Origin of the sequence: Rhizobium sp. WYCCWR 11146, from assembly GCF_013591995.1 — a bacterium.
GTDB classification, from domain to species: domain Bacteria; phylum Pseudomonadota; class Alphaproteobacteria; order Rhizobiales; family Rhizobiaceae; genus Rhizobium; species Rhizobium indicum.
In genome coordinates this window covers 188,326-244,157 of the sequence record NZ_JACCEY010000024.1, presented here as the reverse complement: position 1 = coordinate 244,157, position 55,832 = coordinate 188,326, and the positions used below count along the sequence as shown (strand labels likewise).

The following is a 55,832-nucleotide window of genomic DNA, read 5'->3' as shown; positions in this document are numbered from 1 at the left end:
CCGGCAAGCCTATTCGATGGCCTGATGTTCATCGCCTTCTGGGCGCTGTCCTTTACGCTGCTGTTCCTGATGTCGGCGCTCTTCGGCCTCATCGCCTTCTGGCTGATGACGAGCTTCTCGCTGGACTGGATCCTGGGCGCCCTGCTTCAACTATTCTCGGGCCTGCTGATACCGTTCTGGTTCTTCCCCGAACCGCTGGCCACGATTGCCCGCCACCTGCCCTTCGCCTGGGTGGTCTACTATCCCAATGCTGTCTATCTCGGCAGGCTTTCCACGGCCGATGTCTGGCTCCATCTCGGCCTCGGTCTCGGCTGGGCCGCGTTGTTCCTTGCCGGCGTCCTCTGGCTGTGGCGCCGGGCCTCCGGCCGCATCACCGTGCAGGGAGGTTGATCGTGCTCATTCATCACCTGCGCGTCCTTCCGCTGCTGGTCCGGATGCATGTCCGCTCCCAGATGGAATATCGCGGTGCCTTCTGTCTCGACCGTCTTGCGCAGATCCTTTCCTACGGCAGCGTGTTTGCCACCATCGGCATCCTGCTCGCCCGCTTCGATACGCTCGGCGGCTGGACCTGGCCGGAGCTGGCGCTGCTGTTCAGCTTCCAGCTGCTGGCTTATTCGCTCGGCGCCGCGATGAGCTTCGTGCAATTGCGCGACCTCGAAGAACTGGTGCGGCTCGGCACTTTCGACACGCTGTTGGTCAAGCCTTTCAGCCCCTGGGCCTATCTGGTCTTTTCCGGCCTCAATATCGACTATACCGGCCACGTCATCCTCGCGGTGGCGCTGATGGGCTGGGCCGTTCTGTCCGTCGACTTCGCCTGGTCGGTCTGGTCGGTCTCGTTCCTTGTTGCCGCGCTCATCAGCGCGACGCTGCTGACCGCTGCCCTCATCACCATGATCGGCGCTACGGCGCTGATCTGGGTGCGCTCCAACCACCTGTTCTCGATCTTCTTCGGCTTTTGGGAATTGACGCGCTACCCGCTCAATATTTTTCCCGGCGGCATCCAGACCATCCTCATCACCGCGGTCCCGCTGGCCCTCACCAGCTCGGTCCCCGTCGGCGCCCTGCTCGGCAAGCCGATCCCGATCCTCGGGGACTGGGCCGGGCTGGTGTCTCTTGTGGCCGGTCCAATCTGGGTGTTGATAGCAATCGTTCACTGGCGCTACGCCACCGGCAAATACCAGGGTGCCGGTGGCTGATCGGGCCGACTACTTTCCTGTATATTCAGGATGCCTGCGACAACGATCGCGCGCGAACCTCTAGGAACGCCGCCGTCAGCTTCGCCAGTACGGGCGAGGTGCATGTACCGTTGGCGCCGCCGATCGGGTCGACGATGTGGATCTGCCGGAGATCCTCCATGAATTCGTCCCACAGCGGCGGCCCGCCTTCTTCGAGAAGCTGCGCACGGATGCTCAGCTCCTCGCTCACAGGCAGATGCCGTCGTCCCCAGGCGCCGATCATGGCAAAGACCGGCACGAGCTGGATCGCTGGCTCCGCCAGGCTGTAGATCGCTTTCTGGCTGTGGCTCGGGTCGTCCCGCTTGCTGATGAATCCGAGCGAGAGCAGACGTTTCAGCCTGGCAGCCAGAATGTTGGAGGCAATTCCCTCCTCCGAATGGGTCAGAAGATCGCGGAAATGGCGGCGGTTGCCGAACATGATGTCCCTGATGATGATGAGGCTCCACCGATCGCCCAGCACTTCCATCGTCAGGTTGATCGGGCAGCCCGACCGCAGTTCAATATCCACGAATTCTCTCCTTAAAACTGGTTGCAATATAGGATCACTTATGCGACAACGCAACTAGTTTCGATCCACAATCAGATGGAGGAGAGCAGCATGTCCAAGGTGCGTGTCGCAGCATTTTCCCTTTCCGTGGATGGTTTCGGCGCCGGGCCGGAGCAGAGCATGAGCGATCCGCTGGGCAAGCGGGGAACGGAGATGTTCGAATGGTTTTTCCGTACCCGCACCTTCCGGGCGATGATCGGAAAGGACGGCGGTTCTGAAGGCATCGACGAGGGTTATGCGGCCCGCGGCATGGCCAATTTCGGCGCCTTCATTCTCGGACGCAACATGTTCGGCCCTATCCGCGGCGAATGGCCGGATGATGCCTGGAAGGGCTGGTGGGGGCCGAACCCGCCCTATCACGCGCCGACCTATATCCTGACGCATTATCCCCGCGAACCCATCGTCATGGAAGGCGGCACGACGTTTCACTTCATTACCGGCGGCGTCGAGGAAGCGCTTGACAAGGCGAAGGCTGCGGCCGGCGGCAAGGATGTGAAAATCGGCGGCGGCGTCAGCACCGTCCGTCAGTATCTGCAGGCCGGCCTGATCGACGAACTGCATTTCGCCATCTCCCCCGTCGTACTCGGCAAGGGCGAAGCAATGTTCACAGGCATCGACCTCCCGGCCCTCGGCTTCCGCGTCGCCGAGCATGTCGCAACCGAACACGCCACGCATATCGTGCTGGCTAAATAAACGAGCCGCCGTCGCTATCCTAGGCGCGTCCAGATGGAATACCTCTGCCGCATCGAAGGCGTCCGCAACATCAAGACGGAAATCCCGTTGCAGAAGATCAAGCAATCCTGGCAGGTACCGCTCTGACGGCCGCCTGTCGGGATCGTTCGGCTGTCACCAAACCGTGTCAAAATGGCCGTGGTATTGCTGTGGAATGGGCGTAGAGTAAACGCCATCGGATCATCGACGCGACCGCTTGAGAGACCATAGGTGCTCTTGCCGCTTCATGGAGGGTACGAAGATGCTCCTGTCGCTCATCTCACTGAATGATGATGAAATAACCATCGTCACCGATGCCGTTCGGCAATGGTGCTGCGAGAGGAAGCTCGACATCGACAGCATCGAAGGACGCCACGCCATCACGGTCGCCGTCGATCTCGTCCAGATGAACACCGACTGCGACAGGCTTTTTGCCGAACTGTCGAAGCAACTGGACGAGCGGTAGGACCCGACATCCATCCATCGAAACCGAGGCGTCTTCCCATGACAGATGTGAGGCTGCGCTTGCCGAAGGGTGAGGCGTCGCCGCATGCCTCTTCTCCCCGGCGGGGAGAAAGTGCCGGCAGGCGGTTGAGGGGGTGAGCGGCAAAGCCGCGAATGCGCTGAGCGTAAGCGAAGGGCAATCATGAAGGGCATCCCGTGCTGCCACCTCATCCGACCCTTCGGGCCACCTTCTCCCCGCAGGGGAGAAGAAGGAGCAAGCCAGGTTGCGCAGCCGGGAACGTTATGCCCCGCCCCGGCCAGACCCAAGCCGTTCGAGGTAGGCGCAAAACATGTCGGCCATGGCGTCGGCATAGGCGTCGATCTCGGCAGCGCTCCGCGGAGCCTCCGAGAACTGCTTGCCCACTGTGCCGAGCGTCGTGGTGATCAGGTCGCCGGCGAGCACCCGTGTCGCTTCCGACGCAGAAGGCAGCACTTCCTGCATGAACAGTTCGACGATGCGGTCTCCCGATGCCCTCGCCGCCTGTGCCTCCGGTGCATCGCGATAAAGGGGCGCGGCATCATGGAGCGCCACACGCATCGCCGCCTCCTCGCACTCCGAGCGGAGGAAGGCATGGACGAGGCGGCGCAGCCTTTCGAGCGGCGGCCTTTGCGCATCGGCAAGGATGCCGCCGAGCATGTCCGTCGTCTGCCGCCATTCGTCGCTTTGCAGCCGAAAGAGGATCGCCGCCTTGTTGGGGAAATATTGGTACAGCGATCCGATGCTGACGCCGGCCCTTTCGGCCACCCGCGCCGTCGTGAAGCGCTGGGCGCCTTCCCGCGCCAAAACCTGAGCAGCGGCATCCAGGATCGCCGCCACGAGCTCTGCCGAACGGGCCTGTTTGGGCTGTTTTCGTGAGGAAATCCGGGCTCTTGGACGATCGGTCATGGCAGCGCTACGCAATGCGAATAGCAGATGCGACGAATTACTCGTATTTTCCACTCGACACAAGAACCTGTCACAAGGAGATTTTACATGACAACATTGACCACCGCCCCGCTGGCGCCCCTGCTCGACGGCCTGTTCGAGGAGGCTGATACGGCGACAAGCCCTGCAATGTCGGGGCTGTCAGGCGATGAGCGGATGCGCCTGATCGGCAGCAAGACCGAATATCTCGACCTTTACGGGCGCCTGAAGGATCTTTGGCTTCCCGTCTCCAGAGAGGCCGGCGTGCTGCTCTACATGCTGGCGCGAAGCAGCCGCGCACGAACGATCGTCGAATTCGGCACATCCTTCGGCATCTCGACCCTCCATCTCGCAGCCGCGCTGCGCGACAATGGCGGCGGCCGGCTGATCACCAGCGAGTTCGAGCCGTCGAAGCTGGCCCGCGCCCGCGCCAACCTGACGGCCGGCCGCCTCATCGACCTCGTCGAGATCCGTGAAGGCGATGCCCTTGAGACCCTGAGTACGGATCTCCCGGAAACGATCGACCTGCTGTTCCTCGACGGAGCCAAGGCGCTCTATCGCGATATTCTGGAACTGGTGGAAGACCGCCTGAGGCCGGGCGCCCTCATCGTCGCCGACAATGCCGACCTCTGCCCGGAATACCTCGCCCGCGTGCGCTCGCCCGCGGCTGGCTACCTCTCGACGCCATTCGAAGAGGATATTGAGCTGTCGATGCGGACCTGATGACGCCAGGCCGTTGCCCGTCCGAGCGCGCGTGCCGGCCGGGCAACGGCCCGTTTCATTGTCGGAGCTTCACCGCTGTACCGCGCCGTAGCGTAGCCCGTCGACCAGCAGGGAAACCATGCGCCGGGCATGTTCGGACCCTTGGGCGTAGGCGTGCATGCTAAGGCTTGCGGCCGCATTCAAAAGATCCTCGGCGGCGATATCGGTACGCACCTCGCCGGCGGCAGCGGCGGCGTCGAGAAGCGAGCGAAGGGCCGGCTGCAGCCGCTGCTGGAAGTAGGCGGGCAAGGCATCGAAGGCCGGGTTGCCGGAGTGCAGGGCCGCCGCAAGCCCACGCTTGGCCGCGATGAAATCCACGAAACGCTGCATCCATCTGGCCAGCGCCTCGCCCGGCGCATGTTCGGCGGCAAGGATCGGCGCAGCGTCGGCGCAGGCGTCGATTTCGCGGCGGAAGACGGCAACGACGAGGTCGGAACGCTCGGGAAAATGCCGGTAAACGGTGCCGATGCCAACGCCGGCCTTCTCCGCGATCTCACGCACCGGGGCATCGACGCCGGAGGTCGCAAACACCGTCAATGCCGCCTGAAGCAGCCCGTCGAGATTGCGCTTGGCGTCGGCGCGCACGGGCCTATCCGCCCTTTCCCCAGCTCTCCGGCCGGCCTCCTGCTCTTTTCTCTCGTCGCTCATCATTCGCTCACTTGCAAAACGGAACATCGTTCCGTATATAAACGGAATACGGTTCCGTTTAAGCAAGTTAACACGGCGCGACGGTGTTGGCCACATCGACGCGCACGAAGTCCGCCTCCCTAATAAAGGAACAGACCATGCAATACCGCACGCTTGGAAGAACCGGCATCAAGGTCAGCCCCTATTGCCTCGGCGCGATGATGTTCGGCGCCGCCGGCAATCCCGACCACGAGGATTCGATCCGGATCATCCACAAGGCGCTCGATGCCGGCATAAACTTCATCGACACCGCCGACATCTACAGCCGCGGCGAATCCGAGGAGATCGTCGGCAAGGCGCTCAAGGGCCGGCGCGACGACGTCGTGCTCGCCACCAAGGCACATCTGCCGATGGGCGACGACCCGAACCGGCAGGGCAATTCACGCCGCTGGCTGACTCGCGCAGTCGAGGATTCGCTCCGTCGCCTGCAGACCGACCATATCGATCTCTACCTGATCCACCGGCCGGCACCCGATACCGATATCGAGGAGACGCTATCGACCCTCACCGACCTGATACGGACGGGCAAGGTGCGCGCCGTGGGATCGTCGACCTTCCCCGTCTCGGAGATTATCGAGGCGCAATGGGTTTCCGAGCGCCGTGATCTGGCACGTTTCCGCGCCGAGCAGCCGCCCTATTCGATCCTGAACCGCGGCATCGAACGCGAGGTTCTACCCGCCTGCGAGCGTTACGGAATGGGCGCAATGGTGTGGAGCCCGCTGGCGATGGGCATGCTCACAGGCAAATATCGCAAGGGCGCACCGCAACCCGACAGCGCCCGCGCCAAACGCTTCCCCAAGCAGATGAACGACGAGCGCCGGCTGGACGCGGTCGAACGGCTCATCCCGCTCGCGCAGCAGGCAGGTCTTTCGCTGGCGCACATGGCGATGGCCTTTGCTATCGCCCATCCCGCCGTCACCTCGGCGATCATCGGCCCGCGCACGATGGAGCACTTCGACGATCTGCTTGCCGGCGCCGGGGTAAGCCTGACGGACGAAATCCTCGACCGGATCGACGCGATCGTCCCGCCCGGCACCGACACCGGCCCGTTGGAGGCGGCCTATAACCCGCCTGCGGTAACGCAGCCGAACCTGCGCCGCCGCCCGATAACGGAGCGCTTCGCCGCCTGATCCTCGGATGAGCGTAGCCCTTGCGCTGCTGCAGCAAGTTTTGGCTCGAACGCCACCTCCCCCTCCCTCATTCCTGTGCCCGTCACAGGAATCCAGCCACGGCGCGTCGGCGCCGTGAATGGCTCTTATCTAAGGAACAAACTCTTTCGCGCCCAAGGACTTGGGCGCGCTGGATTCCTGTGACAAGCACAGGAATGAGGGAGGAGAAGTCGGCAGCGTCTGCCATAAACAGTCACCATCTCCTATCGCGGGTCGGATGGCACAATGGATCATTACAAATCAGGCCAAGAAGTCAGACGTTCGCACTCAAAAGCACCTTCACTTAAAGGCGTTTCTCAAAGAACGTGTCCGGGTACGGATCGTCATTGAAACGATCGATCTCACTCCAGCCGGTTCCACGATAAAGCTGCGTCGCCTCGGGCAGCGCGCTATTTGTATCCAGACGCAGGAGCTTGATGGATAACTCGCGGGCGACGTTCTCGGCGGCCGTCATAAGACGCGTTGCGAGCCCAAGGCCACGCGCGGATGGAGCAACCCAGAGCCTTTTAATCTCCGCGACTTCGCCGCCGTTGCCCTTCAGCCCGACACAACCGATCGGCAGGCCATCCGACATGGCCACCAGGAACGCACCGCGCGGACGGATCATATCCTCGGCGTCGGGATCGCGAGAAAGCGATACATCGAAACCCTTCTCGAAGCGGCGTGCAAGTTCGCCGTAGTATTGACGGAGACAATAGCTGGCGTCCTCGTGTCGCGGGTCTTTCTGCTCGAGCACGATCTGCTCACGTCTCAGCGAGGAAGCGACGATATCCATGGCGCGCAGCAGTTCGTCCGGGCGACGATGGCGCGCCAGAAACGATTTCGCCTGCGCGTTGGAAAGCGCTTCATAAGCCTGAAACTCGGAACGGCCGGTTTCGGTCAGCCAGGCAACGCGCCGACGCGCGTCCTGAGGGTTCGGCACCGTCTCGATGAGACCTTCCTCTTCAAGACTGCGCAGCAGACGGCTCATCAAGCCGGAGTCGAGACCGAGATAATCGCGGATCACCGCAACATCCGATTGCCCCCGGCCGATCGAATTGAGGACGCGGGCAGCACCCAACGGACGGCCGCGTCCGAGGAAAGACGTATCGAGAGCGCCGACTTCGGAGGTGACGGCACGGTTGAAGCGACGGACACGAGAGACAGGATCGCAGGTCATATTGTCTGACTTTAGTCAGATAATTGATCCTGTCAATTCAAAGCACTCCAGGGGGCGCGCAAATGAGCCGCGCACTCCCCGCCATCCGCCTTGCGCGCCACCATCCCCTCGCCTATGGGAATGACAGCACTCCCAAGGCCCCTCCCGTGTTCCGTTATGCTCTCCACGCCCTGATCGTTCTCATCCTGACGCTGCTGACGCAGATCGGCGGCATCGCCTATCTCGTGGCGCTGGCCGCATCGCGCGGCCGGGGCTTACGTCCGCTTCCGGCAAAGTTTGCAATCTTTCTGCTTTGCTATGCCGGCGCCACCTTTGCCGCGAGCCTCGCCGCGCCGATCTTCGGGCGGGTTCCCCTCTCCTGCGTCGCCGGCGCCGAAGACAGGCTCGTGGTCCGCTCCCCGATCTATTGCCTGCTAAACCGCAACTACGTCACCCCAGGCGTGCGCGATCTCGCAAAGGCGCTTGCCGCCCACATGGACAAGGAGTTTCCGGGAACCGTCACCGTCGCGCGGGATGCGAATTTCCCCTTCGTGAGAGGCTTTCCACTGCTGCCGCATCTGTCGCATGCCGACGGGAAAAAGCTCGACTTCGCCTATTATTACAAGGATGTGGACGGTGCCTTCCTGAATGGCGCCACCCGCTCCCCGATCGGCTATTTCGCCTTCGAGCAACCCGCCCCCGGCGACGAACTGCCATGCGAAGGGCGCAACGACTGGCTCACCACCCGCTGGGACTTCGACGCGCTGCAGCCTCTGTTTCCCGCCTATCGGATCGAGGAGCAGCGCACATCGGCCGCGATCGGCTGGTTGACGAGCGAAGGCGTGACGCGCTTCGGCCTGCAGAAGATCTTCATCGAGCCGCATCTGAAGAACACGCTCGGCATCACCGACGGCCATGTCCGCTTTCAAGGCTGCCGCGCCGCCCGCCACGACGACCATATTCATATCCAGGTGGAGTAGTTGTGGTCCGTTAGGAACGGCGTTCGGCCAGCGGCAGGCATTCGCCTCATGGAGTCTCGAAGCGGCCCCATGCCACACTGGGTGACGGGAGGAAGGATCAACAACCTTTACGATTCTTAGGGCATCCGTGAGATAGCGTGCAACGCGCGGGGCGGCCTCCGAGGAGGAGGCAGCACCGCCGGCGCCATCTGTCAGACTTGGAACACGCAATGATCAATCGGATATCCCCCGTAGTTACGTTAGACCAAGCGGCCGCGCTGATGCGCCCTCACCGTTCTAAAAGCATAAGACTGGATCGGATCTGGCCGCCGAATGAAACCACGGGACTGCTGTCGCAGATAGGAGGACGACCGAATCTTCCGCCGGACTGGGTTTGGCCCACGATCGATTTCGAGGATGGCACAACGGCATCGTTGGATTTTCTGGCCCAAATCAATCTGGAGGAACTGCCAGACATCGAGGCTCGGGGCGCGCTTCCGAAATCCGGCATGCTCTATTTCTTTGCATTGTCGCAATCGAACGAGCCGCTCGAGTCATATGGTTCGGATGCCTGGCGCGTCCTCTACTACCCCGACAATCCGGCGGATCTGCCCAGCCGCCCGGCTCCGGAATACGCCGGATGGAAGATCGATCATCTGGATTACGGTCAAACAGACGCAAGCAGCTACCGAAATCCGGACGGTCCCAGAGGTGAGCTTTTTCCGAGATGCACCGTTCGGTTCACTGTGATCGATGTTTGGGATCTTCCGCGATTTTCTGGACGAGATGATCCTCGGCTTCGGCCTTTCGAGGATGCCATTTGCGGGGAGCCGGCTGATCTCGACAAGCCAGCTGGCATTGCGGATGTCATCCGGACTTTCTGGAAAGATATGAATCCGTTCAAGCCCAAGACATCGAAGGCGCCAGAGCCCCCCCGAAAAGAAGCCCCGCAAGCCAGAGCCGACATCGAGATGCGCGACATCGACAGCCTGGCTTACGATTGCCTCCAAATGTTGTGCGTCGAGGAACAGCGCGATTTTTACCAATCAAGAGTCGAACTGAATCCCGAGAGCCTGCCATACCGTGCAGAAGACGCAGTCATGGTTTTGAACGAAGCGAGAAATACTTGGTTCGAGAATATATTGCCAATCGAAACCGTTCTCGACCACGAGGGCAAATACTCCGACGCTTTGCTGCAAGCCTACAACGATTGGAGGGCGCAAGCTGTCGCCCTCACTCACAACCTCGTTGCCATGGGCAGAGAAACCAGGCTTTCGCCCGAAGATCGCGGAAAGGTTCTAGACGTCTTGGAACAGAATGTCCGGCTGCAAAAGCAAGCGAGACAATATGCCTCGCACCCGCATCTCGAATTTACTTTGCGTGCATCTCTAACGACCCTTCTTTCTGATTTTCCCGGAATCGCCGAAAAGGAACCGGAATTGCTCGCGGTCGGCGATCCTGACAATCGGGTTGAGCTGAACGGATTCCTGTCTCACCGAATGTTCGGGAACGGGAAAGGGATACAAGAAGACCTCGATGATGATGAGGTTCTCTTGCTTCAACTCCGCAGCGATTCCGATGGCCCACGCTTCATGTGGTGGGACGTTGGAGCCATACGATTCTGGATCAAACGAGAAGCGCTCGAAACCTGCCAGTTTCATCTGGTCGAGGCGGAGATCGAAGGTCACTGAGAGCAGCAATGCGCCTTCGGGGCCTCGCCTGACTGACAAGGGACCACCTGTGAATGCAGCCTATCTCAACGGCAGTTCGTAGCTCCGCTTCAGCGTTTCCATCGGCACGTCGGTCTTGACGCTGAGCACACTTGGAATGCGCGTCAGGTGATCGGCCTGAAAACGCCAGTAGCTATGCAGATCGGCGGTGACGATCCGAAGCACGGCGTCGCACTCCCCTGTCGTTAGGTAGCATTCCATCACCTCGGGAAACCGCCTGACGGCTTGGGCGAACCGGAGCGTGACCTCGGCGTCCTGGGTCTTGAACCACACGCGGGCAAAAACCGTCAGTCCCGCCCCGACCTTTGCAGGGTCCAGTACGGCGACGTAGCGATCGATGATCCCGGCCTCTTCCAGCAGCCGCACGCGACGCAGGCACGGTGACGGTGACAGGCCTACCTCCTTCGCCAGATCGACATTCGAAATACGCCCGTCACGCTGAAGCACGCGCAGAATATGGCGATCGATCGGATCCAAGGAGACTGGCATTTCATAGCTCCTACTCGGGCTGTAATGGCATGATATGCTAAATTTTTGCAATTTTACGGATGCTTTGCAAGCTCATTGCGTAGGACTTGGCCTATCGTTCCAGCATCGAGATGGAGATGGGTTGATGACGAAGATAGAGAAAATTGTGCTTTCCTATTCGGGCGGGCTGGATACCTCGATCATCCTCAAATGGTTGCAGGAGGTCTACGGATGCGAAGTGGTGACGTTCACCGCCGATCTCGGCCAGGGCGAGGAGCTCGAGCCGGCGCGCGCCAAGGCGGAGATGTCAGGGGTCAAGGACATCCGCATCGTCGATCTGCGCGAGGAGTTCGTCAGCGATTTCGTCTTTCCGATGCTACGGGCGAACGCGCTCTATGAGGGGCAATATCTGCTGGGCAGTTCCATTGCACGGCCGCTGATTGCCAAGCGTCTGGTCGGCATAGCCCGGGAGGTTGGCGCGGATGCCATCGCCCACGGCGCGACAGGCAAGGGCAATGACCAGATCCGGTTCGAGCTGGCCATCAATGCGCTCGATCCGTCGCTTAAGGTCATCGCTCCCTGGCGCCAATGGAACATCCGCTCCCGTAGGCAGCTTCTGGAATATGCCGAGAAGCATCACATCCCGGTGCCAAGCGACAAGCGCGGCGAGGCGCCGTTCTCGATCGACGCCAACCTGCTGCACACCTCGACCGAAGGCAAGATCCTCGAAAATCCGGCGGAGGTCGCGCCCGATAATGTCTATCAGCGCACGGTTGATCCGCTCGATGCTCCTGACGCCCCCGAGATCATCACCATCGGTTTCGAGGCAGGTGACCCGGTTTCGGTGAATGGCAAGTCCATGACACCGGCCGCATTGCTGAGCGAACTCAATGGGCTGGGCGGCCGGCATGGCGTCGGGCGGCTCGATCTCGTTGAAAACCGCTTCATCGGCATGAAGTCGAGGGGAATTTACGAAACGCCGGGAGGCACGATCCTGCTCGCAGCCCATCGCGGCATTGAATCGATTACGCTCGACCGCGCCGCCGCCCATCTGAAGGATGAAATCATGCCCCGCTACGCCGAGCTGATCTACAACGGCTTCTGGTTCGCGCCCGAGCGGGAAATGCTGCAAGCCCTGATCGACCACAGCCAGGCTTTCGTCAGCGGCGAAGTGACGCTCAGGCTCTACAAGGGAAGCGCCTCGGTCATCTCGCGCACCTCTCCCTGGTCACTCTATTCAGCCGACCTCGTCACCTTCGAGGAAAGCGCGGTCGCCTACGATCATCGTGACGCCGAAGGTTTCATCAGGCTTAACGGCTTGCGGCTTAAGAGCTGGGCAGCCCGCAACGGCAGATGACCGGCGATCTTAGGTCATCGCACTTCGCGCTGACGACACTGCAAACGCCTTCTCCTCAGCACTTCGCCCGGCGGAAACCGGACGAAACGAGCGGTTAGGATGGAGAAGCGCGACCAATTCAAACGATTTTAAAAACAGCAACTCGAAAGTTAATCGATTTTAATTTTATCGTTAAAATTTTCTTGTTGCGACGCAAAAGAATTTAGACATTAATTATTGCGGATGCTCAGTTTATTCGTTGGAGAACTCGCATGACTGTGACATTTCCGCTAACAGAAAAGCGCGACGCGGACACATTGCTGAAACACTTGACGTTGCACAATCTGAGCTTTCCGGGAAACTGCGTCGTGTCGCTCAAGACACACGTCGCACAGGTCTCATCCTCTCATACGACCGCGCTCGGCACCGCCCGTACTGCCTGGTAGAGATTGAATGTCCCGGCATCGCCGTCCACAATAGGATCGAAACAGTCCTGCTGGATCGGCCTATGCAGAATTGGATGAAGCCAAGCGCGTCGACAGCTTATCTCGCGGCAGGCGGCCCCATGCCGAGCTTCCCTCGACCTTCGCGTCGGGATCGGCACCGGGTTCGATCTAGCCGTCTATCATCAGCAAGGCACCCACGTCATATTCAGCCGTTGTGGACGACCGCAATCTTGTTTCCGGCGGGGTCACGCACGTAAGCGGAATACCAGTTCGGCCCGTAGTGCGGACGTAGATTAGGCGCGCCCTCGTCCGTTCCGCCGTTGGTCATGGCAACATCGTAAAAAGCGTCCACCTCGGCGCGGGACTTAGCCATGAAACCAACCATCGAGCCATTTCCGGCACTCGCCGGCTCGCCGTTGAACGGTTTGCAAACCCATAGAACGAAACCCTCCCCCTTCCCGCCTTCGGAATAGGCGCGCCATCCCGGAAAGTCCTCATGTTTGCTCCATCCGATCGTTGCCAAGCTCGCATCATAGAAGCCATTCGATTTGACGGAATCGATTGCGCCGACGGTTGCGTAGACACTCATGATCTTTCCTTTCGCTGCTCCAAGATCGGGAGAATTCATATCGCAAGCATGTGAACGCAACAAGAACAGCTAGCTGCATTTTCCGCAGAAGGTCAGCGATCAATCGCAAACCGACGGTTATTGCCGTGTCTGCAAAAATTCCTATTCTGGGCAACGCCGATGGCGACAAAAACCTCAGGCTTCACGGCTATTTGCGACAGGAAATTTGGATCACATCATGACGACTCTGAGCCGCCCCGATCTCAGCGATATCCACCGTGGCGACTGGGTGGATCGCCGGCTGCCGGCCGCATGGCGCCCATATACGCGGTTGGCGCGGCTGGATCGCCCGGTCGGAATATGGTTGACTCTCTTCCCGTGCTGGGCCGCCCTTATCCAGGCATCCCACGGTCTCCCGGACCTCAGGCAATTGGCGATCTTCTCTCTTGGCGCTCTTCTGATGAGAAGCGCCGGTTCCACGGTCAACGACATCGCCGATCGGAAGTTTGACGGCCATGTCGAGCGGACCCGCTTTCGGCCCTTGGCAAGCGGAGAGATCGCCACGCTGCCGGCCTTTGTCTTCCTGACTGCTGAGCTCGCACTGGCAGCTTCGCTTCTGTTTTTCCTGACGCCTTATACCCGCCTCATCGCGATATGTGTGCTGCCGCTCGTCTTCGTCTATCCGCTCTGCAAGCGCTTCACCCACTGGCCCCAAACCGTCCTGGGCGCGGCGTTCAATTGGGGGATGCTGATGGCATGGGCCGAGGCTGCTGGACATATCCCGGTCGGCGCCGTGCTGATGTGGGCCGGGGCCATCGCCTGGCAGATCGGCTATGATACGATCTATGCCTATGTCGATCTGAAGGACGACACCCGTCTTGGCCTGAAATCGACGGCAATCCTGTTCGGCCGGCACGGCAAGACCTTGATCGGCCTGTTCTATGCTCTGGCGGTCGGCGCGTGGTCGCTCGGGGGCTGGCTGTTGGAGATGTCGCCGCCTTATGCGATCGGAATGCTGATGATCGCCGTCCATCTTGCCTGGCAAACCCGACGGATCGATCTTGCCCGCCCGGACATGAATTATCGCCTGTTCCTCGCGAATATCCTGACGGGGGTGCTTCTTGCCTGCGCAGCTTTGTCAGGCACATGGTAAGCAGCTCAAGGATGTGGCACCGATGACCTCTCTCAAACACGGCATACTCGCCGCCGCCATCATGCTGGCAGCAACGATGACATTCTTGCATCAAGCGCATGCTGAACAATGCGAACAGCAAACCTTCGAAGAGGCGAAATACGTCGTCTGCACGCTGGAACCGGGCAAAGCCGACCTGCGATTGTTCTGGACGAACGCCGATGGCGCGCCATACCGCACTTTTTCAAGCCTAGCCGAAGCCGTTCGCGCCGAGGGGCAAACGCTGACTTTCGCCGTTAACGCCGGGATGTATCGTGCCGATTTTTCGCCGATGGGACTCTATGTCGAGAACGGCAGGGAATTAAAACCTGCCAATACGACAGAAGCCAAAAGCTCCTCGGGCCAGGTACCGAATTTCTATAAGAAGCCAAACGGCGTATTCTTTCTCAGTGAGGCAGGCGCCGGGATACTCCCAACCGATGAATTTCTGAAGCGTCGGGCCAAGGTGCGGTTCGCCACCCAATCCGGTCCGATGCTTGTCATCGCCAACAAATTGAACCCGATCTTCATGGTCGGCTCGACAGACCGGACCCGCCGCAGCGGTGTCGGAACCTGTGAGCGCGGCGCGGTTCGCTTCGCGATCAGCGAAGACGGGGTGAATTTCCACCATTTCGCACGGCTCTTCCGCGACCATCTGAAATGCTCCGATGCCTTATTTCTCGATGGCGGACGAGGCGTCGGACTTTACAATCCGGCAATGGGCCGCAACGACTGGTCCTGGCACGGCGGCTACGGCCCTATCTTCGGGCTTGTTGAATAGCGCACTCGCATTTGGCCAAAGGCACCCTGCCCCGGATTCCCTTGCCGGCAATAGGCAGGACGGTCGCCGCCATCGTCAAGGGGCGCGGCGATAGAGAAGGTGCCAATCCCAACACGGATGCATCATGCTTGGGAGGGCGAGCCTTTCAAAAACCGCCTGCTTCGCATAGGCTCCCGGCCTGCAAAGTAGGAAAGCCGGATGGAATATATCGATTCACTCGCATTGCTCGTCAGCGTCTACATCGTCTCCCTCGTCAGCCCCGGACCGAATTTCATCATCGTCACCAACACAAGCATGACGGTATCACGCACAGCCGGGCTTTTTGCGGGTCTCGGACTTGCGATCGCATCCCTGACCTGGGCCATCATGGCGATGGCGGGGCTTGGCTTTCTGCTGACGCATTTCGATTGGCTGCATATAACGTTGCAGGTGGTCGGCGCGCTGTATCTGATCTGGCTGGGCCTGAAGATGATCCGCGGCGCGGCCAAACCCTTGAGCACGACCGGGCCGACCGAAGTCACTTGGCGCTCCGCGATGCGCCGCGCCTACGTCGTGAGTATGACCAATCCGAAATCAGTGGCTTTCTTCGGAAGTATCTTTGCGCTTGTCATCCCCGCACATGCGCCTGTCTGGCTTTATTGCGTCATCGCCCTGACCTGCTTCCTTCTTTCGGCGCTCTGGTATTGCGGCTTGGCCTTTTTCTTCTCGAACCCGCGCGTTTCCGCCAGCTTCCTGCGGTTCAAGGCCGGCATCGAGCGCGTGATGGGCGCCGCCCTGATCCTCATCGGCAGTCGCCTGCTCATAGTCCGCTGATGTTATCCCGGTTTACGTGAGGACCAGCCGCTCAGGCCGCAGGCGAGGTCGGCAAGAGTTCGTCGATCGCTTCGGGAATGAAGCCGCCGGTCTGGCGTTTCCACAAGCGGGCAAATAGACCGTCTTGTTCGACCAGTTCGTCCGGCCTGCCCTCCTCCACGATGCGCCCGTGATCGATCACGACGATCCGGTCCATTCTGGCGATAGTCGACAGGCGGTGGGCGATGGCGATCACCGTCTTGCCTCCATGACGAGGTTGAGCCTTTCCTGGATGGCGGCTTCGGATTCGCTGTCGAGGGCGGAGGTCGCCTCGTCGAGCACCAGGATCGGCGCGTCCTTCAGGAGAACACGGGCGATGGCTACGCGCTGGCGCTGGCCGCCTGACAGTTTGATGCCGCGGTCGCCGACGAAGGCCTCATAACCGCTGCGGCCTTCGCCGTCGGAAAGATCGGCGATGAAGGCATCGGCGCTTGCCATCTTCGCCACCGCTTCGATCTCGTCCTTCGTCGCCTCCGGCCGGCCGTAACGGATATTGTCGCCGACCGAACGGTGCAGCAGCGCGACGTCCTGCGCGATGACCCCGATGGAGCGGCGAAGGCTTGCCTGGGTGACGGCGCGGATGCCCTGCCCGTCGATGAAGATCGCGCCGTCCTTGATGTCATAAAAGCGCAGGAGCAGGTTGGCGAGCGTGGTCTTGCCGGCGCCCGAGAGGCCGACAAGGCCAACCTTTTCACCGGGCAGGACTGTCAGCGACAGATCGTCGATGACAGGCTTGCCGGACTTGTAGGCGAAGCGGACATGGTCGAAACGGATCTCACCGCTGCTGACAGCGAGGTCTGCCGCACCCGGCCGGTCGGTGATGGTGGGCGGTGTCGTCATAACAGGCATGGCATCCTTGATCGTGCCGATTGCCTGGAAGATCTGTTGGCCCATCTGCAGGAAGACGAAGATCTGCGACGACAGTCGGTTGAGAATGTAAACCGAGCCGACGAATTCGCCGATCGTGAGAAAGCCTTTGACGAGGCCGGAAAATCCAATCGCCAGCATGGTCAGCCACAGCAGCGTGTTGAGAACCACGACCGTCAATTCCGACGAACGATAGATGCGCTGTTCGCTGTGCTGCGTCTGCACAGCCTTTCCTATGATGCGGCGGATCGCGCCTGCCTCGCTATCTTCAGCCGCAAACTGCTTGATCATCTGCATGTTGGTATAGAGATCGGTGATGGCGCCGGCGACCAGGCTGCGCTGCTTCGCGGTGCGGCGCGAGCGCTCGACGAAGGTCGGCACGATCCTGGCGGTGAATACGACATTGAGCACGATCCAGATGACGACAGGCAGGGCAAGCTGCCACGCGAGCGCACTCAGCAGGATCACGGAGCCAACCAGTTGCATCAGGAAGCGTGGGATGGACTGGAATGCCGCGAGGATCTGCTGCTGGACGGCGGAAGAGACCTGCTGCAGCCGTGAGGAAACCTGGCCGGCATAGAGATCATGGAAGAAGGCAAGGTCCTGCCGCTCGACAGCCTTATGGCCCTGCCACTGAATGGCAGCCGGCATGCCGATGCCGAGCGTGTGCGACTTCAGCGTATTGAGCATGAAGGACATGATCGGCATGACCGGAAAAATCAGGAACCCGAGAATGGTCAGCAGCAGCCATTCATCGCGCAGGAAGGCGGGAGCGCCGTGTTGTGTCACACCATCGACGATGACCGAAAGTCCCCAGACGATTGTCAGGTTGATCGCCTCGAACACCATGGAGCAAAATGCCAGCGCAATCAGCACACCCCGAAACATCGAGATGAAATGCAGGAGTACCGCCACCGGCCCCTTCGACGGCAGTGGTCGGTAAGGGATATCGAGCGGCCGGATCAGGCTTTCGAAGGGACGATAGATCGCATCTGAAATCGACATGGGCCGCTCGGATCAAAAATCGGGAGGAGGCGTGGACTCAGCTACGCTGGGTCGCAGAAAACCATCCTCCAGCCGCGAACTCAATTAGAAATTTCAGAGAATCTAAGAAAGAGCCGCTACCCTACGAGAGCCGGGGTCCACCGCAAGGCGATCGTTTTCAAATCCGGACAGACATCATTCGCCTCGGGCCAGGGCTGCGGCCTGTTCCAGCGAGATCTTCCCAACCAGGGGGTCGGCGTGACGATGGGCGAGCCGCCAGTCCGATCCATGCCGGCGATAGACCTGCGTGACGCGCAGCGACCAGTTCTGGTCCGGCAGGCCGCCAACCTCACCATGCTGGCGCTCGATCATCACCAGTACGATCAGATCGCCGCAGACATAGGACTTTTCCACCTCCAGGGTTCCGCCGCCGTTGCGGAAGTACCGAGCGAGTTCGGCCAGATGCTCGGGACAGTCGTCGAAGCCATGGCTGGCCGGGCCGCCGAATGGCTGCATCAGGGTGAAATCGTCATCGAGCTGGATGAGGCTCGCCCACCTTGTCATGTCGCCGGCCATGAAAGCCGCGGCCTGTTGTTCCGTGCGGCGGATGATGCCTGGCAACGCCTGATCGGATGCCGGGGCGGCATGCGCGACGCGCCCTGTTGCAGCGATCGTCATCGTCAGGGCGGCTCGCCGGGATATGGTTGTGGCCTCGCGCACGGGTTGGTCGCCGCGCGCCGTTTTGTTTTTGAAAGAGGACATTGGATATTCCCTTCGGTGGCCGGCAATACCGGAATGATGGTTATTTCTCACTTTCATGATGATGAATCCAATGATACGATTTCATCGATATGCTGAACCAAATTGATCTCTCCAGAATCGATCTCAACCTGCTCGTGCTATTCGAGACTGTCATTGAGGAACGCCATGTCGGGCGTTCGGGGCAGCGGTTGAACCTCTCGCCTTCGGCCATCAGTCACGGTCTTGGTCGGCTGCGCATGCTGCTGGGTGACCCGCTGTTTCTCAAAACACCGAAGGGTGTCGTTCCGACAGATCGGGCCGAGCAACTTGCAGCCCCCATCGCCGATATATTGGCACGTGTTCGCAGCGTGGTGGCGACAGCGGAGCCATTCGATCCAGCCCGCTCTCAGCGACGATTTACGATCGGCGCGCCCGATGGTGTTTCGTCAGTGTTTTTGCCGCCATTGCTCGATCTATTGGCCAAGTCTGCTCCCGGCATCGCAATCAGCGTCCGACAATTGTTGCCTAGACAGGGCGAGCCATCGCCTGATCTGGCTTGGCGCGATGCGTTGGCCGCGTTGGAAGCCCGCGACATGGACATCGCCATCATTCCTCAGGCCGAGTTTCCGGTCCGCTTTGCATGCCTGCTGCTCTACGAGGAGGATTTTGTCATCGCTGCGCGTCGGGGCCACCCTTTTCTGACAGATCAGACACTGGCCACCTATTGCGCCATGCAGCACCTTGTGGTCTCGCATCTGGGCGATACACATGGCTTTGTCGACAATGTATTGGCCAGCCATGGATGCTCCAGGCAAGTGGCCCTGACGGTCCCGAACTTCATGTTCGCGCTCGCCGTGCTTGCGGAAACCGACTTTATCTCGGCCTTGCCACGCCGTTTCGTCGAAATGCATGCCGCGCGGTTCGGCGTCGTCAGCGTCAATCCTCCCCTGTCACTCGGACGCTTCGCCATCAACGCGACTGCGCCGAAGGCGGCAATACGTGACGAAGGCGTGGCCTGGCTGATAAGGCTCCTGCAGGCATCCATGGATAACGCGATAGATAAAACCCGCGCTGACAGCGGAAGTCGTCCGGCCCCGAGACAGGAAGGCACTTGAGCCGCCGATAGCATAAGACCTGGCACCTGGATCGCCCAATTGCGATCATCGCGCGATTGAGGCAGGATGCCGTCCTTGAAGAGAGAGCAGGATCGAACCGACGCTCATGCTGACGGGCTCATGTCATTGCGGCAAGGCAAGCTGGAAACTCGAAGGTGATCCGGGCTCGATTACCGCCTGCAACTGCACGCTCTGCCGACGCTACGGCACGCTGTGGGCCTATGACTACGAAGGAGAGCGCATCGCTCTCATCGGTGAGACCGCCTCCTACACCCGCGCCGACAGGGACGAGCCGTCTCTCGAAATATTGTTCTGCCCTTCCTGCGCCTGTGTCTTGAGTTGGCGCGGCTTGCGGCTTCGAAAGGATGGCCGCCGGCGCATGGCTGTCAACATCCGGCTTGCGCCGCCGGATATCGTTCAGGATCTGACTATCGATCATTTCGATGGCCTGGATACGTTTGAAGACCTTCCGTCCAAGGGGCGCTGCGTACGCGATCTCTGGTTTTGAGCCGACCGCGAAGACGCCACCGGGCCGGATCGCATCAGATGCGAGCCCCTGGTAAAAGATCGTTCTGCGCGAAGCTGCCTCAGCCGCGCCGGGCGGCCTCGATCACCGCGACGTCGATCTTCCTCATGGTCATCATCGCGTCAAAAGCACGCTTTGCCTGGCCACCGCCTGCCGCCAGCGCTTCGGAGAGGATGCGCGGCGTAATCTGCCAGGACACACCCCACTTGTCCTTGCACCAGCCGCACTCACTTTCCTGGCCGCCATTGCCGACGATGGCGTTCCAGTAACGATCGGTTTCTTCCTGATCGTCGGTTGCGATCTGAAAGGAGAAGGCTTCGTTATGCTTGAACACAGGACCGCCGTTCAGGCCGATGCAGGGAATACCCGCAACGATGAATTCCACGACCAGGACGTCTCCCTGCTTGCCGTCAGGATAATCTCCCGGTGCCCGAATAACGGCACCCACGGCGCTGTCGGGAAAAGTCGCGGCATAGAAGCGGGCAGCAGCCTCAGCGTCTTTGTCGTACCATACGCAGATCGTGTTCTTTGCCATTGCGCAGTCCTTTCGCTCTTCGTTTCGCATTGCCCACTGAAATAAGAGGCAAACCGTCTTTCTCCAGCCCGGTCCGAGCGATTTCACGCATGTACTTGCCGAGCGCTGAATTGGTGGAGGCGCGCCACCACATCTCTCCTCCCTCATCCCTGTGCTCGTCAGAGATACCAAGAGAGTATGCAGGCGGCTGCGGAACCGTGGGTTACAATTTCGCAAATGCGGTCAGCATCGTCTCTACCCGCTTTGCCGGCGCGACACGGCTCTAAAACATATCCCGCGCGTCGCTGCGTGGGTCGCCGTCAACGCGATGCGGCTCATAGAGGCCGCCCAGCGCTTTGCGCCGCCATGGCCGGGCAATATCCCCGGGATTGTCGTCGATATCGGCAAGCGATATCGCAGCCGTTCCATCCGTAGGGCATTGCGCAGCCCACCGGCCACCGGGAGCGACGATCCCGGAAGACACGGGATCAACTAGGCCGGGATGTGCGAGTATCGAGAAACTCACCCAGTACCTGTTGCTCGCCGCATACCCCTGCACCTCGGCGGCGAAGGAGGTATCATTGGCCGACGTCCCCCCAGTGGACGAAAACAGCACGCAGTGGACATCGAGCCGCTCGTATTCGGTGAAAATTTGAGGAAAGTTGCACTCCATGCCGAGCGAGCAGCCGAAGCGGATGCCGTCGACCTCGAAGGTGACAGGGATCGAACCCGGCGTGTACATGAAGGAGATCTTGGTGTTGGACAGCAGCCGCTCGTCGTAGCGCGTCACCAGTTTACCGCGATCGGAGACGACATAAAGGCTGTTGTGCGGCCGGTGCGGCGCCGTCAGCGGATGCACCGAGCCGATGACCGTCCAGAGGCCGAGCTCGCGCGCCAGCTTGCGCGTTGCATCCAGCTCCTCACGCAACACGGCCCATTCGAACCGTCGCCAATCGGAGGGCCCGATCTCCCGCGGCCCGATTTCCGACATGATGCGCTTGTTCGGTGATGATGTTGTCCCTTCGGGAAAGTGGATGAGCCGCGCGCCCGCCTCTCGCGCCTGCCGCATCAGCAGGCGCATCTCTTGGCCGCTCTGGCGAAGCTTGTCGATATCGCGGGGATCGTCTGCATGAGTGGTCTGCGCCACGGCGAGACGCAGGCGTTTCACCTCAGGCGCTGCGTCATTCGCCGATTTGGGGAGAACATGCATGCGGGCGGTCGTGTAGGATTCGCCCGTCTTGGCGGCGCGCGCACGCACCCGCCGTTTGAAATTCCCATTCTCAGTCATATCAGGGCCTCTCACGTTCCGGACATCGTTCCCCAGCAACAGGCCCGAAACATCAGGACCAAGGATCACGACCCGAGACGAAAGTCCCTTTGCCTCCGGTTGAAGACCCTGCTGGGGAAGGTCTAGGGAGGTTCGGCGTTAGGCCACGCCGAAACAAAGATGCCGAGGCGGCCGCGATTCGTCAATTCGGAGAATGGCCGGGATAGGCAGGCGCCAAGGCCCTACTTCGGGCGGTCCACCTTATCCACTCGCCATGGCGGATCGGTGCGATTCGATCCGGCGAAATAAAGGATGATGCGGTTGCCGCCGGGGTCGAACAGCTCGGCCTCACGCCAGAGCCAACTCTTGTCCTCCGGCCCGGTGACGAAACGAAGACCAGCCTCGCTGAGGCTACCGACTGTCTCGTCCAGGTTCTCGCACTCGAAATACACTGTGGTTCCGCCACCGCCACTGTCGCCCTGATGCAGGGAGAAGGTGCTGTCCCCGTCCGGGCAGACGAAGCGTGCATAGCGAGGACGAGCGTCGACGATGGGCCTGAGACCGAAAGCGCAGTAGAAGTTCCAGCCCGCATCGAGGTCAGGCATCGTAACTGTTACTTGATTCAGGCGCATGATCTATCTCCTCGGCTGAGTTCGCCCAAAACTGTGCGGCGGCTTGGCACCACGACATTCATAAAAACAAAGACCTGAAGCCGTCGCATGAATCAAATTCTAAGCGAGCAGTTTTAGTGTCATCGACACAAAACTCGTGTCAGACTGTGCAAGCCACGCACACGCCGGCGCACCGATCGAGAGGGCCGAAGCCATGCACAAGTTCACCGTATCAATCACCCGGGAGATCGAGGCCGACACCGCCGAGGAGGCCGCTTTGCTCCTGTATCAGGAACTATCAACGGGACCGATCCCCGACCGCTACTCGGTCGTCGACGAGACGAAGGTTGCCACGGAGGTGAAGCTGGATCGGCAAAAGGCCGACGAATTCGCCAGCATCGATCACACCGCCGACCCCGGCAACTGGTAAGCCTCAGCTGACCAGAGGAGATCCCTGCTTTGCCGCGGAAGCGCAAGTGCGGTAGTGGCAGATCCATTCGCCGGCGTAATGCCGATGCAAACAGCCGTCCGTTGGAAATATCGCGAGCCAAGGAAAGTCCGTGACCTCACCAATCAAAATAGCCGTCGCCGGCGCGAACGGCCGCATGGGGCGCGCCATCCTGCCACTGCTGGCGGCCGATCCGGATTTTGCGTTCGTCGGCGGCATCGGCCGCGAGGGCTCCGCGGGCGCCGGGTTGATCGAACGTTCGGCTGCGATCGGAGCGGCCGACGTGATCCTGGATTTCACGACGGGACGTGCTGCTGACGAACTTGCCGGCCTGTGCGCTTCGGCCGGCGGACCGGCCCTGGTGATCGGAGCGACGGGTTTCGAGCCGGATGAGCTCGACCGGATCGCAGAAGCCGCCCGCGCGATTCCGATCCTGCGCTCCGGCAATTTCTCCATCGGCGTCAACATGCTGGTCGGCCTCGTCACTCAGGCGGCGCGCGCCCTTCCCGCATATGGCTGGGATATCGAAATCCTCGAAGCCCATCACAACAGGAAGATCGACGCGCCGTCCGGTACGGCGCTGATGCTCGGCGAAGCGGCGGCCGAAGGCCGCGGCGTTTCCCTCGCATCCGTCGAGCGGCGCGGGCGTGACGGCATCACCGGCGAGCGCCCGCCCGGCGAAATCGGCTTTGCCGTCCTGCGGGCCGGCGGGCTCGTCGGAGAACACAGCGTCCTGTTTGCCGCGGCCGAGGAAGTCTTGACGCTCTCGCATTCGGCTCTCGATCGCGGCATGTTCGCGCGCGGCGCGCTTGCCGCCGCCCGCTGGATCGCAGGGCGCGCACCCGGCGAATACACCATGGGGGATGTGCTGGGCCTGGCGTGAATAGGGGAAACAGGCTCACAGCATATCGAGGATTGCCGAAGCGACGACGACTTCGGTTCCAGCTAACCCGACGGAGCAAAACAGCGTCGTATCGCCAGGCGATCCTCTCCCGGTCGCTTTCCCGGCAATGATATCGGCAAGGTCGGCCATGCGGTGCTCATTGCCGGAGCCGGCCAGGAAAAAGGGCGAAGCATAGGCGCGCGTCTGTTCGGAAGAGTCCGTCGCAATCACGGCTGCGACATTGGCGATATCCAGGCCGAGTTCGTATCCCTCACACGTTTTCGGGCCGACGGTGTTGACGTGCACGCCGGGCTTCAGATCCCTGGCATGAATGACGGGCGTTCGGCTCGTCGTCGCGCAGATGACGATGTCGGCGTCATCAACGGCTTCCGAGGCGCTGCCGGCAGGCTCCACTTCAATACCCAAGACCTGCTGCATCTCAGCTGCAAAGGCGGCGCGATTTTTCTCGTCGCGGCTATAGACGCGGGCGCGGTCCAGTTTTCGAACGGCGGCCGCCGCGGCAAGCTGGGTTCGCGCTTGCGCTCCGCTGCCGAGGATCCCGACGATGCCGGCGTCAGGCGCGCTGAGATGCCGGATGGCGAGCCCTCCGATCGCACCAGTTCTGAGGTTGCCGAGACGCTCTCCGAGAATAATGCCCTTGAGCTTCGCGTCGTCGGCCGACCACACAGTGACGATCTGCGAATGCTCCACCCCCTCGAATGTTTCATAGACCCGGAAGCCCGCAAGCGGTTTCTTGCCGAGGATGCCGCCGACGGTGAAGACGAGATCGCCTCGATCGGGAAATGAGACATGGTGCCGGGGTGGAGAGATCAGTCGATTGCCGGCCCTCGCGAGAAAAGCGGTCTCGAGCGCATCGATCGCGACCACCATCAGCGCGCCGCCGACCAGATCCTCGTCTTTAAGAATTTTCGTCACAGCCAAACCTCCAGCCCATGCCGGCATGCTGCAACCCCAACCCCGCTTGAGGTCAACAGGCTGGGCAAGCCGATATGCGCTGAAACATCCGCGTGAGACTAACCGACCAGACGGCGAGCCATCATGACGTCGTCGATCTCCCTGCCCTCCTCCAGAACCCCGCCGGGAATCCTGCCGATCTCGGAGAAGCCTTCCCGCTGATAGAAACGTATTGCCGGCGGGTTTTCTGCACTGACGAAGAGTTCCAGTTGCAGGATGCCGATATCGCGCGCGTGATCGGCCACCGCGCCGAGCAGCTTGCCGGCAAGGCCCGTTCCGCGCAGGCTCCTTCTCACGTAAACCATGATGATCGTCGCGCGATGGGCCATCTTGCTCGACCGCTGCCGAACTAGGCCGGTTATGCCGACGGGTTCGTCACCCTGAAAGGCGATGAAAACCGGCTCATTCAGGCGATTGCGCCATTCCTCGAGAGAAAGAGCCTCCCAGTCCTCGTAGCGGCTTGCAAAGAGGGACGGTTCGGTGCGAAGCGCTTCCAGACGGATGCGCCGGAAAGCCTCCACTTCGTCTGCCCTGACATGCCTGATCGTCGTGCCACTTCCATCCATCGGGACCTCCTGCGAGATGATGAAAGGTACTGTCAATACAGATGGCCTCAGCCGATGCAACCGGTGCCAGGAGGCTTCCTAGTTCAGCATAGGTTCGAAGTTACGAAATCGAACGGAAATCCGTCATCTCAGGCGCCGGTCACTGCGCCGGACTCCCCAGCCGGCCACCCTTCCGGACGACCGGTTCGCCGGTCGGACCGACCACCGATTGATCGGTCGGCCTCGCAGCCGGTTCGCCAGTTGGCCCGACGACCGGTTCACGGGCTGGCCCGTCGACCGGCTGGCCGGTGGATCGGACGACCAGGGGATCGGCTGGCTGGACGGCGGATTGATCGGTTGTTTGCCTGGGCACCGCCTTGCCAGTTGCCCCCGGCACCGGCTGGCCGGTTGCCGCGTTCAACGGCTCGCCGGTTGGTCGGGCCGCCGATTGCTCGGTTGGCCCGGCAACTGGCTCATCAGTTGAGTCGGCCACCGATTGATCGGTTGGCTTGTCGATCGTGAACGGTACAACTTCATGGATGATGAAGAGAAGAACTATCCCGACCAACGTGCATGTCAGCGCGTAGAGAAGGAAATATTTCAGTGCATATCCCTCGCTGATTGGCAGCGCCAACTTGACAATGGCGCAAATGATATTTCCACATCATTGAACGATACTTGAAGCGAAGGCAATCATTTTCAACAAGAGCCGCGAAATTTCAAAAATGCACAGAACGGGATAAGGTAGTTATTGTAGATATTTAGGAAGCGCCTCCCCGATGCTCAATTTGTCTTGAGGTCTCGGCAAGCCCAAGGAAGGCCCCGGAACCCAGATCCGAGATCTGCCAGGCGAAGACAGCCTCGGCGATATGGGCTAGATTGCGTGTGCCGGCAGCCTGCTTTCGAGGGTGAGGCCCTCCAGGATCGGTGGCGGCAGGGGGATCCGCATGACGGCAATCGCATCTCTGTTTCAGGAAGCCGCCCGCCTTGCGGCAGGATTCCGGCAGGCAGCGCCGGCTCGCCATATGCCCACCCATGACTACGCAGCCTCGCTTGCCTGTTTCGACGAGCCGTTGCCAGCGGCCGGTTCCGATATGCTTGATGTCATCAGGCGTCTCTCGGACGGCGCCGAACCCGGGCTGCATGCAACCACTGGGCCGCGCTTTTTCGGCTGGGTCATCGGCGGCTCCCATCCGGTCGGCGTCGCGGCCGATTTCCTCACCAGCGCCTGGGGCCAGAACGCCGGAAACCATGTCGCCGCCCCGGCCGCGGCCGCCGTCGAGACCGTCGCGGCAAGATGGCTTCTCGATCTCCTGAAGCTGCCGGCCGAAAGCTCGGTCGGCTTTGTCACCGGCGCGACGGTAGCGAACTTCACCTGCCTTGCCGCCGCCCGCGGCGAGGTGCTGCGCCAGGTGGGCTGGGATGCCGATGCAAAGGGCCTGTTCAGAGCGCCTGAGATTACCGTGCTGATCGGCGACGACGCCCACACGACCGTCTTCTCCGCGTTGCAATTCCTCGGCCTCGGGCATGATCGCGTGCTGCGCCTGCCCACCGACGCGATGGGAAGGATAGACCCGGCCGCGCTGGCGGGCACGCTCGATACTGTCTCTGGACCCGTCATCGCCGTTCTCCAGGCGGGGCAGATCAATACTGGCGCCTTCGACGATTTCGCCATCATCCCGCTCTTGAAGGCGAAAGGCGCCTGGGTGCATGTCGATGGTGCCTTCGGCCTCTGGGCGCAGGCATCAATAAAGACCAGCCACCTCAGCCGCGGCATCGAAGCGGCCGACAGCTGGGCGACCGACGGCCACAAGTGGCTGCAGACGCCCTATGATTGCGGCTATGCGATCGTCCGCAACGAGCTCGCCCATCGCCGCGTCATGACGATCGCCGCGAGCTACCTGCCACTCGCCGGCGAAGGCGAACGCGATCCTTCCCATTACGTGCCCGAGCTTTCGAGAAGAGCGCGCGGCTTTGCCACCTGGGCGATGCTGAAACATCTCGGCGGCGACGGTATCGCGGCCTTGATCGACCAGTGCTGCGCCTCAGCGCGGCTGGTGGCCGATCTCCTGTCGCAGCAACCGGGCATCGCCATTCTGAACGAGGTGGCACTGAACCAGCTTGTCATCCGCTTCGGAGCGGACCTGCCCTCCGAAGAAGGCGACGCGTTGACGCGAAAGACGATCGCAAAGATTCAGGCGGACGGCATGATCTTCGCCGGCGGCGCCAAATGGCGCGGCCGCGACGTCCTGCGCCTCTCGGTCACCAATTTCCAGACGACATCGGATGAGGCGCAGCTCGCCGCCCAAAGCATCATCGCCGCGTTCAAGAGTGTGAGCGGCGGCTGACGCAACTACTGCCTTGGTTCGCCCGGGCACGGAATTGTGCTATCGCCGGCTCTGTTCACTTGAAGAGAGAAAACGTGAAAAACGTCCTGTTCGTCTGCAGTCAGAACAAGCTTCGAAGCCCGACGGCGGAACAGGTCTTCGCGAGTTGGCCTGATATCGAGGTCTCCTCGGCAGGCACTAACAATGATGCCGAAAATCCGTTATCGAACGAACTGATCGAATGGGCCGATATCGTCTTCGTTATGGAGAAGGCTCACCGTGCGAAAGTCCAGGGCAAGTACCGGTCAGCTCTCAAGGACAAGCGGCTGGTCTGCCTTCATATTCCTGATGATTATGATTTCATGGATCCCGCGCTCGTGCAGCTGCTGAAGGCAAAGGTGCCTCGGCATCTCTAAGCTCGGTCATCCGACCGCAGAATCGCCGCCCCGAACAAGAAGGCGGGCGCGCCACTGGTGACAACTTGCGGCCAATCTGTGGGGCCGACAGTCAAACTTGTTGAGAGACATATTCCGGAAACTCGGCCGCACCGCGACTTAGGGCTTTCACCATCAACAGGCCGTCGTCGAAGTAGCCGTTTCTCGCGTAGAACTGGTGCGTACGCTCCCTGCCCAGCACCATGGCGATGCGGATCACCGCGCATTCAATCCGCTCCCCCTCCGCCTCGATCCACGCCATCATCTTGCCGCCGATGCCTTGACCGCGGAGAGCGCTGTCCACCACGACGTTATCCGCCTCGACATACTTGCCGCACCACAACTGAGTGCCGGTCCAGAAACCCGACGCACCCACCATCCGTTCGTCGATGTAGGCTGCTATGCAGCGGTAGTTGCTCTGTGCGAACATGGCTGAAAGTCGTTGGCAAACCACGGCCTCACTCAGGCGACTAACCTGGCTGTACAGCGGGAAAATTGTCATCGTCTGATCGAGGCCGACCAGCTCACGGATGATCACTTCGTCGGACACAGCAGCCCCCTATCCTCTCGATCGCATGATAGTGCACGCGAACTTGGTCATGATCCATAGGCGTGAACAACTTACAGTGGACGGCCTGTCTTCCCATTGTCACCCGCACCGCCTATAGCTCCCCGCCCATCCAGATCGAGCAAGGAGCAGAGCCATGAACGCCAATGATGTCGCCGCCCATTGGGAGAGCAATGCCGAGACCTGGACGATCTATAGCCGCGCCGGTTACGACAAGTATCGCGACGCGCTGAACACGCCGGCTTTTCTGAAGATGCTGCCGCCGGTGGCGGGCCTTGCCGGGCTCGATCTCGGCTGCGGCGAAGGTTCCAACACCCGCGCCGTCGCTCGCCTCGGCGCCCGCATGATCGGTCTCGACATCGCCCCGACCTTCATTCGTTATGCCCGCGAGACCGAGACGCAAGCGCCGCTCGGCATTGAATACGTGCTCGGCGACGGCCAGAGCATCGATTTCCCGGAGGCGAGTTTCGATTTCGTCACCGCCTTCATGTCGATGATGGACATGGCCGATCAGAGCCAGGTGCTGAAGGGCATCCACCGCGTCCTGAAATCGGGCGGCTTCCTGCAGTTTTCGATCCTGCATCCCTGCTTTGTGCCGCCGACGCGCCGCAACATCCGCAATCAGGCCGGCGAGCCCGTCGCCGTTGAGATTGCCGATTATTTCGACGAGAGCGACGGCCGGGTCGAGCGCTGGATTTTTTCCTCCATCCCCGAGAAAGAACGGGCGACGCTGACGCCCTTTGCCATTCCGCGTTTTCACCGGACGCTGTCGACCTGGGTGTCGATGATCGTCGAAGCGGGGCTGACGATCGACGCTTTCGGCGAGCCCATGGCGTCAGTCGAGGTGGCGCTCGCCGAGCCAATGGTCGCCGATACCCGCATCGCGCCGATCTTCCTCCACATCAGGGCGCGCAAGGCGTAAGGCCTGTTTTCCCGCCGCCACCCAGGTTTGGAGGAGGGTGAGTTCTCACCCGGGTTCTCACCCAACATCATCGTCGCACGGCGACCACCGAGCTGGCGCGATAGCGCGACAGCTGGACCCGGTTGGATTGGTTGCCGCCGAACAGGTAGACGTACTGCCGGCGCTGGTCGATGTGATCGAACAGGCTCACATGAAAGCGCCGGCCGGTGCGGATCACCACGACATCCCCTCGCCTGGCGGAGCGGACACCGACCGGTTTGCCAAACTTCCTCCAGGACGCCGCCATGTTGGGGTTGGGCGGCGGTTGCCGCGAAGATCGCTTGGCGACAAAGGCCAGGAACGCCCCGCACCACGATACTCTGCGCGGATTGATGCTGAGGAAGGAGATGGAACGTTCGTGCATGCTTTTGTACTTGGATGCCGTAACGAGCATGTCTGCCTCACAGGGCACGGCAAGCGCCGTGAGGACGATGACGAGAATAACCTTCATAGTTACCCACCATTGTTTGTATAATGTTGAAATTCCAAAATGTGGCGAAGAATAAAACAGGCGCGGCAACGTAGATGCGAATTATGGCGTGATTTAGAAGCAACTAATACTGGCATTTTGGCGGCAGAAATTTGTCCGAAGCGAGGCGCGGAAGCTCCGTAGGCGAGCCTGCCTTTTGGCCGGACACGACATCGCAAACCCCGAAAAACGTATGTTTTGCTGAGCCGAAAGGCTGGAAATTTCGCCATCCCAACCAGGTCTATTCAGACGACACGGACTGCGCCCGCAATGCTTGAGCAGCAAAACCATTCGCCAAGGGTTGACGACAGTGCGCGGAATTAGCTTCTCACCTATACGAGCTATATTTCCTATGGCCGTTAATAATACTTCGGTGCAATAGGAAATACATTGTGCTCGCCCGATTCATCAGCGAAAGCCGGAGGTTGCCCCTCCGGTTGCGGACGTGAACGAGCTTAGGACAGCGGAGGCCGGCGTGGCGTGTCAACCGTGTGGTTGCGCCGGTTCGGGTTGGCCTGTGCCTGGGGCAGGATCAGCGGCAAGTGCGCTGGTGACCAGGAGTGCTGCGGCGAGAACAGGGACGACCGCCCAGTACGAAAAGCGGATGCCGAAGTGTTCGGCAACGAAACCGAGCAGTGGCGGCCCGGCGAAAAACACAAGGAACGTCGTCTGCCCGAGCGCTGCAACGTTGACGGGTGCGGGTCGATCCGTGCGTCGGGCCGCAGCCGAGATGGCAAGCGGATAGACTGAAGAACAGCCGATACCTGTCAGGCCAAAGCCTGCGAGCGCGATAGCAGGGTGTGTCGCCGTCGCAACCATGACAACACCGATGGCCGCGATCCCAAGGAGAGTGATTGCAACCGGGCGCGGATTGAAGCGGTCGATGACAGGGTCCATGCCGAGCCGCCCGATGGCGATGAACGAGGAGAAAATGGTCACGCTGAGCCCGCCGACGAAGGGTTCGACCGCGAATACGTCGCGCATATAGATCGCCGACCAATCGACGCTTGCGCCTTCGGCAAGAAGCGGAGCTGCGGCGACAAGGCAAAGGGGGAGCAGTCCGAGCGTGGGAAAAGCGATGATCGGCGTATCTCCGGGGTGAGCGTCCTGCCGTCGGGGCGCATTCTCGATCCCGGAGAAAACGATCGACCCGGCAATCAAGACCGTCACCAGGACGATGAAGGTATGCAGTTCGATGGAGACGGCAGCCTGCCGCATGCCGGCGGCAACAAGGGCAGTGATGCAGAAGCCGAGGCTCCACATGCCGTGAGCCCGGCTCATGATGCGGTACCCAAGCAGCGCCTCATGGCGATCGGTTTCGATATTGGCGTTGATCTCGAATGCTCCGGTGAAAACGCCGGCAATGAAGAACAACGGCACCGCCAAGAGAGCTGAAGGCATCCAGGGGATCAACGCGAAAAACAGCGACGCACCGAAGACGGTGACGAAGGCGGTGGTGCGCGCACCGAGCCTCTCGATGAGCCTCACCGAGAACGTCAATCCGCAGAGAACCCCGGAGGACAGGACGGCGAGCAGAAGGCCAAGCTCGCCTTCCGTCAGACTAAACTTGAGCTGAAGGTCGGGCAGCCGCGAAACAAACGCCCCCAGGGAAAGCGCCACGGCAAACTGAATGAAGAAAATGCGGTGGTGCGGCTTCATCTCGACACTCTGCTCCGATTGGGGCGGGATCGCAGCAGAGCGATCCCGCGGATAGCCGGACTTTCCGACGAAATGGCGCTAGAACAGGGTGATTTTAGGCCGGGTCGGCCTAAAATCTGAATCCTGTTCTATATTATATAGTTAGAGCATGATGTCGTCCGAAAACCGCTCACACTTTTCGGCATCATGCTCTAGCTCAAAAAGCCGCGCTCTCAGGATCATCAACCACCCTTGCTGACAGCCCCTGTCAGCATCGTGCAGCCGCCGCCGACTTCACGGGTGCTTGGCGGCCGCTGGTATTTCTGTGACGCGCAGCTGCTCCGTCCACGTCCACCTCCCTCCACAAAATTCGCACTCACCTCAATTTACTTGCCGTTCCGCGATCGGCATATGTTTGTGCCATAGGCAGTGGCACGAGGGGAACTATGGCGTCGACGCATATAAACAATACGGGTGCACGTGCCGGCTGGAAGGGCTTTGTCGGACTGGTCGTCGGCGCGGTGATCGGCTTTGCCTTTATGCCGGGCATTGCGCAGGCGGAATCCTTTTCGAAGCTTGAAAAGCAGGGTTATGCCGTCGGCAAACTCACCAAAGGCAAGGCCGGCGGCTACGGCTGGGTCATCTCCAACAGCAATAAGCGGTTCTTCTGCCGGCTGAACGCCAGCCTGGCTTATGTCAGCAAAAAGGAGATGGTGAGCATCACGTCGTCAGGGCGCCTTATCAAGGTCGACCGTGCCACGTTCGAGGCAACGATCGGCGGCCCTGATCCGTCGATACAGCAATGGAGCGATCTTCAATCCGGCCGCGTCAAGCCTGATGACGTTGGGAGTTGCACGCCTGTTCGCTGATTGACGTAGAATATCGCGAGGAGCGCGACAAGCTGTTTGGAATTTGCCCGCTCCCCGAATTGAATACACCACGCTAAACCGGCTGAAGAAGGACATGTCGCTCCTGCCGACCGACAGCCGGATCACGCCGTCCTGCAGGGTCGGAGTCGTCAAGCCGCATTGCCTCGTCGTTCACGCTGCCACGCTTCTCACGCCCGCATCCGCCTCCATCCCCACAAAAAATTCACACCCACATCAATTTACTTGCCGTTCTGCAATGCGGCATATGTTTGTGTCCATGGCCAAGTGGCATGAGCGGGGAACCATGACGTCAACACATGCAGACAATACGGGTGAAGGTGCTGGCCGAAAGGGCTTCGTCGGACTGGTCATCGGCGCGGTCGGCGTCGTCTATGGCGATATCGGCACCAGCCCGCTCTATGCCCTTCGCGAGGCGCTGAGGCCCTTCGCCGCCGATGGCGTACACGAAGCCGAGGTCATCGGTCTCATTTCGCTGATGGTCTGGACGCTGACGATCATCGTGACCTTCAAATATGTGCTCTTCCTTCTGAGGGCGGACAATGACGGCGAAGGCGGCACGCTTTCGCTTCTCGCTCTCCTGATGAAGAAGATGGGGCGAAACGTGCCGGTGCTCTTCTTCGCCGGCCTGATCGGCGCGGCTCTCTTCATCGGCGATGCGATGATCACGCCCGCTTTGTCTGTCATGTCGGCGCTGGAAGGCCTGAAACTGGTCACGCCGGCCTTTGCCGAATACGTCCCGCTGGCGTCGGCTGCGATCATGATCGTTCTCTTTGCCGTCCAGTCGAAGGGAACCGCCGCCGTCTCGATCTTTTTCGGGCCGATAACGGTGTTGTGGTTTCTGGCCATGGCCGCGGGCGGCCTGATCCATATCGGCGACGACTGGAGGATTCTGGAAGCGCTCAATCCGATCAATGCATTCCTGTTCCTCACCCATGCCGGCAGCGTCGGCCTCATCGTGCTCGGCGCCGTCTTTCTGACGGTCACGGGCGCCGAAGCGCTCTATGCCGACCTCGGGCATTTTGGGCGCCGGCCAATCCAGATAGCATGGTTCGTGCTCGTCTTTCCGGCATTGCTCTTGAATTATCTCGGCCAAGGCGCGTTGGTTCTTAGCCATCCCGAAACGGCTACCAATCCGTTCTTTCTGATGTATCCCGACTGGGCCTTGCTGCCGGTGGTCATTCTGGCGACGATGGCAACGATCATCGCCAGCCAGGCGGTGATAACAGGCGCATTTTCGCTGGCCCGCTCGGCGGTTCACCTCGGCTTCCTGCCGAGGCTCAGGATCAAGTTCACGTCGGAAACCAATACCGGCCAGATCTACGTGCCGAGCGTCAATCTTCTCCTGCTGGTCGGCGTCTTGATGCTGATCTTTTCCTTCGGCGACTCCGAGTCTCTGGCGACGGCCTATGGCATCTCGGTGACCGGAACCATGGTCATCTCGACCCTGCTGGTCTTCCAGTTTCTCCGAGCCGTCTGGGGCTACTCCCTCGTGCTCGCGGCCGTCCTGCTGCTACCGCTCTTCATCATCGAAGTCCTGTTCCTGGCGGCGAACCTCTTGAAGATCCACGATGGCGGCTGGGTTCCGGTCGCCCTTGCGCTGGCGATCATGATCCTGATGTGGACATGGACGCGAGGACAGGCCTATCTGAAGAGACTGCGCGCCAACAACGAGATCCCACTCGATTCCTTCATCAGATCGATCGAGCGAAAGTCGGACCATTCGCCGGTCACTGTTCCGGGAACGGCAGTCTTCCTAACCAGCGTCCCGGATCGCACGCCGAATGTTCTGCTCCACAATCTCAAGCACAACCACGTGCTCCACGAACAGAATGTCATCCTGACCGTCTGGACCGAGGACGAACCTTATGTTCCCGACAGCCGCCGCATCAAGATCAGCCAGCTCTCGCCGCGTTTCGTGCGCCTCGACATCACCTTCGGCTTCATGGACGACCCCGACGTCACCAGGGCGCTGGCTCTCTGCCGGGAGGGCGGCTTCAAGTTCGAGATCATGAGGACCTCCTTCTATCTCGGCCGCCGGAACCTCGTCAGGACGCCGAACACCGGGTTGCCCCCCTGGCAGGAGCGCATATTCATGGCGCTGGAGGGCTTGGCGATCGATCCCTCCGACTATTTCAACCTGCCGTCCAACCGCGTCGTCGAACTCGGCGAACAGATCGCCATTTAGGTCAGGACACCGCTCGGCAGCGACATCAGGATCGCGCCGGTATCAGCCTCGATATCGCAATGCGTTGACGATGATGTCGAAAGCGCGAGGCGCTGAACATCACGCCTTGGCCGAGATCGCGCTCAGTTCCTCGAGATCGAGATCCCGTTCCAGCTCCCGTAGCGTCTCGTCATCGATGTCGCCGGCCCGGTGGAGCCGGATGAGTTCCCGGCGTCCAATTGCCACCGCTTCGAGAATGACGTCGAAATGCGCATGCAGCACCGGCATGTATTGCTCGGTTTTCTCGGCATAGTCGACGATCGACGTGGCCCGGCGCTGGTAGCGCTCCAGCAATTGCGGGTGGATGAGTTTTCCCTCCGCGTCATAGGCCAGGCTCTGGACGATCCCGAACTGCGCCTGCGCCATGGCGGCTTCGGCCTGGCTCATCGTCAGGCGCGCTCTTTCCGACTCCGGCTCCACCAGCCGCGCCCAGGCAATCACCCGCCCCAATGTCGTGCCCTGTATGAGCACGGTTCCGAGAATGACGGCGAAGGCCGTCACGAGGATGAAGTCGCGGCCGGGAAATCCTTCCGGCAAGCTCAGCGCCAAAGCAAGCGTCACCACGCCACGCACGCCCGCCCAGCTGAGAACGGTGGCGCCGCCGACGCCGAGCGGCGCGGCGCGTGTGAACCCCAGGGCAGTGCATAACCTGATGACGAAATCGGCGGCGAAGACCCAGGCAAAACGCGCGAGCACGAGCGCCACGAGGATCGCCAGCATCGGCAATCCCATGGTCGCGATCACAGTGGCAAAGCCGCCGCCGCGTTCGACGACATCCCGGAGCGACAGCCCGATCAGGATGAACACCGCCGCTTCCATCAGGAAGATCATCACCGTCCAGAACGAGATGCCGCGCATGCGCATTGCGGCTGAAAGCACGGTGTGCTGGTGCCAGCTCATGATCAGGCCGGCGGTAACCGTGGCGATGACACCGGAAACATGCAGTTGCTCGCCGAGCAGATAGGCAATCCAGCCGAGCAGCACCGAGGCTGCGATGATGAGATATTCGTCGCCGAGACGCCGGACGAGTTTGACCCATGCCGTTCCCACAACGATGCCGACGACGGCGCCGCCGAGCGCCAGCACGAGGAAGCTGCCGGCCGCCGCCCCCGCGCTGAAGGCGCCCGTTGCGGCAGCGGCAACGGCAAAGCGGAAGAGAACCAGGCCGCTGGCATCGTTGAGCAGGCTCTCGCCCTCCAGCAGGATCTGAAGCCGCCGCGGCAGGCGGACGCGCTGCAGCACGGCCCGCGCCGCAACGGCATCCGGCGGCGCAACGATCGCGCCGAGTGCTGCGCAGGCCGCCCAGGGAAGCGACGGAAAGATGAGATGGGCCACAACGGCGACGACCGCGCAGGTGAAGAACACCGCGCCGACGGCAAGCGAGGCGATGCCGATCACATGCCGCCGCAACCGCCCGGCGGCAATGGACCAGGCGCCGTCCATCAACAGCGGCGGCAGGAAGATGACCAGCACCAGCCCGGGATCAATTGATATCGCCGGCAGCCCCGGCACAAACGCCAGCGAAGCACCACCCGTCAGCAACGCCACGGACGGCGGCAATCCGAGCCTGTGGGCCGCATAGTGCAGCGCGATGATCGCAAGAAACATCGCGATGACGAGCTCGAACAAGTGGGTTGGTTCCATATACCTCTGCCCCGGCTCGGAAACGAATCTTGGATGCCCGTTGCATCATTCCTTAAATCGAAATCGATCTGGGGAAGAATGCAGCAATTCAAAGTGTTACAGCGTTCTTGCACATCTGAACAGACGCGTGGCGCTGCAAACGCCGCCGGCCTGGCAACGGTCGGAGACAATTTTCGCTTTGTGCTATCAACGCTAGGTCTACACCTAGCGATTTCCTTCAGAGCTAGCCGTATTGAGCTTGCTTGGAACCGCCCTCACCTCAATCACACCTCAATGACCCACCCGGCACATGCCATGTGGCGACGCTGAATCTCCGCGCGCCATTTGAGTTGCGCCTGATCGCATTAAGGAGGATTCTGCCTGGCACCGCGATGCCAGGTTCGGTCTCGGCTGACCTCAGCCATGGCGACGATATACGGCGACTTCGGCTTGTCCAAGCCGCAAACGTCTTTCGCGGCTCATTCCGACTTGCGTGATCTAGATCTGAGACATCTGGCCCAAAAGGGCGTCAACGCCGACCCGAAGGGGCGTCAACAGGGAGGTTCGTCATGAAAATCGTTCTTATCGGCGGCACTGGGCTCATCGGGTCCAAGACCGCGGCGCGTCTGCGCGTTAAAGGCCACGAGGTGCTGGCCGTCTCGCCAAGCACCGGCGTCAACACCATCACCGGCGAGGGCCTGGCACAAGCGCTGGCTGGCGCCAACGTCGTCGTCGACCTTGCAAACTCACCGTCGTGGGAAGACAAGGCGGTCCTCGATTTCTTCGAAACCTCGGGCCGCAATCTTCTCGCCGCGGAAGCCAAGGCCGGCGTCAAGCACCACATTGCGCTCTCCATCGTCGGAACGGAGCGCCTGCCTGAAAACGGCTACTTCCGGGCCAAACTCGCCCAGGAGAAACTCATCAAGTCATCGCCCATCCCCTACACGATCATCCACTCCACCCAATTCCTCGAATTCCTGAAGGGCATCGCCGACGAAGCCACCATCGGCACCGTCGCGCGTCTTTCTCCCGCAGCTTTCCAGCCCATCGCATCGGACGACGTTGCCGATGTGATGGCGGATGTCGCGCTTTCAAAGCCGCTTAACGGCACAATCGAGATTGGCGGACCTGAGCGCGGCCCCATGCACGAGATCGTTGCCCGGTATCTGAAAGCGATCAACGATCCGAGGAGAGTCGAGGCAGACGTTCATGCGCGCTACTTCGGGTCTGAACTGGACGATCGCTCGCTTGTGCCCGGCGAGGGCGCGAGGCTCGGCAAGATCGGCTTTGCGGATTGGTTTCGACAGTCCCAACGGCCGACCTAAATCAAGGCATCAAACCCACATCCACATTCAACGAGCAGAAGGATTACGGCAATGAATTCAGCTTTGTTATCGTTATGTGTGTCGGCCACGGTTTGCCTTTTCGGCACTTTGGCGGTTGCCGCCGAAGACGGCGCAGCCGTCACACCGCTCATGAAAAAGGACCTTCCGAATTATCCCGGCAAGGAAGGGCTGATGATATCGGTAGAGTATGGGCCGGGAGGTTCCTCGCCTATTCACAAACATGAGGCGAATGCATTCGTCTACGTTCTGGAGGGCTCGATCGTGATGCAGGTCAAAGGCGAAAAGGAAGTCACCTTATCGCCGGGAGAGACCTTTTACGAAGGTCCTTCCGACATTCATCTGGTCAGCCGCAATGCGAGCACGTCCAAACCGGCGAAGTTCATCGTCGTGCTGCTGAAGAACAAAGGCGCTCCGGTTGTCATGCCGGTGAAGTGAAATGCAGATGCTCGGGCTTGTGCCGAGCATCTGCAGACCGCGCAGCAGATCCTCGGCACATGGCCGAGGATGACGTCGAGTAAAGAGCGGGGTTGTCGGCGACCACCGAGGCGTCCTTGTCAGCCAAGGCGTCCAGATCGCAGTTCGGCACAACAGATGGAGCAAGCAGATGAAAATTACGGTCATGGGAGCGAGCGGGCGCATCGGAACGCGGCTCGTCGAGGATCTTCGACAGGCAGGCATCGAAGTGGTCAGCGCATCCCCGTCTCTCACAGGAGTCGACAGTGTGACGGGAGAAGGCCTGAGGTCAGCCATAGCGGGAGCCGACGTCGTCATCGACGTCACCAACGCCGCGTCATTCGGCGACAGCTCCGCGCTGGCGTTTTTCAAGGCCTCCACCCGGAATCTGCTGGCGGCTTCCGCGGATGCAGGCGTCGGCCACTATATCGCGCTTTCCGTGGTGGGAACGCCTCGCCTTGTCGAAAGCGATTATTTCCACGCCAAGATGGTGCAGGAAAATCTCATCCGGGCAGCGCGGCGGCCCTATACCATCCTCCATTCCACGCAATTCTTCGAGTTCATCGGCGGCGTGGTCGACATGGCGGCAGATGGAGACGGCTTCCAGCTTCCCTCGGCGTCCATACAGCCCATAGCGGCCGACAACGTTGCTGAAATCCTGGCCGAACTGGCGATGGGAGCAGCAAGGAATGACACGATAGAGATCTGCGGGCCCGAGCAATTCGGCCTCGACGAAATTGCCCGCATACACCTCACCGCAAACGAAGACACACGCCAGGTTATGACCGACAACAGCGCCCGCTACTACGGCGTCGAACTGAACGACGACACATTGCTGCCGCGCAAGGGAGCACGGACGGGTTCGCTGCGCTATGGCGAATGGCTGTCTACATCGGGTTGATCGTCGTCTCACTAGGAAATGGCTCCATTCCGCTGCCAACGCGCCGTCCTTGGCGCGGTTTAGCTGTGGCGTCTCCCAGTACCATGGCCTATGATTGAATTCACGAATCCAAACGCAGGCAAAACGTAAAATAGTTCACGCTAACAACCCAAATTTACTTTTCAAATGACCCTTCTGTTTTTGTTCATACTCAGTCTTTGCAGCCATTTCAGAGAAGCGCGGATGAACTCTGAACCGTTTGGCCTACATGAAGGCCAGACCAGAAGTTCTATGAACTTGCCGTTGAATTTACTGGGCTCTCAATATTATTCCGTGCCATCGGTGCCAAAGCCCGATTCAGATTTCACTCGATACTATGCGACCGTAGGAGAGCAAACCGGTCTCTGCATGATTTCGGCAGCAACGCCCCAATTTGAAAACGATCCCAAAGGCATCGTCGTTCGGGAAAAGATGGACGTTATGGGCTCGCGTCTGCGCGATATTTACGGGGCATTTGTCAAGCACGACGTCATGCGAGAGAACGCTCTTTGGACCCGTCCCGACGATTGGCTTATGGCGGTTCAGCAAGGAGAACGTGAATACGAATTGAGATGGCCAAGCTTGTCGGGTGGCAAGGTCGGCGCCGGAATCGCCCAAATTGTGCTTCGAGCTGCGGCCGCAGGTCCAGATCGGTCCGTTATATTGCTTTCCTACAGGTTCGATAACTACAGCAGGTGTCAGGCCGAGCAGGCTGTGCCAAAAATTTCGAAGCAATAACGTTCAATGAAAATCGGTCCGGGAACAGTCAATATGCCCGCTGTCCGAGATCGCCACGCCCCGTCGCAGGCCGATCATCCTCGGCACGCGTCAGTGACTGAGGCCGTAGAAGCGCGTAGACATGGATGCCATGCCCTCCCGGCTTCAGTCTCCGGAGCAAGAGCCACAGGAAAGGAAGATCCCATGGCTCGCGGTCCGCGACGATACCGCCGCCAGAACCAGCGGTGGCTACTGGTATCACCGCGATCAGATTTAATTGGAATTTCTGGTCTACCCTCCTTAGATCCTGCGTCTTGAGGCAAAGGAAGACAGATGAAAAGGCGAACCCTTGTGCTTGGCGGTGCGGCCATTGTCGCATCATCCGTGGCTGCGGTGGCGGTCTGGCAGCGGCGGCATGTCACGGTTGCCGCGAGGGCATTCGACTGGAAGGGAACGGATTTCGTAAGCGGCGGCACAAAGTCGATCGCCGTGAAAAAGCTGCCCGCGCCGCTCTTTCGCACCCGCCCGAATTGCGTCGTGACCGTCGCCCAGACCCTTGGCCCCTGCCATGTCAACAATATTCCGACCCGTCAGGATGTCTCGGAAGGAAAGACCGGGCTGCCCTTGCGGCTGGCCGTCCGGATCGTCCATGCGGCCGATTGCCGGCCGGTCGAAAATGCCGATATCGAAATCTGGCATACCGATCACTGCGGCATCTATTCCGGCCGCGAGGCTGCGCAGATGTGTACACTCGGCGATGCCGAGGCCATTAGCGGGCTTGCCTTTCGCGGCCGCCAGCAGACGGATGAAAACGGGCAGGCAAGCTTCCTGACGGCCTATCCCGGATGGTACCAGGGCCGCACCCCGCATGTTCACTGCCGCATCCTTGTCGAAGGCAAGGAGCTTCTCGTCAGCCAGATCTATTTCGACGATGCGCTGAGCGACATCATCTATGGCGAGCATCCCGACTATCTCGGGCGCCCTGCCCGCGATACACGCAACGACGAAGACGGCATCATCCCGGAGGACGCTGCCGATCACATCTTCGATTTCGAAAAGCTCGACGGCGGCGTGCTGTCCGCCACCATCACGATCGGCCTTTCTGCCTGAGCGCAAGTAACGCGGGGAATGCATAGCCGGAGCTGTAGATCGCCATCCGCGAAGGCCGGTATTGCAACTTCACTAAGACAAGATACAAAATCCTCGCGTCAATCGGGATATCTGTGCTTCCCCGGTTCAGACCAGGGTGTTGAGCGATGGAGGATGAGGATGCGAGGCTTTGGGTTTATTGCGCTCTTCAATCTCGGCGCCATGCTGGCAGCCGGGCCGACCAGTGCCTGTATTGATATTGCCGCCATGGACCTTCACGATGTTTCATATGCAGACGTCGTGGTCGTTGGCCGCGTGACGAAATACACGTTGGTTCTCGACCCCGAGGCGAGGAAACGACATCAGGAATTCCTCGCCCACAGTAGTGGCAAAGTCCGGGAAGTTCTCGGGAAGGTGAACAGTTTTATGACTGACTATGCGCGCTTGGAGATCGCGGTCGAGGAAGTTCTGCGTGGCCCGGCGCCTCATACCCTTACCGTGACCTGGGATAACACCGCATTCAGCGAGACTATGCCGCCTACCTCCTACCTTATAGCCTTGCGCAGTTCAGGCTCACCGCTGCCGCCACTTCGGGGTCCCACCGCCACTATTCTTCCGGACCCGGATCCGCCTTCCCTGTCTGTTCTGCGGGCGCCGTGTTCCGCTGCGTTCTTTTTCGAAAGCACCAGCAGTGATGCAGATATTGTTCGGCAGATATTGAACTCAGGGTCCAAATGAATCTTGTGAGGGGATGACGACCTTGCTGGAACCCGAAATCGCCCTGGATGGCGGCAACGTCAATGCCGCCGTCGTGCGCGTCGGCTGCCGCCCGCCTGCACCTCGGCGGCCATTTCGAGCACTGGCGGTGCGAGGCAGAAGCTTTCGCTCTCAACCTGATAGACCTGGGACGGGCGCTATGACTGCCGCCTATATGCCCGCATACCATTCATAAACGCGATCCTCCCAGAAGCCGCCATTGCCGCCGTAAAGCTGGCTGAGATCGGCGACGGCTTCGATGCCGGTCAGATATTTTGCCTGCTTGTAGCCGAGCTGGCGCTCGACCCGGAGCCGGAGCGGCGCGCCATGGGCGACTTCGAGATCGCGGCCGTTCATGGTGTGGGCAAGGATCGTCTGGGGGTGGAACGCATCGACGAGATCGATGCTTTCGTAATACCAGCCGCTGCCGTCGAGCGTCTTTTCATATTCGTCGGCGCAGTGGAAGACGATGTAGCGGGCTTCGGGTTTCAGGCCCGCCGCCTGCAGCAGCGCGCGGAGCGGCACGCCGGTCCATTTGCCGATCGCGCTCCAGCCCTCGACGCAGTCATGCCTTGTGATCTGCGTGCGGGCCGGCAGGGCTTTCAAATCCGCCAGCGACAATTGCATCGGCTTGTCGACCAGCCCGCCGACCTCGAGCTTCCAACTCGAAAACCGCTGGTTCATCCAGTCGATATAGCGGGCATTGTCGGGCATGCTCGTGCCGTTGGCGCGGAAGGTCGGCGAGATATCGGCTTCGGTGAATTCGCGGGCGAGCGCGTCGTCGCCGAGCAGGAAGCGCTGCGTCTTCATGCTGAGGCCTTCGGCGATCTTGAGCACCGATTTCGTCCGATCGTTTTCGACGAGGGCATCGCAGCCGGCGAGCCCCAGCGCTGATGCCGTCATGGTCGCGCCGATCAGGAAGCGACGCCTGGTGATGATGCGGCTCATGACTTTCCTCCCTGCCCGATGTCGTAATAACCGGTGACCATCGAACGCAAATTGTTGAACACGCCCGAGACCAGCACCATCGCCACATGCACGGCGACGAAGGCGACGAGCGAGAAGGCGGTCAGGAAATGCAGCGTGCGGGCCGATTGCCGGCCGCCGAACAGATCGAGCAGCCAGGGCGCGACCGCGTTGAAGCCCGGCGACATGGTAAGCCCTGTCCCGATCATCAGCGGCAACAGCACGAAGATCACGGCGACATAGGCGAGTTTCTGCAGCGTATTGTAGTGGCGGGCCTCGGCTCCCTTGGGAAAGCGCAACCGGGCGTGGCTGACGATCTCATGGCCGAGATGCGAAGGCTTCAGCTCTTCGGCCGCCGGCAGCAGATCGCGGCGGAAATGCCGGCTGACGAAACCATAGGCGAGATAGATGAAGCCGTTGATGACGAACAGCCAGGCAAAGAAGAAATGCCAGCGCCGGCCCGATGCCAGATCCTGGTAGCTCGGCAAGGTCAGCCAGTTCGGAAAACCGCGCACCGCGGCCTCGCCGTCGACATTCGAAACCCCGAGAATGCCCGTCGTATCGAAGCTCAATCCGCCCAAGTGCGTCACGCCCTTCAGCGCATCGCCTTCCTGTTCGGCCACCATGGAAATGAAGGACGGATCGTTGTCGGCGCCGTACTGGCCCCAATAGAGCGCCGGATGGGCGTTGAATATCTGCAGGCCGCTGTAAAGCAGCACTGTCATGCACAGCACGTTTACCCAGTGCGACAGGCGCACCAGCAGGCCATGGCGGTAGAAGAGCGTGCGTCCGCTCGCCATGCCGGCATCGGTCGTGGCCATTGTAGTTCCTCCGGATCGGCGTGAAAAGTCTTCGCGAGAAAGGACGCGGCCGCCGGCAAAATAGTTTCAGCGACCGCGGCTAAAGCTTACTTCATCGCGTCGCAGGCCTTCATCATCGTGTCCTTCTTCATCGTGTCCTTCTCCATGCCGGCATTGTGCATGCAGTCGGTCTTGGTGCTGCCGGTCGCCATTGCGTCCTTCGACATTGCATCCTTCGACATCGCATCCTTGGACATCGCATCCTTCGACATCGTGTCGGTCTTCATGCTGTCTTTCTTCATGGCATCGCTGCTTTGGGCGTTGGCGACGCCGGCAAGCGACAGGCCGATGACGAAGGTGCAGGCGGCAAGGCTGGAAAGGATCTTGGTCATGAGGGTCTCCTCGGATCGATTGACATGTCCGCCGACACTCGCCGACGGCTCACAGTCCTGAATTCGATCTCCTTGCGAAGGCGGTTACAGCCCTCACGCTTATGTGATAGCGCTACAGCGCCGCGCGTCTTTTAGAGACGCGCAAAGGACGCTGTACACTTTGAATTGCCGCCGGAAGATTTTTGAATCGACCTGTAACCAAAGCGTCATCCACGCGAATGACATTGCAGACGACATGACGAGCGCCCATTCGGAACAAGCACTGAAGATGCTGATGCTTCTTTCCCTTGACGGGGACGAGGCGGCCTATCGACGTCTGCTCGTGACGTTGCGGACCCTGCTCGTCGGTTATTACGGCGGACGTATCGGCACTACCGCGAAATCCGACACGGAAGATCTCGTGCAGGAGACGTTGCTGGCGCTGCATTCGCGCCGGGCGACCTATGACAGGGAGCGGCCGTTCACCGCGTGGTTCTTCTCGATTGCCCGTTACAAGCTGATCGACCATCACCGGAAGCATGGCGGCCGGTACAAGGCGGAAATGGAGCTGGACGAGGAGATCGAAGACGATTTCAGGGAGGATGCGATTGCAGCGCGCATGGATGTCGAACGGCTGTTGAGCGGTCTGCCGCAGCACCAGCAGGAGCTGATCCGTCAGGTCAAGCTCGAGGGGCAGTCGGTGGCCGATACGGCCAGCCGCACCGGACAGTCGGAATCGGCGGTCAAGGTCGGCGTTCACAGAGGCATCAAGGCGCTGGCGGCAAGATTGCGAGGTGGAATGTGAGAGAGACTGAGGACGTGATCCACAGCCTTGTTCGGGATCTGAGGCCGGTGCCGAGGCATGCGCTCGAACGCCGCTTCGCGCTCGCCATCCTGCCGGCCTTAGCAATCTCGCTGCTGCTGATGCTTATCGTCTTCGGCCTTCGCACCGATATGGCGCAGGCGCTGATGCTGCCCGTCTTCTGGATCAAGTCCGCCTACAATGCCTTGCTTGCAATCGCCGCCTTCGCAGCCGTTTACCGCCTGTCCCGGCCGGATGGCTCGGAGGGCCGCTTTTTCGGGATTGCCGCGGCCATCATACTTACCCTCGCCGTCCTGGCGGTCATTCAGCTCACTTTGTCGCCGGCCGCAAGCTACCCCGTGCTGGTGCTCGGCTCCTCCGCCCTGCATTGCCCACTGCTGATCTTTGCCTTTGCCATGCCGATCCTGATCGCAAATACCTGGGTTCTCCGTGGCGGCGCCCCGAGCAACCTCGGCATCACTGGCTTCATCGCCGGCATTGCCGCCGGCGCATCCGGCGCCTGGGTCTATTCCTGGTTCTGCACGGAAAACGGCCTGCCCTTCGTCACCCTCTGGTATTCGCTCGGCATCCTCTTGACCGGCGGAATCGGCGCGCTGTTCGGCCCCCGTCTCCTGCGCTGGTAGCACCGGCTGTTTGCGGCACTGCGCCACTAAACCTTCATCCGGCATGAAACCAGATGCAGCATTCCTGCGTACTAGTCAGGGGGTGGGTGAGTATTGCGTACCCCCTGGATCGGAAAACACAGGCAGCGAGGTATGACGGCATGGTCAGGAAAGAAGGCGTAGCCCACCTCACCCGGCAAGCCGCGGAACAGGGGCTGGCCAGGCTGATGATGAGGCTGCCTGCGACGCGGGCAACGATCAGAGCAGTTGCGGCGAGCCAGCCCCATTTTTACGAATTATGCGGCGCCTACGGCGAAGCCTGCGCCGTCCTCGATCGCATGCGTCGGGATAGATCGGCCGATCCCGCAATCATCAGTGAATACGAGATCATCTGCGCGGAAATCGAGGTCGACGTCATCAGGATCTTGCTCGGCGATCAATGAGACTTCGCAAGTGCTGGGCGGAATGCCGCCGCGATACAACGCCATTTCCTGCCGGCATCCCTGTCAGCTCAGCAGGTCATCCACATGGATGGAGATGCTCAGCGTATCCGTGTCGAAATGTAGCGAAGTCCCATCGGAGATCTTGTAGTGGAAGGTGTCGCTCACGTCTCCGCTAAGTCCGGCGAGCTTTGCCGCGTCGGCCGTATAGGTGTAATCGCCGTCACTGTCGACATGGATGGAGCCGTATTGGCCGGTCAGCGTCACGCCGTCCTTGTCGACGAATTCGCCCTCGAAGCGGCGAAGCAGCAGGGTTCCATTGGCCGAGCTGTCGTTTTCGAGGAGATTGCCGTAATGGGCGCCATCCAGATCGGAGGAGATTTTCAGGCTGTCATGGGTTGCGACAAGCGCCGGCGCCGTGTCCGTGTGCGTCGTATCGCCGACCGCGAGACTATCGCTGCTCGCAAGCATCGTCGCCTGGGCCTCGTCGAGCGTCGTGTTGTTGCTGACGGGGAAGGTGTTCGCGGCGATGATGGCGGGAGATATGCTGTAGGGCGTGACATCGCTGGCGATGACATTGTCGTGGAAGGAGCCCGATGCAGGCCTGTCGACCTTCAGCGCTGCCTGCGACAAGTCGTCGAAGACGTTGCCGTAAATATTGATATCTTCGCGAACGTAACTGGTCGTGCCGGCGGCACTGATCGCCACGCCCCATACGCCGTCATGGATGTAATTGCCTGATATATCGTAGTCCCGCGTGTTGCCCTGATCACCGAGGCCGATGGCGTAGGACCAGCTGTAGCCGCCATAACCTGAAATATCGTTGTCGTGAATAGCGACGTTGGTGCCGGCTTGCGCGGCGATCCCGAAGCCGCCACCGATAATCGCGTTGTCCTCGACCAAGGCATTTACGGGCCGAACGAGCGCGATGACACCCTTCGGCGTAGCGGCGCCCGTCTGGTCGAGGTAATTGCCGCTGATCACGATATTGCTGCTGTCATTCATCTGGACGGCATCTGCCGCAGTGCCGTGGGCATTGGTGACGGTGTTGTTGAGAAAATTGACGCCGTTGATCTTCTCGATCCAGACGCCGTCGCCGTTGACGTCGTTGATCGTGCTGTTTTCGATGGTGATGTTCGAGCCGGTCCGGAAGGTGATCGAACCTGACTTGCCTGCCAGTCCGGTGTGATCGACCTCGACGTTGCGGACCGTCCAGTTCGAAACATATCCGCCATAGATGGCTGCCCCGCCGGTGTCCGAGATCTTGATATTCTCGATGACGATGTTCGATGCATAAAGGCTGTGAATACCATCGCCGGGGCTATGGATGACTGGCGCATCGCCGACCCCGTAGCTGCCGATGGTGATCGGGGCACTCACTGTGCCGGAATATTTCAGGTCGAGCTGGTCGTTGAACACGCTTCCGGCGGCGAGCAGCACGCTGTCGCCCGGCTGCAGCTTCAAGTTTTCCACCGCCCAGAACGACGAAAACGGCGTGTCCTCGCTCGTTCCACTGTTGCCGTTGGAGCCTATCGCTGGATTCACATAATAGATTGTCATATCGCCTTGTTCTCGAATTGCCCGCGCAGCCGTCTGAATCGGCTGCGACGCGTGGATCGGATGCGGTCGGGGCTAAAGGCCATGTCAAAAGGCCTTCGATATTGCCCTCACGACGGTTGGCAGACCCTGTGGGCCTGCCTTGGTCCCGAGAACGCCTGGCGGAGGCGGTATTCTGGAGATGACAACTTATACGAAAACAATCTACTAAATAACGACCGAAAGGTGAATGAACGATAATCGTACGCCTCGGCGACGTATGGTCGCAGAGGTGAGACGTCCTGTTTCAGGTCAGTCGCAAGCCGGAAAGGTTGAGGCCGTATTGCAGCCCCTTACCCTCACCCGGCGGCAGCCGGGTGAGGGACACTGCGGAGCCATTTGATGGCGAGGGCAACGCTTCCCCGGGGGGAGTCCACGACTCCCCGGAAGGAACGCCTCCCGGCATAGCGCCGGCTCCCGGCACACTCACCTCAGCTCAGCAAGCCATCCAGATGGATGAAGACGGTCAGCGTATCCCCGTCGCTATGATGCGAGCTTCCATCGTTGATCCCGTAGCTGAATGACTCGCTCACATGTCCGCTATGGTCAGGGAGCTTCGTTTCATCGAGCGTGTAGGCATAGTTGCCTTCGCGGTCCACGTGGATCTCACCATATTCGCCGGTCAGCGTCAGGCCGTGCTTGCCGACGGTTTCGTCCCCGAAACGCCGAAGCACCAGGGTGTCATTGTCCGAGCTATCGTTTTCGAGGAGATTGCCGCGATGGGCGTCGCCCGTATCGGTGAAGATCTTCAAATTGTCATGGACAGCGACAACCGCCGGATCCGCGGAGGCCTCCATCACTGCCGCAGTCTTCGCAACCGGGCTTGCCAGCGCCGTCTCGACATTGGCGACCGTATGGTTGCCTTTGACCGTGAAGGTATGCGCGTCGGCAATGGCAGGCGATATGCTGGTGGCCTTGGTGCCGGTCTCGATCGTATTGTTGGTGAAGGAGCCGGATGCCGGCCTGTCGACCTTCAGCGCCGCCTGCGAGAGGTCGTCGAAGACGTTGTCGTGAACCTTGATATTCGTGCGGCTATAGCTGGCACCGATGGGCCCGCTGACGGCAACGCCCCACGCGCCGTCATGAATATGGTTGCCTGAAATATCATAGTCCCGCGCATTGCCCTGGTCGCCGAGACCGACGGCGAAGGACCAGCTGTAACCGTGATATCCGGATATGTCGTTGTCGCGGATGGCAACGTTCTTGCCCGCCTGCGCGCTGATGCCGAAGCCGCCGCCGGTGATCACATTGTCCTCGACAACCGCATTGGTGGGCCTGACGAGCGCGATGACGCCCTTGGGGCTGCTGGCATGCGTCTGGTCGAGATGATTGCCCTTGATCAGAATGTTGCTGCTGTCGTTCATCTGCACGGCATCGGCCGTCGAGCCGCTCGCGCTGGTGACGGTGTTGTTGAGAAGCTTGACGCCGGCGACCTTTTCGATCCAGAAGCCGTCGCCTTTGACGCCCGATATCTTGCTGTCTTCGACCGTGACATTCTTGCTGCTCCGGAAGGTGACGGCGCCTGCGTTTTCCGACAATCCCGTCTTGGCGATCTCGACGTCGCGGACCGTCCAGTTCGTGACACTGCCGCCATAGATGCCCGAACCGCCGGTATTCGATATCTTCAGGTTCTCGATGACGATGTTCGAGGCATAGAGACTGTGGATGCCGTCGCCGCTGCTGTGGATGACGGGTGCCGCACCCGCCCCGTAACTGCCGATCTTGATCGGCGCACTCTCGCTGCCGGAATATTTGATATCGAACTGCTCGTTGAACACGCTCCCCTTGGCAAGAAGCACGCTGTCGCCGGGTTTCAGTTTCAAGGATTCCACTTTGGACAAAGTCGCAAAAGCCGAATTCTGGCCCGTTCCACCGTTGCGGTCGGAGCCAGTCGCTGAGTTCACATAGTAGACTGTCATATCGCCATGTTGCCCTGTTCGTCGGATCGCTAATGTCGCCGCCGGCATCGCCCAGGATCGGCCGATCGGATGCGGCGGGGGCAACCGGCCATGGCAAGAAGGCGATAAGATGTTGTCAATGGGGCAGCGGGCGAGTTCGCGCGCCTCATTCCACAGGCAATTGCCTGGTGTGACCAAAGTTACAACTTGGGCCGAGAAATCGGCGACTTCGAGGTGAATAAATCGCGGCGTGTTTGCGCGAGGCATACGTCGCCTTCGGTCTGTGCGCCATGTGATTCTTGCCTTCGCTTGCGCTCAGGGGGAGGAGCGCCAGCGACGAACGCCTTGAGCGTAAGCGAAAGGCGCACTCCAAGGTGAAACCCTACCCCTCGCCCTCAAAGCCGAGGTCAGCGGCAACCATGTCGCAGCGATGGCGAGACTTCAGGCCCTACAGCGCCGCGCGTCTTTTCAGACGCGCAAAGGACGCTGTAGCACTTTGAATTGCTGCATAATTTTATTCTTAAATCGATCCCGATTTAAGGAATTATGCAGTAGCCGCTTCGGCCTTGATCTTCGGCTTCAGCAGGATGATGAGAAGCAAGCCGGCGATGATGAGTGCCGCGCCTTCGAGGTGATAGCGTTGCAACTGCTCGCCGAGGATCAGATAGGCGAGCACGGCTATGAAGATGGTCTGAATGTAGAGGAGGACGCCCGCCCGAGCCGCGCCCAGTGCCTCGATGCTGCGATTGAAGAGGTAGTACATGACCGCCCCGCCGGGGATCGCGACATAGGCGAGCGCGATGAGCCCGCTGCCGTTGAGCGTCGAGCGCTCGTCCGAGAATAGCTCGAACAGGTAGAAGGGCAGCGCCGTCAGCACCGCCGCACCGAGCAGCATCACCAGGAGCGCAAGGCGATTCATGTCGAATTTCGCTCGGCGGAGCAGGACGGTATAAAGACTGAAACAGAACGCGCCGGCGACGATCCACAGTTCACCCCGGTTGAAGTCGAGCCGCATCAGCGCGGCCGGACTGCCCTTGATGATGATGACCACGATCCCGAGAAAGGCCAAGATCGATCCGATCACCTGCCAGCGTCCCATCGGCTCGGCCAGCATCAAACGGGCAAGGATCATGGTGATGATCGGGATCAGGGCGATGATGATGCCGGCGGTGGTGGCATCGGCATGTTCCAGCCCGACAAAAATCATGCCCTGGCAGATCGCCAGTCCCACACCGCCGATGAGAAGCAGTTCGAGGGCGCGAGCCCGCGCGAGCGCGACCATCTCGGCGAAATGCCGGCGCACGATCGGCATCAGGATCGCGAAGGCGATCAGCACGCGCCAGAAGCAGAGCGCCCAGGGCGGCATTTCTGAAGAGACCCATTTCGCAGCGATATAGACGCCGGCCGACAGCAGCCAGCAGAAAATGCCGACGGAATAGGCGGCGGCAAGCGAACTGCCCCCCGCCTGTTCCGTCCCGACCGTGTCGCGATGGACCGCCAAGACATTCATTGCCATGGTTCAGTTATGCCACAATTTCCATGGGCTGCACAGATGAGGCGGCGGCGCTCCGCCTGACGGGTCGCCGTGATGACGTGACCCACCGGGAAGGTTCAGACAGCAGGCCTCTTACACCCTCGCCCTCAAAGCCGAAGTCAACGGCAGCCGTGTCGCCGCCAGCGCCGGCAACGCCCCGCCGATGATGCCGATTGCAAGCCCCAGCAGCCCGGCGGTCAGCGCGACGTCGGCGGTGACGTCGAGCTGGAAGGCCATCTTGGTATTGTTAGCGCCCATCGTACTGGCCTGCCAGCCGTTGAAGGCGAGCCATGAGGCGAGGATGCCGAGGGCGGCACCCGCGATCGAGAGAAGCACGGCCTCGACCCAGGTGGCAGTGAAGGCCGGCAGGCGGCCGAAGCCGAGCAGGCGCAGCGTGGCGATTTCGACCGTGCGGTCGGAGACCGAACTCATCATCGTGTTCAGCGCGCCAGCGGTGGCGCCGACCGCCATCAACAGCGCCAGCGGCCAACCGAACAGCCGGATGAGGCTCGCGGTACGCTCAGATTGCGCGGCATAGAGATCGGCCTCGGAGACGGCGGTGAGCGGCGGGCCGGGAAATGCGGAGATATGCTCCTGCAACACAGGCAACCCGCCTGCCCCATCGAGACGCACGCGCAGGCTCTGCACCTGCCCCTGCCGGTCGAGAGCCGATTGCACGGCCTCCAGATCCGCCCAGATCTCGGATTCGAAAGCGCTGCCGCCTGACGCGAAATCCCCGACGACCGTCCAGTCCACCGCGCCGAGCCGCACCTTGTCGCCGACGGCGAAGCCGGAGAATTCATCGGCGATGCGCCCACCGACGACGATCTCGCGGGCTCCCGGCGAAAACAACCGCCCTTGGGAGAGCGATACGCGATCGCGCAAACCCGGCCCCGTAGTGTCCATGCCGCGCAACGACAGTGTCTGTTCCGCCCCGTCGCTTGCCCTGAGGACATCGACGGGAACAACGATCTCGCGCGACAGCGCCAGGCCGCCCGCGGCATTCCGCGCCACGCCGATCTCGCCGGTTGCGGCAGTCAGGCTGCGGATTGCCTCGGCAGGCACATCCGAGCCGGTCTCCTGGTTGGTGCCGCCGCCGAGGATGACGGCGATGCCGGTCGAACCCGCGCCTTGAAGCGCTGCCTCAAAGCCCCTGGCCATGGCGAGAAAACCCGCAAGCACCGCCACCACGAGCGCCACCGAGAGTACCATCGACAGCGAGATCCAAAGCCGCCGCGGCAGGCTGCCGAGATTGACTCTGATCATGAAAAAGATCTGCTTGAGCGCTGATGACATTGGACTATCTCGATCTGAAGGCGTTGACGATGGGCAGGCGCATGGCATTGGCGGCAGGGAACAATCCAGTCAGGAGGCCGAGACCGGCGATGATGGCGACGGATTTCAGCAGCACGGACGAGGTGAAGGCGAGGCCGAATTCCGGCCCGGCAAACAGCGTCGCGAGCTTGGCGAGAACGAGCCCGCCCGCCCCGCCGACGGCGAAGACGAACAGTGTCTCGCCGAGGATCAACGCAATGATCCGCCCCCTGGAAAAGCCGAGCACTTTCATGACGCCGATCTCGAAGCTGCGCTCCCTCACGGCAAAGAGCATGGTGTTGACCACGATCATCAGGATCGTCACGAAGGCGGCGCCGACGACGAGGCTGACGATCAGGCCGATATCGGCGAACTGCCGCAAGAAAGCCTCGAGGAACTGCTTTTCCGATTGAGTGCGCGTCGGTGCCGTCGAATTGGCAAACAGCGCGTCGATCCGGGCGGCGAGCACGCCGGATGAAACGCCCGGTCGCGGTCGCACCACGAAGCCATCGACTGTATCCTTGCCGCGGGCGCGCGCCGCATTGACGGCATCATAGCGGGCGATCATGAAATAGGTGTCGGTGCTGGCGTCGGCCCCTTCGAAGATGCCGGCGATCTCAAAACTCCAGTTGCGGCTGCCGTCTTCCCTTGTCAGGTGGCTGGTGACCCCGATGCGCTGGCCGACCGACCAGCCCTGCGCCTCCGCCAGCGCCCGGCCGACCAGCACCCGGTCACGGCCCTCTTCCAGCGCTGATATCAACTGCGGCGTCAGCCCGAGCTCGTCGCCATTGGCCGCGGCGATCAATCGTGGATCGACCGCGCTCGTCATCACGACATTCTTCTCGACATCGACGAAGCCCCGCATGCGCGTCATGTAGGCGACGGCGGCGACATCGCTATCGGCGGCGATCCTGTTGAGATAGGCAAGCGGCAGCGGCTGCGCCCGCCCCGATCTGTTGAAGACGCCGAGCAGCGTATCGTTCGCCCCGGCCGCCCCTTGCGAGCCGCTGAGGAAGCTCGCCGTCAGCCCATAGATCAGGAAGGCGACGCCGACCGAGAACATCAGAAGCGTGGCCCTGAGCGGCTTACGCCAGGCATTGCGGCGCATCAGCTGGAAGAAGGTCATTGGGCCAACCTTTCCTGCTCGACGAATTCGCCCTTGTTGAGATGCAGCGTGCGCCGGGCGAACGAGGCGGCCTCGGGATCATGCGTGACCATGATGATGGTCTTCTGAAGCTCGCGATTGAGAAAGCCCAGCATCTCGAGGATATCATTGGCGGATTTCCGGTCGAGATCGCCGGTCGGTTCGTCGCAGAGCAAGAGGTCGGGATCGCCGACGATGGCGCGGGCGATGCCGACGCGCTGCTGCTGCCCGCCGGACATGCTGGATGGAAACTGCCGCTGCCGCCCGGAGAGCCCGACCAGATCCATGACGGTCTCGACGCGCGCCCGCCGCTCCTTGCGCTTGAGCGGCTTCAACAGCAGCGGCAGCTCGATATTCTCGCCCGCATTCAGCATCGGCAGCAGGTTGTAGAACTGGAAGACGATGCCCATGCTGTGCGCGCGCCAGGCGGCTCTGGCGCCTTCGCCCATCTGCTCGAGATGGCTGCGGCCGATCCTGATCTCCCCTCCGTCGGGGCTGTCGACGCCGCCCAGCATGTTGAGCAGCGTCGATTTCCCCGAACCCGACGGCCCCATGACGGCGACGAAATCGCCGCGTGCAATGGAAAGGTCGAGCCCGGAAAAGATCGGGATCGTCTCCGCGCCGATCCTGAATGCCTTCCTGACGCCGCGAAGTGCGATATACGGTTCTTGAGTGTCGGTCATCGCTCTGCTCCTTGCTGATGGTCTGTGCTATCCCCGGCCTCACCCACCAGAAGGCGGATGCGCGCGGCCATGGCGGGGCGCATGTCTGACGGCGGTGAGGAAAGTGACAGGCGAAGCGTCACCGTCCCCTTCTCCCGCGAAATCATCGGCGCGATCTTCGATACTTCGACCGCAAAAGGCCGGTCGGGAAAGCCGTCGAGCACCGCCTCGCCACGCAAGCCCGACCGCATCAAGGCGATATTCGCCTCGGCCACGTCGGCATCGATGACCATGGTTGCCATGTCGGCAATCGCAAGCAGGCTTTCATTCTCCCGGACGCTGTCCTCTCTCGACAGCACGGTGTCGCCGACATGTGCGGTAAGCCGCGTGACGGTGCCCGATATCGGCGCCCGTACGGTCAGCGCTTCCACCTGCTCGCGCGCCCTGTCGATATCGAGATCCGCCTTGGCCACGTCCTGCCGTGCCTGCAGGGCGGCATTCTCGGCAGTGTCGAACGCCGTCTTCGCCTCCTCCAGCGTCTGCGCCGACATCGCATCGCGCCCGGCAAGCCGCTCGGTGCGCGTGAGGGAAGACCGCGCCTGCGCCAATTCGATAGTCTTCGCCGCCAGCGCCAACTCAGCCGATTGCCGGGCGATCTTGGCGCCCTGAAGCGCAAAGCGGGCGCCGGCATCATCGAGCCGCACCAGCACCTGGCCTGGTACGACCCTGTCGCCCGCCTCGACCTCGACGGCAACGATCCGACCTTCATATTTGGAAAAGACGGTAACGATATCGGGCGTCACGACGTAGCCGGAGCCGGTGACTTCCCGGGTTGGCAATCCCCTCTTCGTTGGGGTATCTGAGGGCAAAGCCCGAATAGGACCGGCGGCAGGCCTGTCTGTTCCATCGACGGATATTGCGATCTCGTCCTTGCCTGTGAGACCCGCAAGCACAGTCTCGATGCGCTCCAGCGTCTCGGGCCGATAGAGAAGCACCACCGCCAGCGATGCCGTCGCGACAAGGGCCAGTATTGCTCCGGGAATCACCCGCCGCCGGGCCTGACGATCCGGCGGTTCCGTCTTGAAGGCCGCGGGTTCGATCGAAAGCGATCTCAGCTTGGCGGCAAGGTCTCGGTCATGTTCTGATGTCGTGTTCATGCCGCCAGAATGACCAACGGCAGCAAAACCGCGACCTCGAACGCGTTTCCGACAGTCCTCGATCGCGATTGTGTACTTGGCGCGGCAAGACACCCGGGTCAGCCCTCATGGTGAGGGTGAGAAGCGATCCGCGAAGCGGAGCAATCGATCCAGTGAATCGATTGCAGTGACGAACGAAGCGCCGGCTCGAACCGCGAGGGCGGGTGATTGCGTGGGTGCAGCCTCATGCTTGCTGTGTGAAGCGCCGGTGGCCCGCCCCGTCCTTGGAGGCCCCTACCGGGCGTCTCAGGATGAGGCTGGAGAGAGGACAGGCGTCACTTCACGACGAAGCCGAAGAGACGCCGGATTCACCCTTCCTCTCCCGCCAGCCAATCGGCGTCATATCCGTGACCCGGCGGAATTCGCGGTTGAAGTTGGACTTGGTCTGGAAGCCGACCTCGAACATCACCTCGGTCACCGATTTCTGGGTCGCGGCAAGCAGCCGGCAGGCCTCGCCGATCCTGTAGTCATTGACATATTGCGAGACGTTCTTGTCCATCGCCCGGTTGATCGCCGCCGAGATCTGGCGGGCGGGAATGCCGGCCTTGCGGGCCAGCCGGTCGAGATTGAGATTGGCGTCGCGATAGAGTTTGCGGGCCTCCATCAGAGCATCGACCGTGGCGATCGT

General features: G+C 60.8%; 59 protein-coding genes and 1 pseudogene (1 of these 60 running past the window's edge). 31 read left to right on the top strand and 29 right to left on the bottom strand.

Annotation, left to right across the window (positions count from 1 at the left end; translation table 11 throughout):
* Positions 1–390, top strand: partial view of an ABC-2 family transporter protein gene (locus HX899_RS21020; protein WP_181293301.1) — the 3' end only. It extends 411 nt beyond the left edge of the window; only the last 390 of its 801 coding nucleotides appear in the window; the start codon falls outside the window, past its left edge; it ends in the stop codon at positions 388–390.
* 2 nt (positions 391–392) lie between these two features.
* Positions 393–1,196: an ABC-2 family transporter protein gene (locus tag HX899_RS21015; protein WP_181293300.1), complete on the top strand. Its 804-nt coding sequence runs from the start codon at positions 393–395 to the stop codon at positions 1,194–1,196.
* Positions 1,197–1,221: 25 nt separating this feature from the next.
* Here HX899_RS21015 and HX899_RS21010 read toward each other — a convergent pair whose 3' ends face one another.
* A complete protein-coding gene (locus tag HX899_RS21010) occupies positions 1,222–1,743 on the bottom strand; it encodes a helix-turn-helix domain-containing protein (protein ID WP_025395039.1) in 522 nt (173 codons plus the stop codon).
* Between the two features lie 90 nt (positions 1,744–1,833).
* On the opposite strand from HX899_RS21010, the gene HX899_RS21005 reads away from it, so the two are divergent.
* Positions 1,834–2,475 carry a dihydrofolate reductase family protein gene (locus HX899_RS21005; protein WP_181293299.1) on the top strand — a complete coding sequence of 214 codons (642 nt, stop codon included), beginning with the start codon at positions 1,834–1,836 and terminating at the stop codon, positions 2,473–2,475.
* Between the two features lie 280 nt (positions 2,476–2,755).
* Positions 2,756–2,959 (top strand): hypothetical protein, encoded by a 204-nt coding sequence (locus HX899_RS21000; protein WP_138387373.1) that lies wholly within the window; start codon positions 2,756–2,758, stop codon positions 2,957–2,959.
* Between the two features lie 279 nt (positions 2,960–3,238).
* On the opposite strand, the gene HX899_RS20995 is transcribed toward HX899_RS21000, so the two are convergent.
* The gene (locus HX899_RS20995) at positions 3,239–3,883 is read right to left on the bottom strand and encodes a TetR family transcriptional regulator (RefSeq protein WP_181293298.1); all 645 of its coding nucleotides are present in this window, start codon (positions 3,881–3,883) and stop codon (positions 3,239–3,241) included.
* 87 nt (positions 3,884–3,970) lie between these two features.
* On the opposite strand from HX899_RS20995, the gene HX899_RS20990 reads away from it, so the two are divergent.
* Complete coding sequence (locus HX899_RS20990) at positions 3,971–4,624, top strand: O-methyltransferase (RefSeq protein WP_181293297.1); 654 nt, start codon at positions 3,971–3,973, stop codon at positions 4,622–4,624.
* 69 nt (positions 4,625–4,693) lie between these two features.
* Here HX899_RS20990 and HX899_RS20985 read toward each other — a convergent pair whose 3' ends face one another.
* Positions 4,694–5,314 (bottom strand): TetR/AcrR family transcriptional regulator, encoded by a 621-nt coding sequence (locus HX899_RS20985; RefSeq protein ID WP_181293296.1) that lies wholly within the window; start codon positions 5,312–5,314, stop codon positions 4,694–4,696.
* Between the two features lie 134 nt (positions 5,315–5,448).
* Here HX899_RS20985 and HX899_RS20980 point away from each other — a divergent pair, with 134 nt between their 5' ends.
* Positions 5,449–6,480: an aldo/keto reductase gene (locus HX899_RS20980; protein ID WP_181293295.1), complete on the top strand. Its 1,032-nt coding sequence runs from the start codon at positions 5,449–5,451 to the stop codon at positions 6,478–6,480.
* A 322-nt stretch (positions 6,481–6,802) separates the two neighbouring features.
* Here HX899_RS20980 and HX899_RS20975 read toward each other — a convergent pair whose 3' ends face one another.
* Complete coding sequence (locus HX899_RS20975; protein WP_181293294.1) at positions 6,803–7,678, bottom strand: helix-turn-helix domain-containing GNAT family N-acetyltransferase; 876 nt, start codon at positions 7,676–7,678, stop codon at positions 6,803–6,805.
* 62 nt (positions 7,679–7,740) lie between these two features.
* Here HX899_RS20975 and HX899_RS20970 point away from each other — a divergent pair, with 62 nt between their 5' ends.
* Together HX899_RS20970 and HX899_RS20965 are read left to right on the top strand one after the other, a co-directional pair.
* Entirely contained in the window at positions 7,741–8,637 is an 897-nt protein-coding gene (locus HX899_RS20970) for a hypothetical protein (protein WP_181293293.1), read from the top strand.
* A 209-nt stretch (positions 8,638–8,846) separates the two neighbouring features.
* Positions 8,847–10,307, top strand: a complete 1,461-nt coding sequence (locus HX899_RS20965) for a DUF1963 domain-containing protein (protein ID WP_246697154.1) — start codon at positions 8,847–8,849, stop codon at positions 10,305–10,307.
* 60 nt (positions 10,308–10,367) lie between these two features.
* Here HX899_RS20965 and HX899_RS20960 read toward each other — a convergent pair whose 3' ends face one another.
* Positions 10,368–10,835 carry an Lrp/AsnC family transcriptional regulator gene (locus tag HX899_RS20960; protein ID WP_181293292.1) on the bottom strand — a complete coding sequence of 156 codons (468 nt, stop codon included), beginning with the start codon at positions 10,833–10,835 and terminating at the stop codon, positions 10,368–10,370.
* Positions 10,836–10,959: 124 nt separating this feature from the next.
* Between HX899_RS20960 and HX899_RS20955 the strand changes: the two genes are divergently transcribed.
* A complete protein-coding gene (locus tag HX899_RS20955) occupies positions 10,960–12,171 on the top strand; it encodes an argininosuccinate synthase (protein WP_181293291.1) in 1,212 nt (403 codons plus the stop codon).
* 251 nt (positions 12,172–12,422) lie between these two features.
* Positions 12,423–12,596, top strand: coding sequence for a hypothetical protein (locus HX899_RS20950; protein ID WP_180193918.1), 174 nt, complete (start codon positions 12,423–12,425; stop codon positions 12,594–12,596).
* 205 nt (positions 12,597–12,801) lie between these two features.
* Here HX899_RS20950 and HX899_RS20945 read toward each other — a convergent pair whose 3' ends face one another.
* Positions 12,802–13,185, bottom strand: a complete 384-nt coding sequence (locus HX899_RS20945) for a VOC family protein (protein WP_138334740.1) — start codon at positions 13,183–13,185, stop codon at positions 12,802–12,804.
* A gap of 217 nt (positions 13,186–13,402) precedes the next feature.
* Here HX899_RS20945 and ubiA point away from each other — a divergent pair, with 217 nt between their 5' ends.
* The 3 genes from ubiA (at position 13,403) to HX899_RS20930 (ending at position 15,929) form a co-directional block, all read left to right on the top strand.
* A complete protein-coding gene (gene ubiA / locus HX899_RS20940) occupies positions 13,403–14,317 on the top strand; it encodes a 4-hydroxybenzoate octaprenyltransferase (protein ID WP_138334741.1) in 915 nt (304 codons plus the stop codon).
* A 22-nt stretch (positions 14,318–14,339) separates the two neighbouring features.
* Positions 14,340–15,116 (top strand): phosphodiester glycosidase family protein, encoded by a 777-nt coding sequence (locus HX899_RS20935; protein ID WP_181293290.1) that lies wholly within the window; start codon positions 14,340–14,342, stop codon positions 15,114–15,116.
* 198 nt (positions 15,117–15,314) lie between these two features.
* Positions 15,315–15,929: a LysE family translocator gene (locus tag HX899_RS20930; RefSeq protein ID WP_181293289.1), complete on the top strand. Its 615-nt coding sequence runs from the start codon at positions 15,315–15,317 to the stop codon at positions 15,927–15,929.
* Positions 15,930–15,960: 31 nt separating this feature from the next.
* On the opposite strand, the pseudogene HX899_RS20925 reads toward HX899_RS20930, so the two are convergent.
* Together HX899_RS20925 and HX899_RS20920 are read right to left on the bottom strand one after the other, a co-directional pair.
* Positions 15,961–17,840 (bottom strand): annotated as a pseudogene (locus tag HX899_RS20925) (ABC transporter ATP-binding protein).
* Positions 17,841–18,014: 174 nt separating this feature from the next.
* A complete protein-coding gene (locus HX899_RS20920) occupies positions 18,015–18,581 on the bottom strand; it encodes a DUF4440 domain-containing protein (RefSeq protein ID WP_181293288.1) in 567 nt (188 codons plus the stop codon).
* Positions 18,582–18,670: 89 nt separating this feature from the next.
* On the opposite strand from HX899_RS20920, the gene HX899_RS20915 reads away from it, so the two are divergent.
* Both HX899_RS20915 and HX899_RS20910 read left to right on the top strand, forming a co-directional pair.
* Positions 18,671–19,675 (top strand): LysR family transcriptional regulator, encoded by a 1,005-nt coding sequence (locus tag HX899_RS20915; RefSeq protein ID WP_181293287.1) that lies wholly within the window; start codon positions 18,671–18,673, stop codon positions 19,673–19,675.
* A 106-nt stretch (positions 19,676–19,781) separates the two neighbouring features.
* A complete protein-coding gene (locus HX899_RS20910; protein ID WP_138334746.1) occupies positions 19,782–20,183 on the top strand; it encodes a GFA family protein in 402 nt (133 codons plus the stop codon).
* Positions 20,184–20,262: 79 nt separating this feature from the next.
* Here the strand turns inward: HX899_RS20910 and HX899_RS20905 are convergent, their stop codons facing one another.
* The 3 genes from HX899_RS20905 to HX899_RS20895 form a co-directional block, all read right to left on the bottom strand.
* The gene (locus HX899_RS20905) at positions 20,263–20,736 is read right to left on the bottom strand and encodes a VOC family protein (RefSeq protein ID WP_181293286.1); all 474 of its coding nucleotides are present in this window, start codon (positions 20,734–20,736) and stop codon (positions 20,263–20,265) included.
* A gap of 262 nt (positions 20,737–20,998) precedes the next feature.
* Complete coding sequence (locus HX899_RS20900; protein ID WP_181293285.1) at positions 20,999–22,003, bottom strand: carbon-nitrogen hydrolase family protein; 1,005 nt, start codon at positions 22,001–22,003, stop codon at positions 20,999–21,001.
* A 221-nt stretch (positions 22,004–22,224) separates the two neighbouring features.
* Positions 22,225–22,614 (bottom strand): VOC family protein, encoded by a 390-nt coding sequence (locus HX899_RS20895; RefSeq protein ID WP_181293284.1) that lies wholly within the window; start codon positions 22,612–22,614, stop codon positions 22,225–22,227.
* A 193-nt stretch (positions 22,615–22,807) separates the two neighbouring features.
* Between HX899_RS20895 and HX899_RS20890 the strand changes: the two genes are divergently transcribed.
* A complete protein-coding gene (locus tag HX899_RS20890) occupies positions 22,808–23,023 on the top strand; it encodes a hypothetical protein (protein ID WP_181293283.1) in 216 nt (71 codons plus the stop codon).
* A 130-nt stretch (positions 23,024–23,153) separates the two neighbouring features.
* Positions 23,154–23,924, top strand: coding sequence for a 4-hydroxy-tetrahydrodipicolinate reductase (gene dapB / locus HX899_RS20885; protein ID WP_181293282.1), 771 nt, complete (start codon positions 23,154–23,156; stop codon positions 23,922–23,924).
* 15 nt (positions 23,925–23,939) lie between these two features.
* Here the strand turns inward: dapB and HX899_RS20880 are convergent, their stop codons facing one another.
* From HX899_RS20880 to HX899_RS20870, 3 genes are all read right to left on the bottom strand, one after another.
* Positions 23,940–24,860, bottom strand: a complete 921-nt coding sequence (locus tag HX899_RS20880; RefSeq protein ID WP_181293281.1) for an ornithine cyclodeaminase family protein — start codon at positions 24,858–24,860, stop codon at positions 23,940–23,942.
* Positions 24,861–24,958: 98 nt separating this feature from the next.
* Positions 24,959–25,465, bottom strand: coding sequence for a GNAT family N-acetyltransferase (locus HX899_RS20875; RefSeq protein WP_171598258.1), 507 nt, complete (start codon positions 25,463–25,465; stop codon positions 24,959–24,961).
* A 139-nt stretch (positions 25,466–25,604) separates the two neighbouring features.
* The gene (locus HX899_RS20870; protein ID WP_181293280.1) at positions 25,605–26,078 is read right to left on the bottom strand and encodes a hypothetical protein; all 474 of its coding nucleotides are present in this window, start codon (positions 26,076–26,078) and stop codon (positions 25,605–25,607) included.
* A 313-nt stretch (positions 26,079–26,391) separates the two neighbouring features.
* On the opposite strand from HX899_RS20870, the gene HX899_RS20865 reads away from it, so the two are divergent.
* Both HX899_RS20865 and HX899_RS20860 read left to right on the top strand, forming a co-directional pair.
* The gene (locus HX899_RS20865; RefSeq protein WP_181293279.1) at positions 26,392–27,792 is read left to right on the top strand and encodes a pyridoxal-dependent decarboxylase; all 1,401 of its coding nucleotides are present in this window, start codon (positions 26,392–26,394) and stop codon (positions 27,790–27,792) included.
* Positions 27,793–27,866: 74 nt separating this feature from the next.
* Entirely contained in the window at positions 27,867–28,187 is a 321-nt protein-coding gene (locus HX899_RS20860) for a low molecular weight protein tyrosine phosphatase family protein (protein ID WP_181293278.1), read from the top strand.
* 91 nt (positions 28,188–28,278) lie between these two features.
* Here the strand turns inward: HX899_RS20860 and HX899_RS20855 are convergent, their stop codons facing one another.
* Positions 28,279–28,755 (bottom strand): GNAT family N-acetyltransferase, encoded by a 477-nt coding sequence (locus HX899_RS20855; protein ID WP_181293277.1) that lies wholly within the window; start codon positions 28,753–28,755, stop codon positions 28,279–28,281.
* Positions 28,756–28,909: 154 nt separating this feature from the next.
* On the opposite strand from HX899_RS20855, the gene HX899_RS20850 reads away from it, so the two are divergent.
* A complete protein-coding gene (locus HX899_RS20850) occupies positions 28,910–29,695 on the top strand; it encodes a class I SAM-dependent methyltransferase (protein WP_181293276.1) in 786 nt (261 codons plus the stop codon).
* A gap of 67 nt (positions 29,696–29,762) precedes the next feature.
* On the opposite strand, the gene HX899_RS20845 is transcribed toward HX899_RS20850, so the two are convergent.
* Both HX899_RS20845 and HX899_RS20840 read right to left on the bottom strand, forming a co-directional pair.
* Complete coding sequence (locus HX899_RS20845) at positions 29,763–30,185, bottom strand: TIGR02594 family protein (protein ID WP_138334759.1); 423 nt, start codon at positions 30,183–30,185, stop codon at positions 29,763–29,765.
* Between the two features lie 501 nt (positions 30,186–30,686).
* Positions 30,687–31,862 (bottom strand): MFS transporter, encoded by a 1,176-nt coding sequence (locus tag HX899_RS20840; protein ID WP_181293275.1) that lies wholly within the window; start codon positions 31,860–31,862, stop codon positions 30,687–30,689.
* A gap of 425 nt (positions 31,863–32,287) precedes the next feature.
* Between HX899_RS20840 and HX899_RS20835 the strand changes: the two genes are divergently transcribed.
* Together HX899_RS20835 and HX899_RS20830 are read left to right on the top strand one after the other, a co-directional pair.
* A complete protein-coding gene (locus HX899_RS20835; RefSeq protein WP_181293274.1) occupies positions 32,288–32,710 on the top strand; it encodes a hypothetical protein in 423 nt (140 codons plus the stop codon).
* Positions 32,711–33,014: 304 nt separating this feature from the next.
* Positions 33,015–34,916, top strand: a complete 1,902-nt coding sequence (locus HX899_RS20830) for a potassium transporter Kup (RefSeq protein ID WP_171598265.1) — start codon at positions 33,015–33,017, stop codon at positions 34,914–34,916.
* A gap of 99 nt (positions 34,917–35,015) precedes the next feature.
* Here the strand turns inward: HX899_RS20830 and HX899_RS20825 are convergent, their stop codons facing one another.
* Positions 35,016–36,599: a Na+/H+ antiporter gene (locus HX899_RS20825; RefSeq protein WP_181293273.1), complete on the bottom strand. Its 1,584-nt coding sequence runs from the start codon at positions 36,597–36,599 to the stop codon at positions 35,016–35,018.
* A 548-nt stretch (positions 36,600–37,147) separates the two neighbouring features.
* Between HX899_RS20825 and HX899_RS20820 the strand changes: the two genes are divergently transcribed.
* The 6 genes from HX899_RS20820 (at position 37,148) to HX899_RS20795 (ending at position 41,840) form a co-directional block, all read left to right on the top strand.
* Positions 37,148–37,903, top strand: a complete 756-nt coding sequence (locus HX899_RS20820; protein ID WP_181293272.1) for an SDR family oxidoreductase — start codon at positions 37,148–37,150, stop codon at positions 37,901–37,903.
* A 51-nt stretch (positions 37,904–37,954) separates the two neighbouring features.
* Positions 37,955–38,359, top strand: a complete 405-nt coding sequence (locus tag HX899_RS20815; RefSeq protein ID WP_181293271.1) for a cupin domain-containing protein — start codon at positions 37,955–37,957, stop codon at positions 38,357–38,359.
* Between the two features lie 169 nt (positions 38,360–38,528).
* Positions 38,529–39,278 (top strand): SDR family oxidoreductase, encoded by a 750-nt coding sequence (locus tag HX899_RS20810; RefSeq protein ID WP_181293270.1) that lies wholly within the window; start codon positions 38,529–38,531, stop codon positions 39,276–39,278.
* A 222-nt stretch (positions 39,279–39,500) separates the two neighbouring features.
* Positions 39,501–40,034, top strand: coding sequence for a hypothetical protein (locus HX899_RS20805; RefSeq protein WP_138334767.1), 534 nt, complete (start codon positions 39,501–39,503; stop codon positions 40,032–40,034).
* Positions 40,035–40,346: 312 nt separating this feature from the next.
* Entirely contained in the window at positions 40,347–41,123 is a 777-nt protein-coding gene (locus HX899_RS20800) for a protocatechuate 3,4-dioxygenase (protein ID WP_181293269.1), read from the top strand.
* Positions 41,124–41,282: 159 nt separating this feature from the next.
* On the top strand, positions 41,283–41,840 hold the full coding sequence (locus HX899_RS20795; protein ID WP_181293268.1) for a hypothetical protein: 558 nt from the start codon (positions 41,283–41,285) through the stop codon (positions 41,838–41,840).
* A 189-nt stretch (positions 41,841–42,029) separates the two neighbouring features.
* Here the strand turns inward: HX899_RS20795 and HX899_RS20790 are convergent, their stop codons facing one another.
* The 3 genes from HX899_RS20790 to HX899_RS20780 all read right to left on the bottom strand — a co-directional run bounded on the left by HX899_RS20790 (position 42,030) and on the right by HX899_RS20780 (position 44,016).
* A complete protein-coding gene (locus HX899_RS20790; RefSeq protein WP_181293267.1) occupies positions 42,030–42,806 on the bottom strand; it encodes a molybdopterin-binding protein in 777 nt (258 codons plus the stop codon).
* Positions 42,803–43,645 (bottom strand): cytochrome b/b6 domain-containing protein, encoded by an 843-nt coding sequence (locus HX899_RS20785; RefSeq protein WP_181293266.1) that lies wholly within the window; start codon positions 43,643–43,645, stop codon positions 42,803–42,805. The genes HX899_RS20790 and HX899_RS20785 overlap by 4 nt, the downstream gene beginning before the upstream one ends.
* 86 nt (positions 43,646–43,731) lie before the next feature.
* A complete protein-coding gene (locus HX899_RS20780; protein WP_138334772.1) occupies positions 43,732–44,016 on the bottom strand; it encodes a pentapeptide MXKDX repeat protein in 285 nt (94 codons plus the stop codon).
* 235 nt (positions 44,017–44,251) lie between these two features.
* Between HX899_RS20780 and HX899_RS20775 the strand changes: the two genes are divergently transcribed.
* From HX899_RS20775 to HX899_RS35155, 3 genes are all read left to right on the top strand, one after another.
* Positions 44,252–44,800 (top strand): sigma-70 family RNA polymerase sigma factor, encoded by a 549-nt coding sequence (locus HX899_RS20775; protein ID WP_027683988.1) that lies wholly within the window; start codon positions 44,252–44,254, stop codon positions 44,798–44,800.
* A complete protein-coding gene (locus HX899_RS20770; protein ID WP_181293265.1) occupies positions 44,797–45,441 on the top strand; it encodes a DUF1109 domain-containing protein in 645 nt (214 codons plus the stop codon). Before HX899_RS20775 ends, HX899_RS20770 begins: the two co-directional genes overlap by 4 nt.
* A gap of 140 nt (positions 45,442–45,581) precedes the next feature.
* A complete protein-coding gene (locus HX899_RS35155; protein WP_138334774.1) occupies positions 45,582–45,863 on the top strand; it encodes a nodulation protein in 282 nt (93 codons plus the stop codon).
* 63 nt (positions 45,864–45,926) lie between these two features.
* On the opposite strand, the gene HX899_RS20760 is transcribed toward HX899_RS35155, so the two are convergent.
* From HX899_RS20760 to HX899_RS20725, 8 genes are all read right to left on the bottom strand, one after another.
* The gene (locus tag HX899_RS20760) at positions 45,927–47,420 is read right to left on the bottom strand and encodes a right-handed parallel beta-helix repeat-containing protein (RefSeq protein WP_171598275.1); all 1,494 of its coding nucleotides are present in this window, start codon (positions 47,418–47,420) and stop codon (positions 45,927–45,929) included.
* Positions 47,421–47,887: 467 nt separating this feature from the next.
* The gene (locus HX899_RS20755) at positions 47,888–49,375 is read right to left on the bottom strand and encodes a right-handed parallel beta-helix repeat-containing protein (protein ID WP_138334776.1); all 1,488 of its coding nucleotides are present in this window, start codon (positions 49,373–49,375) and stop codon (positions 47,888–47,890) included.
* Between the two features lie 523 nt (positions 49,376–49,898).
* A complete protein-coding gene (locus tag HX899_RS20750) occupies positions 49,899–50,870 on the bottom strand; it encodes a DMT family transporter (protein WP_138334777.1) in 972 nt (323 codons plus the stop codon).
* Between the two features lie 111 nt (positions 50,871–50,981).
* On the bottom strand, positions 50,982–52,184 hold the full coding sequence (locus tag HX899_RS20745; protein WP_171598277.1) for an ABC transporter permease: 1,203 nt from the start codon (positions 52,182–52,184) through the stop codon (positions 50,982–50,984).
* Positions 52,185–52,188: 4 nt separating this feature from the next.
* Positions 52,189–53,328 (bottom strand): ABC transporter permease, encoded by a 1,140-nt coding sequence (locus HX899_RS20740; protein WP_181293264.1) that lies wholly within the window; start codon positions 53,326–53,328, stop codon positions 52,189–52,191.
* Positions 53,325–54,029 (bottom strand): ABC transporter ATP-binding protein, encoded by a 705-nt coding sequence (locus HX899_RS20735; protein WP_138334780.1) that lies wholly within the window; start codon positions 54,027–54,029, stop codon positions 53,325–53,327. Before HX899_RS20735 ends, HX899_RS20740 begins: the two co-directional genes overlap by 4 nt.
* Positions 54,026–55,258, bottom strand: a complete 1,233-nt coding sequence (locus HX899_RS20730; protein WP_181293263.1) for an efflux RND transporter periplasmic adaptor subunit — start codon at positions 55,256–55,258, stop codon at positions 54,026–54,028. Before HX899_RS20730 ends, HX899_RS20735 begins: the two co-directional genes overlap by 4 nt.
* A gap of 226 nt (positions 55,259–55,484) precedes the next feature.
* On the bottom strand, positions 55,485–55,832 hold a 348-nt coding region (locus tag HX899_RS20725), incomplete at its 5' end, for an AraC family transcriptional regulator (protein ID WP_181293262.1).

Excerpts from the sequence above, each read along its gene's own strand:
- HX899_RS21005 (WP_181293299.1), top strand. The coding sequence starts at position 1,834 with ATGTCCAAGGTGCGTGTCGCAGCATTTTCCCTTTCCGTGGATGGTTTC.
- HX899_RS21000 (WP_138387373.1), top strand. The coding sequence starts at position 2,756 with ATGCTCCTGTCGCTCATCTCACTGAATGATGATGAAATAACCATCGTC.
- HX899_RS20995 (WP_181293298.1), bottom strand. The coding sequence starts at position 3,883 with ATGACCGATCGTCCAAGAGCCCGGATTTCCTCACGAAAACAGCCCAAA.
- HX899_RS20990 (WP_181293297.1), top strand. The coding sequence starts at position 3,971 with ATGACAACATTGACCACCGCCCCGCTGGCGCCCCTGCTCGACGGCCTG.
- HX899_RS20985 (WP_181293296.1), bottom strand. The coding sequence starts at position 5,314 with ATGATGAGCGACGAGAGAAAAGAGCAGGAGGCCGGCCGGAGAGCTGGG.
- HX899_RS20980 (WP_181293295.1), top strand. The coding sequence starts at position 5,449 with ATGCAATACCGCACGCTTGGAAGAACCGGCATCAAGGTCAGCCCCTAT.
- HX899_RS20975 (WP_181293294.1), bottom strand. The coding sequence starts at position 7,678 with ATGACCTGCGATCCTGTCTCTCGTGTCCGTCGCTTCAACCGTGCCGTC.
- HX899_RS20970 (WP_181293293.1), top strand. The coding sequence starts at position 7,741 with ATGAGCCGCGCACTCCCCGCCATCCGCCTTGCGCGCCACCATCCCCTC.
- HX899_RS20965 (WP_246697154.1), top strand. The coding sequence starts at position 8,847 with ATGATCAATCGGATATCCCCCGTAGTTACGTTAGACCAAGCGGCCGCG.
- HX899_RS20960 (WP_181293292.1), bottom strand. The coding sequence starts at position 10,835 with ATGCCAGTCTCCTTGGATCCGATCGATCGCCATATTCTGCGCGTGCTT.
- HX899_RS20955 (WP_181293291.1), top strand. The coding sequence starts at position 10,960 with ATGACGAAGATAGAGAAAATTGTGCTTTCCTATTCGGGCGGGCTGGAT.
- HX899_RS20950 (WP_180193918.1), top strand. The coding sequence starts at position 12,423 with ATGACTGTGACATTTCCGCTAACAGAAAAGCGCGACGCGGACACATTG.
- HX899_RS20945 (WP_138334740.1), bottom strand. The coding sequence starts at position 13,185 with ATGAGTGTCTACGCAACCGTCGGCGCAATCGATTCCGTCAAATCGAAT.
- ubiA (WP_138334741.1), top strand. The coding sequence starts at position 13,403 with ATGACGACTCTGAGCCGCCCCGATCTCAGCGATATCCACCGTGGCGAC.
- HX899_RS20935 (WP_181293290.1), top strand. The coding sequence starts at position 14,340 with ATGACCTCTCTCAAACACGGCATACTCGCCGCCGCCATCATGCTGGCA.
- HX899_RS20930 (WP_181293289.1), top strand. The coding sequence starts at position 15,315 with ATGGAATATATCGATTCACTCGCATTGCTCGTCAGCGTCTACATCGTC.
- HX899_RS20920 (WP_181293288.1), bottom strand. The coding sequence starts at position 18,581 with ATGTCCTCTTTCAAAAACAAAACGGCGCGCGGCGACCAACCCGTGCGC.
- HX899_RS20915 (WP_181293287.1), top strand. The coding sequence starts at position 18,671 with ATGCTGAACCAAATTGATCTCTCCAGAATCGATCTCAACCTGCTCGTG.
- HX899_RS20910 (WP_138334746.1), top strand. The coding sequence starts at position 19,782 with ATGCTGACGGGCTCATGTCATTGCGGCAAGGCAAGCTGGAAACTCGAA.
- HX899_RS20905 (WP_181293286.1), bottom strand. The coding sequence starts at position 20,736 with ATGGCAAAGAACACGATCTGCGTATGGTACGACAAAGACGCTGAGGCT.
- HX899_RS20900 (WP_181293285.1), bottom strand. The coding sequence starts at position 22,003 with ATGACTGAGAATGGGAATTTCAAACGGCGGGTGCGTGCGCGCGCCGCC.
- HX899_RS20895 (WP_181293284.1), bottom strand. The coding sequence starts at position 22,614 with ATGCGCCTGAATCAAGTAACAGTTACGATGCCTGACCTCGATGCGGGC.
- HX899_RS20890 (WP_181293283.1), top strand. The coding sequence starts at position 22,808 with ATGCACAAGTTCACCGTATCAATCACCCGGGAGATCGAGGCCGACACC.
- HX899_RS20875 (WP_171598258.1), bottom strand. The coding sequence starts at position 25,465 with ATGGATGGAAGTGGCACGACGATCAGGCATGTCAGGGCAGACGAAGTG.
- HX899_RS20865 (WP_181293279.1), top strand. The coding sequence starts at position 26,392 with ATGACGGCAATCGCATCTCTGTTTCAGGAAGCCGCCCGCCTTGCGGCA.
- HX899_RS20850 (WP_181293276.1), top strand. The coding sequence starts at position 28,910 with ATGAACGCCAATGATGTCGCCGCCCATTGGGAGAGCAATGCCGAGACC.
- HX899_RS20845 (WP_138334759.1), bottom strand. The coding sequence starts at position 30,185 with ATGAAGGTTATTCTCGTCATCGTCCTCACGGCGCTTGCCGTGCCCTGT.
- HX899_RS20840 (WP_181293275.1), bottom strand. The coding sequence starts at position 31,862 with ATGAAGCCGCACCACCGCATTTTCTTCATTCAGTTTGCCGTGGCGCTT.
- HX899_RS20835 (WP_181293274.1), top strand. The coding sequence starts at position 32,288 with ATGGCGTCGACGCATATAAACAATACGGGTGCACGTGCCGGCTGGAAG.
- HX899_RS20830 (WP_171598265.1), top strand. The coding sequence starts at position 33,015 with ATGACGTCAACACATGCAGACAATACGGGTGAAGGTGCTGGCCGAAAG.
- HX899_RS20825 (WP_181293273.1), bottom strand. The coding sequence starts at position 36,599 with ATGGAACCAACCCACTTGTTCGAGCTCGTCATCGCGATGTTTCTTGCG.
- HX899_RS20820 (WP_181293272.1), top strand. The coding sequence starts at position 37,148 with ATGAAAATCGTTCTTATCGGCGGCACTGGGCTCATCGGGTCCAAGACC.
- HX899_RS20815 (WP_181293271.1), top strand. The coding sequence starts at position 37,955 with ATGAATTCAGCTTTGTTATCGTTATGTGTGTCGGCCACGGTTTGCCTT.
- HX899_RS20810 (WP_181293270.1), top strand. The coding sequence starts at position 38,529 with ATGAAAATTACGGTCATGGGAGCGAGCGGGCGCATCGGAACGCGGCTC.
- HX899_RS20805 (WP_138334767.1), top strand. The coding sequence starts at position 39,501 with ATGAACTCTGAACCGTTTGGCCTACATGAAGGCCAGACCAGAAGTTCT.
- HX899_RS20800 (WP_181293269.1), top strand. The coding sequence starts at position 40,347 with ATGAAAAGGCGAACCCTTGTGCTTGGCGGTGCGGCCATTGTCGCATCA.
- HX899_RS20795 (WP_181293268.1), top strand. The coding sequence starts at position 41,283 with ATGCGAGGCTTTGGGTTTATTGCGCTCTTCAATCTCGGCGCCATGCTG.
- HX899_RS20790 (WP_181293267.1), bottom strand. The coding sequence starts at position 42,806 with ATGAGCCGCATCATCACCAGGCGTCGCTTCCTGATCGGCGCGACCATG.
- HX899_RS20785 (WP_181293266.1), bottom strand. The coding sequence starts at position 43,645 with ATGGCCACGACCGATGCCGGCATGGCGAGCGGACGCACGCTCTTCTAC.
- HX899_RS20780 (WP_138334772.1), bottom strand. The coding sequence starts at position 44,016 with ATGACCAAGATCCTTTCCAGCCTTGCCGCCTGCACCTTCGTCATCGGC.
- HX899_RS20775 (WP_027683988.1), top strand. The coding sequence starts at position 44,252 with ATGACGAGCGCCCATTCGGAACAAGCACTGAAGATGCTGATGCTTCTT.
- HX899_RS35155 (WP_138334774.1), top strand. The coding sequence starts at position 45,582 with ATGGTCAGGAAAGAAGGCGTAGCCCACCTCACCCGGCAAGCCGCGGAA.
- HX899_RS20760 (WP_171598275.1), bottom strand. The coding sequence starts at position 47,420 with ATGACAATCTATTATGTGAATCCAGCGATAGGCTCCAACGGCAACAGT.
- HX899_RS20755 (WP_138334776.1), bottom strand. The coding sequence starts at position 49,375 with ATGACAGTCTACTATGTGAACTCAGCGACTGGCTCCGACCGCAACGGT.
- HX899_RS20750 (WP_138334777.1), bottom strand. The coding sequence starts at position 50,870 with ATGGCAATGAATGTCTTGGCGGTCCATCGCGACACGGTCGGGACGGAA.
- HX899_RS20745 (WP_171598277.1), bottom strand. The coding sequence starts at position 52,184 with ATGTCATCAGCGCTCAAGCAGATCTTTTTCATGATCAGAGTCAATCTC.
- HX899_RS20740 (WP_181293264.1), bottom strand. The coding sequence starts at position 53,328 with ATGACCTTCTTCCAGCTGATGCGCCGCAATGCCTGGCGTAAGCCGCTC.
- HX899_RS20735 (WP_138334780.1), bottom strand. The coding sequence starts at position 54,029 with ATGACCGACACTCAAGAACCGTATATCGCACTTCGCGGCGTCAGGAAG.